Raw genomic sequence first — 57,671 nt, 5'->3', positions numbered from 1 at the left:
GTTGCGACGGCGGCGTCGAACGACTCGTCGAAGTCGACCGTCGTCGCGTCTGCCTGGTGCACAACGACGTTCTCCCAGCCGTGACGATCGATACGGTTCCGTGCGTTGGCGACCATCTCGGGGCTGTAGTCGACGGCGACGAGTTCCCCGTCAGAGCCGATCTGTGACCGAATGTGCTCGAAGTTCACGCCGGGCCCGCAACCAATATCGAGAACCCGATCACCGGCCTGGAGGTCGAGTCGGTCGATCGCCCGCTCCCGTATCGGCTCGAAATCGCGCTCGCTCATGCCATACCAGTCACTCCAGCGATCCCACACCCGTCGACTCCGTTCGAGGTGCGCCGTGTACTGCTTGGTACTCGAGCCGGCGGCGGTCTCGTTCCCGTGTGCCCGAACGTCCCGTGAATCAGTGTCCATACTCGAGTATCGACGAGAATGTGCGAGTAGCTGGTGGCGAAATGTATCGTGTGTTTATATAGGACCTGTGTCGCTGAGCTGGGGCGGGAAGATTTCACGCCGTCTCGAAAGACCGACTGGTCGGCTCAGCGCACGACGGTTACCGGACAGGGAGCCCGCCGAACGACCTGTTCGGCGACACTTCCGAGGAGAACTCGTGACGCGCCGGTTCGGCCGTGACTGCCGATGATGATGTGATTGACGTCCTCCTCGGTTGCGACGGAGACGATTTCACGTGCCGGGAAGCCGATGATCGACTCCGTCTGGACGGAACAGTCGTGGGCTGCCGCCAGTTCACTCGCACGGTCGAACAGGTCCGCGGCAGCCTGCTGGCGCGACTCGAGTATCGCCTCGTATGCGTACAGTGCCTCATCACCGTACATGCCGGCTCTGGGATTGATGACGTGCAGGAGCGTTACGGTGTCACCGGCGTAGGTCTCGGCGGCGTGTTCGACGGCTTTCATCGCTGGCTCCGAGTCGTCGATGGGAACGAGGACAGTCATAGCGACTTCTCAACGACGAAGGGGAAAAAGCTACGTTTGCGTGGTGGGTTGGTGGCCTGGTCATTCGCCTCAGGCCGCGTCCTCGACCGGTGTTTTGACGATCGTTACCGGCCGCTCGGCGTGTGTCGCCACGCGTTCTGCGACACTACCTAGCAGTTGGCGGTACTCGCCGGAACGGTTCTTCGACCCAACGACCGTGAGGTCGATGTCCGCCTCATCGATGTAAGTGAGGATTTCCTCGTGGGGGACGCCGTGTCGGATCTCGGTCACTGTCTCGACGTTGGCAGTTGCTGCTGCATCGGAGACCTCCGTCACGGCGTTCTCGCCGGCCTGTTCGAGTGCCGACTCGAGTCCTTCGAACTCGTGGACGTACTCATCGCCAGGATAAGAACTGTACGCGTCAGCGTCGACGACGTAGAGGATGTGCAGTTCGGCGTCGTATCGCTGGGCCGCATCGATTGCGTGTGCGATCGCACGGTCGACGCCGGGACTCATGTCCGTCGGAAGCAGCAGGTGGTCGTACATCGTGAGTACAGTGACGGGAACCAGTGAAAAAGTCGTTGTGGGGATTCCCGTCTCGCTATAGTGTATGCCGGGCCGCTACAACGTCCACCACCCTCACACAGTCGAGCGATCTCGTGTTCGGTAGCACCCGTGTTTATGCTGTTCTGCCGAGAAGTGAGCCTATGTACGACCACATCCTCGTCCCGACCGACGGCAGCGAGTTCGCGACCGACGCCGCCGAGACGGCCTTCGATCTCGCGGCGACACTCGAGTGTCCCGTCGCAATCGTCTGTGTCGTCGAACTCGGACCGCTTGGATCGGTTCGCTTCCCAGGCGAAGAGTCGAACGCAGCCGAAACGCTGACCGAGCGGGCGGAGTCGTTCGTCACCGAACTCGAGTCGACGGCGACCGAGCGTGGAATCGAAGTGACGACAGCGGTTCGAACGGGGACGCCGGTACACGAGATTCTGGAGTACGCAGGCGAGATCGACGCGGATCTCATCGTTATGGGAACGCGTGGACGTGGTGGAATCGGGCGAATGATGCTCGGAAGTGTCACGGACGGTGTGACGCGCCATAGCTCGACAGACGTGCTCGTCGTTGGTGATGAGCGGGTTGGACACGAAAGGTGAACGAGAGGGTCAGTGACTAGCCGACGAACGAGGCGGACAGACTACCTTCGGGGCGGACAGACGACCGAGATGGCAGCCGCCTGTTGCTGGATCACATCTCGAACGACCACGCCCAGAACGGAGGCCAGTCCGCGAAAGATGACGGCACCAATGAGAGCCGCGCTGACACCCGTGGTCGAAGCTACCGGTCCCGGTCGCTGGAAGCCGCATCACTGCTGGCTGTGACGACCGCATGCGACCGCCGGCCCAGTCCCCAGCCAAAGAGCGCGAGGCCAACGAAGATGCCAACCGCCTGCACCACGTGCGCCGCTGGCACCTGCTCCGGCGAGAACCCCCAGGCATCGAGACCGAGACTCAGCAGCAGCGAGACGAGGAACGCTGCCAGTCCGAAATCTGCCGCACGCATGTTCGGGAGTTGCTCTGGAGATGAGACGAACCGACCCAGGGCGTAGAATACGATGGTGTACGGCACCCACCCAAGAACGAGGAACAACAGCGCACGCGATGCATCACCTGCGAGCAGCGCTTGCGGAACGAGTCCGACGTAGACGATCGCAGCAACGAGTGCACACCCGCCGAGCACGAGAATGGGACGAATCGACCCTGTCTGGGAGTTCGTACTCGAGTCCATCGATGACTACGTAGACTGTATCGTTCGTGATGAATGTACCGCTCGTAGCAAGGGTGTCGTGGAACGGGTGTCGTGTAGAGTGAACCAACGAACCGACCGACGCCGGCAAGGACACGGCAGGATATGATAGCGACAGGACGCAAATGAGAGGGTATGGAATCCCGTCCCTCAGCCCCCGACGAGACACTGCTCGTGCCGGTGGCAAACGAGGAAACGGCTGATCGGTTGCTGGAGACCGCGATAGACATTGCTATCGAGCGATCACTCCGATTGCTCGTTATTCACGTCGTTGCCGTTCCGGACCAGTTGCCGCTGGATGCTGGCTACCGACTCCTTGACGACAGGGACGAGCAGTTGCTCGCAGACGCAGCAGCGACTGCAACCGAACACGGCGTCCCGACCGACAAGCGGGTGCGATTCGCACGGAGCGTCACGAGTGGCATCCTCGGTGCAATCGAAAAGGAAAACGTCGAACTGACGCTGCTTGGCTGGCGCGGTCGACCACCACGACAGAACGTCATTCTGGGGAGTTACATCGACGTTGTGCTTCGGAAAGCCACGTGTGACGTGCTCGTCAAGCGGATTCAGACACCCCAGCCAGATATCGACTCGATTCTGGTTCCCATCGCTGGCGGCCCACACGAGGGACTTGCACTCGAGACGGCGAGTGCGCTCGCCACCCAGCACGATGCGGTCGTCCACCTGCTCCACGTTCGGTCCGAAACCGACCCAGCACAACGTGAGGGAGAGGCAAACGCGCTCCTGTTGAACGCATCGGACGAGTTCGGCAGCGAGACTGAGATCCGGCGCGAGGTAGCCGTCGAGGACCACGTTGCCGGGGCGATTACGGATCGGACCACAGCGCACGATATCACAATACTAGGAGTGTCACGCGGCGGGTTCGTCCGTCGAGCGCTGCTCGGGACGATTTCGGAGGCTGTCGGCCGGAACGCAAGCGGAACGGTGTTTCTGGCGAAGCGGTACGATCCCGTCCCCTCGCGTATTCGACGGCTCGTTCGGAGAGTGGCTCAGTGAGCCGCCGACAGTCGTGACTGGACCCATGGCTGCCACAGCCCAATCAGTATTGTCCGCACCACACAATAGTTATAGTCGAGGCTGTCGTAGCACCGACGTATGAGTGAGTCACTGGACGACGAGCGAGAGCAGATCCGCGAGCAAAAGAGACGAGAGCTACAGCACCGACTCGATAAGGGTGAAGCGGTGGGTGCGGGAGACGATACAGATTCCGCCGCTGGCTCCACTCCGCCCCCATCTGAGCCGATCGAAATCGCTGGGGGAAATCACCTCGACGAAGTCATCACCAATCACGACATCGTTCTGGTCGACTGCTACGCCGAGTGGTGTGGTCCCTGCCAGATGATGGAACCGACAATCGAGGCACTGGCTGCCGAATCAGCCGCAGCAGTTGCAACCGTCGACGTCGACCAGCACCAGCATCTCGCCCAGCAACTGGGTGCTCGCGGCGTCCCAACACTCGTCCTCTACGCCGACGGTGAGCCGGTCGAACGACTCGTCGGTGCACAGGACCGCGCGACACTCGAGTCCCTGCTCGCACAACACGGGTAGGTTGTGGACTGAGCGGTGGATACGGTGAGTCGTTGGAAGCGGATGATGAATCGCGAGCCAGGGCTACAACCGACGAACGTCAGACCACCGTCGCCCAGATGTCGAGGACGAGAACGCCGAGGAACACTGTCGTCGACCAGTCGAACAGGCCGAAACCGATGAGTGGGACACCATTCGCCGAGAGAATCGCAAGCAGGTGGTGGCGAGAATCGGTCACGGGATCTCAGTACCCCAATCCTGAGACGCTATTTGGTTAAATTTGTTGAAGAGAGTGACGATTGGCGCAGCGACCCGAATCCAAACGCACGAGTGGTTCAGAGGGGAGTCAAACGGATTTCGGCAACGACACCACACATAGTATTCCCAGTATTGGGAAACCCACGAAATTCTTTATACGCAGCCGTGTATAGTGGCTGGTATGACAGCACCGTTCGTCATCATCGGCGGAGACGCGGCCGGAATGAGCGCCGCAAGCAAGGCAAAGCGGGACGACCCGTCTCGAGATGTCATCGTCTTCGAGAAGGGGTCGTGGGTATCCTATGCAGCCTGCGGCATGCCTTACTACGTGAAAGGGACGGTCGACGACCTCGACGATCTCGTCGCGATGACCCCGGAAACGGCTCGGGAAGAGCGGGATATCGATCTTCGAACGGGCCACGAAGTCGTCTCAGTCGACCGCGACAAACAGACGGTTACCGTCTCGAGGGACGATGAAACGTTCGAACAGACCTATGGCGAGCTGTTGCTCGGAACCGGTGCACGGGCGATCGTGCCGCCGTTCGACGGCATCGACCGCGAGGGCGTGTTCACGCTGCGAGACATGGACGAGGCCGGAGAGATTTCGGACTTCGTCGAGACCACAGCGCCCGAGACCGCCGCAATCGTCGGTGGCGGCTACATCGGCATCGAAATGGCCGAAGCGCTCACCGAACACGGGATTGATGTTACAATCTTTGAAATGCTGCCGCGGACGCTCCAGCCGTTCGGTGCAGAGACTGCCCGCACCGTCGAGGACCACCTTCGCGAGCAGGGCGTCGACCTCAGGCTCGAGACGACCGTCGAAGGCTTCACTGGTGTAGAGACTGTCGATGCAGGCGATACGGTCGATGCGGTCGAAATTGAAGGCGACGACGAACCCGTTCCGGCAGATCTCGTAATCGTTGGCGTCGGCGTCACACCGAACGTCGAACTCGCCGAGCACGCGGGACTCGAACTCGGACCGACCGGTGCCATCGCAACCGACGAGTTCGGCCGGACGAGCGACGATTCGATCTACGCCGCAGGAGACTGTGCCGAAGCGACGAACGTCGTAACGGGCGAACCGGATCACGTTCCGCTCGCCCTCACGGCGAACCGAGCGGGTCGTGCGATTGGCGCCACTGTGGCGGGCAAGCCGACCAGAACCGGCGGAACAGCCGGGACAGCGATCGTCAAGGCGTTCGATCTGGGTGCTGCAAGAACGGGAATCCTCGATCCGGAACGGGCACGCGAGGCCGGCTTCGATCCCGAGTCGGTGACGATCGAAGTGCCGACACGGCCACACTACTATCCCGGCGCGACGGATCTGAGCATCACACTGGTCGCAGATCGCGAGAGCGAACGAGTCCTCGGTGCCAGCATTGTCGGCCGCGACGGGGTGAAACGAATCGATACGGTTGCAACCGCGCTCCACGCCTCGCTGACCGTCACCGAACTCCAGAACCTCGATCTTGCGTACGCCCCGCCGTTCAGTCCGGTCTGGGATCCGGTCCTCACGGCAGCGAAGGTGTTGGGTGGGATACTCGAGAAGTGACCGCAACACTGAGCGCCTGACCTGATGGGCAACTCGTTCGTGACCCGCTCAGTTGAGTGACCCATTGCCTGTACGTTCCGTGAGTCAGCCGCTATCGTCGAAGCGACGAACGCCGACAGCAGTTCGCTCGGCCCCTTCGAAGGAAGGGCGACACCTACCGAGACCGTCCAGCTACTCTTACCACTCCGACTCGAGTACCCCGAGGAGCGCGTCGATTTCCTCGCGCGTATTGACGGCGTGGACGGAGACCCGGATTGCGTCAGGGTACGGCAGGTCGCGGACGACGAAACCCTCGTTGGCGAGACGGTCGACTGCCTGTTCCGGTTCGTCGACATCGATCGTCACCAGTCCGGATTCCGGTTCGGCCGGGCTCAAGCGGCGGTGATCTGGGATACCGTCGGCCAACCGACTAGCGAGCGAGTGAATTCGGTCCTCGATGGTGGCGGTTCCTATTTCCGTATTCAGTTCGATCGCCCGCTCCAGCGCAACGTACTGTGCCGGGTTCGTCGTCCCGATTTCGAACCGGCGAGCACCGGGTGCGAACTCGAGTGTGTCGGCAGTTGGCGTTTCGACGCTGCGGTAGCCGACCGACCGAGGCGCAAGCGTCTCAGCCGTGTTCGCATCGACGTAGAGGAAGCCAGCACCCCAGAGCCCAAGGAGCCACTTGTGTCCCGCTGCGGCCACGATATCGCTGCCCCACTCCGTGACGTCGAGTGGCTGCTGGCCTGGCACCTGAACCGCGTCGACGAGCGTCAGTGCGCCGGCATCGTGGGCAATGTCGACCAGATCGGCGACCGGCAGCCGTGTCCCGTGCGTCCAGGTGAGCGCGCTGAAACAGACGAGGCGGGCGTCACTAACGGCCGCGGTGTACTCGTCGCGGTCAATCCGGCCATCCGTCGTTTCGACGACGCGGACCTCGACTCCCGCACGTTCCAGTCGCTGCCAGGGGAGAATGCCAGCCGGGTGCTCGAGATCCGTGCGAACGACTACGTCACCGGGTTGCCAGTCGATCGCACCGGCGACAGCAGCGATGCCAGCGGTCGTACTCTCGGTAAGTGCGATTTCGTCCGCGTTGGCACCGAGAAACGACGCTACCGTCTCCCGCGTTCGGTCGTAGATGCCGAACGCCATCTCGTACGGATCTGCCGGCGGAACTGCGTCGAACTCGTGTTCCCGGGTACACGCTTCGGCTGCGTCGACGACAGTTCGTGGACTCGGGCCATGCGCGCCGTAGTTCAGATACGTCGTCGACTCGAGTGCCGGAATATCCGCTCGCAGTGCTGTCGGTGAGTCCATAGCATTGTTTGTGCGTCCAGCACAGTATCGATTCGGTTATCGGATTCACACCCGGTACGGCAACAACAGTTAGGAGCCACTCAGCCCAACGTGTGGAACAATCAGATGTGCGCACGCGTCGCAGAAATCATGACGGACGATGTCGTCGCCGTCGAGCAGACGACGACACTCGAGTCCGTTGCGCGCCAGATGCTCGGACGGGATATCGGGAGCGTCGTGATTACGGCGGAGTCGACGCCGTACGGCATTATCACGGAGTCAGATATCGTTTCAGCGGCCTATCAGTCGGGTCGCCCGTTGGCAGACATTCCGACCAAACGCGTCGCGAGCCATCCGCTCGTGACGATCGAACCGAATCGGTCGACCAGACTGGCAGTCAAGCGAATGCAAGACGAGCGGATCAAGAAGCTCGTCGTAGTCGATGGGCTGGAGATTCAGGGGATCATCACGACGCAGGACCTGATCGACCACTACGGGTATCTCTCGGAGAAACTCCAGACTATTCGCGAGCAGCGCCAGCGTGAGCCGTCGTGGCCGCGGAGGTGAGTCCGCCTGGCGCTGCTCGCAACGCGAACGCAAACGTGAGGACGGACACGGATCAGTCGTGAAATGGGTCAAACGTGAGGACAGAGAGTCACGACACGGTCATCACACCGACTCGACCCGCTCGAAGAGGGCCGCACCGAGTGCGACCATTCCAACCGACGAGAGTGTGAGAACACCGGCGTTGACGGCGACCGGATACGACGACGTTCCGATCAGCACCGCTCGCAACCCGTCGACGCCGTACGTGAGCGGGTTGACGTACGCGAGGTACTGAACGGGTCCGGGGAGCCCCTGAATCGGGAACAGCGCACCGGAAAGGAAGAAGAGTGGGAAGATGATGAACTGGACGATCAACATGAATCCCTCGCTGTCGCGGAATTGGGACGCGAGGGCGATTCCAAACCCGACGAACGTGACGGCGATCAACACCAGGAATACGAACGCGAGCGGAAGCGACAGGAGACTCGTGAATCGGAACCCGAGCGGGACCGAGAACAGGAGAATCAAGATCCCCTGCAGGAAGGCTGTCGTCGACCCGCCGGCGATCCGCCCGAGCACGATCGAGGTTCGACTCACCGGTGCGACCAGAATCTCCTTCAGGAAGCCGACGTCTCGGTCAGAGAGGATCGAGAGGCCGGCGAACGATGCGCCAAACAGCATCGTGAAGCCGACGATTCCAGGGACGAGGAACTCGAGATAGTCGACGTCCTCGGGGAGCCCCGGAATCGCAGCGCCTTCGAAGCCAAAGCCGAGGAAAACGAGGAACAGAAGCGGCATCGAGAGCGCGCCGATGATCCGCGATGGCGTTCTGACGAACCGCGTCACGTCGCGCAACCAGAGGCCGTAGATGCCGAGCGGGTCGATTCGTTTCATTGCTGCCTCTCGACCGATGTCGCGGCGTCGTTGTGACGAGGTGAGTCGGCGCTCGCCGTGTGATTCTGTTCACCCTCGTACTTGCCCTTTCCCTTGACCTCACCTTCACCCTCGCGCTCGTCGAACGTCCGCCCTGTCACCGAGAGGAAGACGCTCTCGAGGTTCGGTTTGTGAAGGTCGATCGACGTAATGCGAACGTCAGCATCGTCCGCAAGGTGGACCAGATCGACGATCCGTGACTCGCCACGGGTCAACGTCACGTGAACAGTCCCCGCTGCCGTCGTATAGTCGGTAACCCACGACGCCGTCTCGAGGTGATCGCAAAATCGGGGTATCGAGTCGTCGGACTCGAGTGCCAACGTGACGACGTCGCCGCCGAGCGACGATTTGAGTTCGGCTGGCGAGTCGAGTGCGACGATCTCGCCGTCGTCGACGATCGCGACCCGATCGCAGAGCTGTTCGGCCTCCTCGATGTAGTGGGTCGTCAGTACGATGGAGATGCCCGACTGGGCGTTCATCTTCTGGATGTACTCCCACGTATCCCGGCGTGCGCGGGCGTCGAGCCCGACCGTCGGCTCGTCCAGAAAGAGGACCGACGGCTCGTGCATCAGTCCGCGACCGATCTCGAGGCGACGTTTCATGCCGCCGGAGTAGTGCTCGACGAGTTCGTCGCGTTCGTCCTGCAGGTCGATGAGGTCGAGTACCTCGTCGATGCGCTGGTTGCGTTCGTCTGTTCGCTGGCCGTACAGCCGGCCGTGAAGTGCGAGGTTCTCCGCCCCGGTCAGTTCGTCGTCGAGGGCGGGTTCCTGGAACACGATTCCCAGGCTGTCGCGGACGGCGCTTCGCTCGTCGTGGATATCGTGACCGTTGACCGTTGCCGTCCCCGCGGTCGGCCGCAAGAGCGTGACGAGCATCTTGATCAGCGTCGACTTTCCCGCCCCGTTGGGGCCGAGCAGGCCGAAGAGTTCCCCCGACTCGACCGTGAAGGACAACTCGTCGACGGCAGTGACGTCACCGAACTCCTTCGTCAATTGCTCGACGGTGATCGCGCTCATTGGAGTCCTCTCCGATGGCGACACGAGGAGTCGCGTTCTGCGGTCGATACTGCCCGGTGCTGACTCGGTTGAGTAGACACAGTCGACAGATTCGACTGGTTGCAACAAAACTATATTGACTGAACGGTTAGTCTATCGTGCTGGATGCCCCAGCCGACCTCACCACGACAGCGATTTGCCCGATCAGCGTCGTAGTGGGGTCTGAGATCGGACGCTAGCCGGGACTCCCACGGTCCCGAGGCGTTCCGGTTGTTCACCTCTCCCCACCCGCCCTCTCTCTCTCTCTCTCTCTTACTGTTTCGAGTTGCCCACGTGTGGGAGGTGGAGCAGCCCCGTTGTAGAATTCGAACTTCGAACCCCGGATGGCGAGATTTGAGGGGGTAGCAAAATCGCAAGCTAAGTACGCCGAGCAGGTCGCAGGTAAATCGAAGCACGAGGGAGAACGAGTATCGGAGAGCAACGAAAAGGTGACCACCCAGCGAGACACGAGCGCGTCAGTTGACGAGATCCTTCACAGTGTTCGCGATATCGTTGAGGAGGTAGAGGACAGACAGTCCGATGCCGATCCAGAGCCAGGTGACTGCAGTGCCCAGTTCGTTCGTGAACTCGAGTGCGGCCCAGCCGCCGACGAGTAGTGAACCGAAGAGGAGGCTAGTGACGACGAGCGCGTTCTTTATCGGTGGGTTCCCCAGCAGTGCAGTTTCGTCGGGGTTCTGGTCTCGCTCAGGAACCTGTTGAGCAGCCATACAAAGCGTACGCTAACGGGGACACATCTGTCTATTGGTTTTCCAAATCAGTCATGGAAAGAAGTGGAGTATGGAGTATCCCGGCAGTCCGCCAGGGACCTTCCGACCCAGGTCGGTGAGCGAACATGAACGGGGGTATTCGGCGTCTATGGCACTCATAGGACTGTAACGGTGGAATTGCTTGCTCTGATTCCGACTCCGTAGGAATCGGCCGGTGGTGCATCTTCGACCCCTCCATAGCAGCACTTGTCTATGAGTGACCAGGCAGACCTGCCACTCGGCAGGCTCTCACGGCGCGAGGTCGTCCTCGCTACCGGCGTCGCGGGCGTCTCGGCGCTCGCAGGGTGTACGTCGGACGAGACACCGACACTGGAGCAAGAGGTACCGCCGGCAGCCACGGTGACAACACACTCCTCGCCTGCGCTCGAGCGCTGGGTGGACGAGGTCCCACGGCCGGGCGTCGTCGACCCAACCGGCGAGAAAGACGGCCAGCCCTACTACGAGATCGAGATGACGGAAATCGAGCAACAGCTTCACCGCGACCTCCCTCCAACGACGGTCTGGGGCTACGACGGCCAGTTCCCCGGGCCGACGATCGAAGCCCGACAGGGCGAGCCGATCTACGTCCGCTGGCAGAACAAGCTCCCCGACGAGCACCTGCTCACCGTCGACACGACGATCCACAGCGATATCATCCCGTACGAAACGCCCGGCGTCCGCACCGTAACCCACCTCCACGGCGGGAACATCGAGTCAGAAAGCGACGGCAAATCGCAGGCGTGGTACACGCGCGACTTCGCGGCGACCGGCCCCGAATTCGAGCAGAAGGACTACCACTACGTCAACGACCAGCCAGCCGCAACGCTCTGGTACCACGACCACGCACTCGGCATCACCCGGCTCAACGTCTACGCCGGCCTCGCCGGCTTCTACCTCCTCCGAAGCGACGAGGAAGACGCACTCGAGTTACCCCGGGACGAATACGAGGTTCCGCTCGTCCTCCAGGACCGGAGCGTCACCGACGACGGCTCCCTATTCTATCCGGCGGCTATCGCGGACGAACAGAGCGGGCACGGGGATTCCCATCCGGAGCCGAGCATCGTGCCGGAGTTCTACGGCGACACTCCCGTCGTCAACGGCAAGGCCTGGCCGCGCCTCTCCGTCGAGCCCACATCCTACCGGTTCCGGCTCCTGAACGGATCGAACAGTCGGTACTACAACCTCACGCTACTCGAGTACGACGAATCGACGGGCGAGACCGGCAGCGAGGGGCCGTCGGTCGTCCAGATCGGAAACGACGGCGGACTGCTCGCAGAACCGGTTCCCGTCGACGACCGACTCGAGATTGGGTCCGGACAGCGCGCCGACGTCGTCGTCGACTTCTCCGAGTACGCGGGCGAGACGCTGCTGCTTCACAACGACGCGCCCGCGCTGTACCGAGGGAATCTGAGTTCGACCGACGACGACATCGTCCCGCTCCACGAGATTCTGCTCGTCGACGTTGCGGACGGTTCGGGCGCTGTGGGCACTGCAGACGTTTCGGACGCTACGGACGCTGCAGACGGTTCGGGCGGTTCGGGTGGTTCGGGCACTACGGACGCTGAAGACACCGCGAACGGGGCGAGTGAGGCGATCGAGACCGAAACAGACGGGGCAATAGAGGCCGTGCCGAACGAACTGGCTCGCGTCCCCGAAATCTCACTCGAGGACGTCGACACGAAACGGTATCTCACCCTCACGGCGGACAAGGACGAGCACGGGCGGATGGTCCACCTCCTCGGCACCGAGGACGAACAGTCCGGGCTCGCGGTCGACGATCCGGTGACCGAGGAACCGACGGTCGGTGACACCGAACTCTGGAGCTTCGCCAATCTCACGGATATGTCCCACCCGATGCACCTCCACCTCGTCCACTTCCAGTTGCTCGGCCGGCAGCCACTCGGGGAGTACCAGTCGACCGAGGACGAGATCGATCTCGATGCACTCGAGTCCCCCAAGGCGTACGAGCAGGGATGGAACGACGTGATAACCGTCCATCCGGCAGAGGTGGTCCACATCCTCGTGCACTTCGGGGAGTACGAAGGGGTGTTCAACGACCAGACGGGGACGTACATGTGGCACTGCCACATGGTCGAGCACGAGGACTACGATATGATGCGTCCGTTCGCGGTTCGGCCGGCATCAGAGTCAGGGGAAGGCCCCGCGTCCGAAACGCAGGGTGAAACTGAGACACGGGTTGCGTCCAAGTCCGACTAGGGATCGGGGTCAACGGACGCAGCCAGCACGTACTGGACTGGACCGGTTCGAACACTCGCTATCGGCGCACGGACGGGATGGACGAAGCCGTGGCCCTGGCGTATTCCTGGCATCTAGCGGGGCACTGACGCAGCGCTGCGTGAGGTACCCGAGCGGCAATGAAGAAACCCCAGCGGACACTCACTGCTAGCTGTCCCTCTGGCTGGACGTTCCCGGAGACACCTGACGTCTTCAGTGACCGCTCCCGAGCCGTCGATCGATGCGGACCGTCGACGACCGATCGAGCGACAGACTCACGAGTAGCCGGACGTGCTTACAGCCACATCGCGCTGGATTCCTGTACCGCCTGGAGTGTCGGATCCCCTCGCAGGGCAGTGTGCGACTGCCGTCGACAGTTTCAGCCGTCGACGCCACGTGTCACCGGGCCGTTCCGGTTGTCACAGTCACGTGTTATTGGGCTCTCTCGGTCGTTGCGGCCACGTGTCATCGCAGCGTCCCGACCATCACAGCTACGCGGTATCGCGGCGTCTCGATCATCACAGCCGCTCACCTGGAATCGCCGCATCCGCCGGCAGCAGGACGCGACGTTCGGTGTACTCGAGTCCGTTCTTTCGCTGACTGGTGCGCCTGATCGCCAGCCGGTTCCGCGAGAGATCGAGCAGCGCGTCGATCGTTCGCGAGACGAGTTTCTTCGCGTACGTGTCGCTGATCCCCGACTCCTGCCTGCGAATCCAGTGTTTCATATCGCTCGCCGTGACGTACTCGCGGACGTTCTTGCACCCCTGTTTCCACGGGTTGTCGCCGACGCTCGGATCGGTGCGAGCCTTCCAGAGGTTCGCTGCGAGCCGGACGGGGAGGGCAGACGTGGTTGCACGCCGCATCTCGTCGTCCATCCTCGCGAGTTGCTGCACCGGGAGCAGATCGCCGTGGGCGACGGCGACGTCGCCACCGCGCTCGAGTGGGTCATCGCTCTCGGGCAGGCGGACGTACTGCTTGCCATCGTCCTTGGTGATCCGCTCGAGACGACCGTCGGTGACGTCGATCGCACTGAGATCGACGTGGATCTCGAGCAGGTGGGCACCCTTCTCGAGTTCGCGCGTCTGGAGTTCGCTGACGCGCGCTTTGTTCGCCGCGAGTTTCTTTTCGTGGGCGTCCAGTCGGGCCTCGATCGGCTCGATGGGAGTTCGTGTCTCCTCGAGTTCGGTGACACGGCTCTCGAGGCGTTCGTTTTCCGTCCGGACACGGTCGAGTTCCCGCTCGAGGTGCTCGATCCGGTCGGTTTTCTGGTCGAGGGTGGACTCGAGTGTCTCGAGTCGATTTCGGAGGGACTCGAGTGCGGCGGCGAGTGAGTGGGAAGTCGATTCGTCTGGGGTGGTGTTGGGAGTGGTGTGCTCGGAGTGGGTGCTCATGGTGATCGTGGGGTGTGTCAGTGGGCAGTTGGAAGGCGAGACAGCGGACGTGCCGACTGTGCGGGCCACCGGAGCGGAGACGATCGACGCGTGCGTGCGGCGTGAGTCGGTGGCGGTGACCCAGTTCGGTCATCGGCACTCGGCGGGTCAGGCGTTCTTCTGCGGCGAGCCGCCGTCAGCGACGGGCGCTGGAGCGGTGTCCGTGCCTGTCGTGGCCGAGTTCGACGGGCGGTAGGCACAGCGCTGGCCGGGGTAGTACCGCTGTGCGAGGACCTTCGCGGCGTTGTGATCCGCGGAGACAACGCCGACGGCACAGTCGGGGTTCGTGCAGCGAAACGAGGGGCTCTGGGCGCGCTCACCGATGACGCCGCAGGCGTGACACTCCTGGGAGGAGTAGGACACCGGCACAGTCGTCACCTCGATGGCGTACGCGGCGGCGACGGCTCGGAGTCGGAGCTGCGCCGCCGGGAGGAGCCACGCCGTGCCACGGTGGGCGTTGGGATCGGTCAGCCACGCCCAGAGGTCGGGCTCGAAGTGGCTGTTCTCGGTGACCAGCACGGGCCGGTCGTACGCGCTCGCGTAGTCGCAGATGGTTCGCGCGGCGTCGTCGAGGCGGTTGAGAAGGGCGGTGCGGCGTTGCTCGACGTACGCGGTGATCGTCTCGCGGTCGTACTCGCTACCGAGCAGGTGGGCGACCTGTGCGCGGAGCTCGTCTAATTGGGTGCAAAGGTCGTCGCCGCAGATTGCGTAGGCTCCCTTCCAGTCCGGCATCGTGGCCGGGCAGGCGGTGTAGAGGTTGTACTCGCCGAGGTCGACGCCGATCGCGGTCGCGGTGCGGTCGGCGGCAGTCAACTCGGGGGCGACCCTAGGCATGGTGATCACCCGCGAACGAGGGGGTGGAATGGGATGGGTACTCGAGTGATGCGTCTCGTCGGTCGGGACCTTCAAGGTCCCGTGGATGCTTGTCGGACATGGCTTCCGTACCGTGATTACGGGAGCCGCTGCGGGCCGGTGTCACTACCACCGAACCGCATTTTAGGACGAGACCAGCAGAGTAGTAGTCTCGCTTGAAACTCCCGTTAGCCAACTAGTTGTCGGGCCATCACTTAAATTCTTCTACGATATTATAGATCTAGGTCTCCGATATTGTACACCATATCGAGAATTCCGAACCACGTAAGAAGGAAGCGAGAAAGGATTGGGTAATGAGAAAACCCGGCGATTGGATGCAGAATCCGACAGACGAACGGATTCTAGAGGTCCTCAATACCGGGTTGGAGTTAGGTCCGTCAACCATCGCGAGAAACATTGATCGACACCGAACTGGCGTCAGTCGGCGGTTGTCAGTGCTTACCGACTATGGCTTAGCAAAGCAGGTTGACGACGGCTATTATGCAATCACAGATCTCGGTGAGCAGTATCTTGAGGGAGAACTTGACGCCAGTGAGTTAGACGAGTCGGCGAACGGTCACTGATCGCAGAAGTAGCTTATGCAACGCGATTTGCGGTGAATTTGCGTTCTCGTTCCTGCCATAATTGGTGTGATCAACCGAATCTGCTGTGTCGGCTCTCAAAGACAAAATAGTCGCTCGTGAACACGGAGCGTTCATATCAAAGATACCAGTCGTAAAACAACCCATATTAGAAGGAGAGTTGACTAAAATCGGCACTCTCAATGAGTATACAACATTGTTCTAAATATACACACGACAGATCGGTGTTCGTGTGCATATTCGGGAAACTGATTTTGTCGACGTGCAGTCCCAAGCGGTGATGTTCTCTAAACTCTTTTAGAGAATTCTGTTTTTAATAGCTCAACGTTATCTCTCCAAGATTCGGACTCTGATACTATATCCATAGCAACTTCGTATCTACTATCGCCGAAAACTCCTCTAATTAGACCCATCGCGAGAAGGAATGGTATTGAAAACGGTATATAGCAAACCATCTCCTGCCATTTCACAGCGACTTCCAAATCTCCTGTTTTCACTTCATCAGCCCCTGTATAGGCTACTCGGTCCAACAAAGCGACTCTGATTAAAACGAAGATTGGTAGCAGCAGCAAGAGCGATTCGATTCCCCAGCCATGAAAGGAGCCACCTAATATTGGGATGTTCATTGAACCAGAAAATATGGCTAAAATACCAACTATAGAGGTGAAAAGCAACTCTCCGTATTCATGTCGCTGTTTTCCCTCTGATTTTATTTCCTTGAGTTCTTGATCTACCCCCACCACATCCCACTTTACCGCATCATTTGAAGCCATCTCTACAAGATCGTCTCTCAGTTCCTTAAACTGAATTTTATCCAACTTACCCCCAAAATATCGCCCAACATTGAACCTCCCAATCTTACTCACCTGACCCGTAATCCATAGCAAAAAGATCATCGGTAATAATATGAGTAGAAGTGGTATAGATGCTAGAATAACTACCAAGAAGAAAACGATGGAAATGAACGGTTTTGATTGCTTCATACTCATAGATAAGTATTTAAACAGTTATCTGTTTTGGATGGAACTCTGAAAGGTGTTTGATCCTTCCACTGCTGTTAGACGATTTCTCCATCAAATTCGGAGCAGTGCCACATAATAGCAATTATCTAATGTTACTCATACCTGTCTATCGAAATAGGAGTGGAAATCATTTTCTGTGTGCCAACTAATGAATCCAATTGAAGAATGTCCCAGAATTCTGAGTACGGAGGCGTAGAATTCACCAGTACTTCTGACTCGGAGTATTTGACGTTAGCAGATTCTTTTGTCTTAGGTAGCAGATTGGAGTATCTTAGGAGAGCCGCCCAGCATGATTATGAAATAGGGGATTCAGAAAGTAATCGAATTCTTGGAGCATTAGCAGAGGTAATACAGGCTCTACGAACAAGCGATGTTGATAGTGCAGTAATCGCACAGATATCTGATTTTAGAACGAAAGTCGAGTCAAAATATGAACCTGTGGATAGTCTCGATGAAGATGATGCAACGGAACTTGAAAGAAAGTCTGGTACATGGTGGAATATGGTTTTAGCAGATATAAAGCGTCAGCAGATGATACCTACCGCTGATCCCGGATTATTGAACCAACAGGTTCTAATTGAGGAACCAGAGCGAATATTTTCTTCAGGAGTCTGGAATTGGCTTGATGAGAGACCTAAAGCAGACATTGAGGAAGCAGCGAAGACTTTGGTCGTTGGTTGTTCCACTTCTTCTGTTATACTTTCCCTACGAGCAGTAGAACATTGTCTTAGAGAATGGTATGAGTATGAAAATGAATCATTAGAACAGGCAGCGTGGGGACAAATCTTAGATATGTTAATGCAAGAGTTTGCAGAAGACGAGAAAAAGAATGATACTGTATTAACCCAACTCAGCGATTTGCCACCCGTACTGACTAACCTCTATTATTTAAAAGAGAAACGGAATGAAGTAAATCACCCAGATGAATCTCCCGATCTTCATGAAGCGCGACAAACGCTAATGATCGTTGCGTCAACAATTACTGAAATATATGAATACATAACAAAGCGAGAAATTGAAGAGATTGATGCATTAGAACCTCCTAGAGAGTATGAGGATGATAAAGACTACATCTATTCTCTTACAGATATGCTTGAAAGCCAGTATCAATCTGGCGTTCCGAGGACCGCAATATATAAATCTGCAGAAATGTTCGATAAGGAATTAACACGTGATGAAATAGATGACGTGATAATGGATTTGTTAATGGGGGGACAAGCATATGAACCGGATGATGATCGACTAAAACTCATATGAGATAAACACGGGACTTTAGAACCCCTTTTCTTGTGGATCAACTGTAGATTTTCGTGCGGAGTTGGGGGCGGAAGCTGTAATTTTTTGGCTTTGTCTCCTCGGGGGGACGTCGATGCCGTTGTCCTGCATTCGGTTGGCAATCGTCGCACACAATTCCGGCGTGACGTCTGTGACCCCCGAAGTCTTTCCATGATATGCAAATAATTGCAGAACATACAAGCGTCGAAAGTCCTCTTCGATTTCCTGTTTCCGAAGGAGCGAATCTTCCGGTACCAGGCGATGCAGGACATTCTACATCATCTTGCGAACAACTCCTTTGAAGAGTTTACACAGACCCCCCGGTAGTCCAACCACGGACACTCACACCACACAGAGCCACGACCAAACCCAAGTCCACCCAGTGAAACACGACCCGCTGCAGAAACGTATTCGACGAATCCCAACATACCGCCCACGTCTCGGCTCGGTACTCGAGTCCCCAAGACACGCTCCGAGATCGAGTGACAGAGACGAGAGATTCCTGTCACGGACAGCAACTCTATCGACGCGCTAGCCGACAGAATCGTCCCACCCACGTTTCGAGTATTCGTCTCACTGAAGAAGGACGCATTCGGCCGCGAATACGTCGTCTACGTCGACCGAGAGTACGCAGTTGATGTCTCGTCTCGCAAACGGAAACCTCAATATTTCGGAGTTATTTCTCGAAAATAGAATACTCTCGTGCGTCCGTTTCGTGCTGAAGAGTCGCGTTATACCCGGTCCGTTGCAATTGACGCAAGCACCGTCGATGGTATCACCGTTACCGTAGCTGTTCATGCAGAGCGGAGTGAGGAACTCGAGATCCTCAGTAGCATCTACTCGGCTGCTGAGGACTATCCGTTTTACCCGTTCCGAGACAAGTCGCACGATCTCGAATATCGGAATTCGACTAGCTTCTTCGAGGAAGTGGTTCAGACGAATGCTGAGCGGCTACGGTCGACTGTCCACCTCGGTGGAGATAACTCCGGCCCAGAGCGTGTCGAAGCTGTGCAGTCTGCCACGCTTGTAAACCAACTTGATCTAACGGATACGCTTGTCATTCTTGATGGCGACGAACAGAAAGCAGAGAGATTCGGGAACGCAATAGCGGGGATTTCAGATGACGTACCACCAGTTGCGACGTGTATCCAATCAGAACTCTACTACCCGTCTTCACTGTTGGCCGATCTGTGCGCAACCTGGCTTGCACACGAGATTGATCATCCGCGCCACTGCTCGGAGATAACGCCAGAGACACCAGTCACCAAAGAGGCACTCAGCTACTACTGGGGTCCTGCGTATAACTCGGTGGTTACTGCATCAGAGTCAGTCACGGTCGAGCCCATCCAACAATATCGCGCAGAGACCGTTAGAACGAGAGTGAACTGCTGGTTCGAAGGCTATATGGGCGGTGGAGAACCGTTTCCGACAGATCGCTCAGTGAATGCTGTTGTGGGATATGCAGAGCGACAGGGGTACGACGAGCTGGCAGCGAAGCTCGCTGAAATGTAGGAAACAGGTGCAGTTCCTGTGCCCACGTCCGTCGTCAACGCCCATTGGTTTGCACCGCCGGGCTTGCGGGCCATGGTCACACAGGCTCCACGCAGCACCTCTGCGCTCGTCTTATTCTATGAGGGGCGGGCGTATATAACTAGCCTTTCGAACGAGGAACGTGTTTAGTTACGGCTGAAGGATAACGCGGAGTGGTTTTAGTTGGTCTATGCGGAAATCACCCTCTCAGTGCTTGTAGCGACTTGTTTGCCAATGGCTTCAGCTACGTTGATCCAGTTCCCATCAAGGGCGTGCATCCTCCAGTATGGAACCGGTACCGAGGGTGAGTCCGTTGAAGGGAGGTGCAAACACCCCGACACCGAGTTCCCAGACCGCCACGCTACTCACCATCTCAATATGCTGGTCCACGGGTTAATATATCTCCGCGGTGTAGGAGTGGACGACCGATGAGGAACGTCAACGAGGAAGCAGAAGCTGACTGGAAGGAGGAGACAACCACCTTTCAGCGAATAAAATCCGTCGTGAGTCGGGCGTACGACGGACAGACTGCGGGGGAGATCGCAGAGCGTGCGCTCGTTGCTGAAAACACGGCTCGAACCCACCTCGAAGACCTTGCCGAAGATGGGTTCGTTGAAACAGCGACTGACCCAACGACGAAAGCAACGCTGTACGCTCGATCGTGGGCCTCGCTTACGTTCGAGCAGGCCACTGATATCCTCGAGAACACAGATTCGGACACGCTACTCGCAAAGGTACAGGAAATGCAGGCTGAGATCGAGGCGTACCGACGGGAGACCGGTCTCGACGATCCAACGGACATCGCCTGGGCCGAGACTGACGCTAATGAGGAGACGATCCAGCAATGGAAAACCACTCGTCGGAATCTAAGCTTCGCAAAAGTCGCCCTTGCGCTGGATCAGGCAGAAGACAACGTCCGAAAAACCGTGACGACATAGATGGCATCGTTCGACGATACTGATGAGTCACACAGCCTCAGAGGAGTGATCGATCGGAAATCCCTGCTCGACGTTCGCGACATCGCCGAGACGCAGGAACCGCTGGCGACAGCTGAACTCGACGACTATATCGATCCCAGTGAACTCACGATCACCCTCGACGACGGGATCGGTGACCACACAACTGGTCGATTCGACGTGCGATGGTCGACTGAAGACGACTACAATATCCACTACTCGGATTCGTCCCACGACTTCCGATGGGGCGTCCACCTCCACAGCTACACCGATCCCAACGATGACGGCCACCATCATCCACCACCGCGTGCATCGAATGACGATGACGACGTAGAAGACACCTGTATCGAAGTGCGAGACGTCGAAACAGTCTCCAGGGCAGTACTCAAGGCCTGGAGGCACGCCTACGAGAACGACTCGTTGGACGCCATAAACGGACTCGAGAATCCTCCGTGATTGTAGTCGTGGTAGAACCCTTCTAAGGGACCTCTCGAGCGAGCGCAAGAGGGTTCGCTGTCCCTTTGGGACCGTACAAAATCGGGATCCATCGCGTCACACTCTGCTACTACCGGGAGAACACAACACAACACAACACAGCACTACACTAGACCACACTACAACCCCCGCCCGCACAGCTCCCCAGTAATCCAACCACGGATACCCCACCACACAGAGCCCTTCGCAACGGCGCGCTATGTCGTGTTCGTCACGAGGTCAACGTCGCCGGCCTCTCGACCGGAAGCCGCGTCCCAGTCCACGCCTTGTTTAACGAAGCGGATAGAGTCGTTGTACACCAACCGCACTCCGAACGTGGCGTCACGGAGCAGACCCTCGTTGTCACTTCGATGCTGAGTTAGAAGTCCAGCGTCTTGACGAGAGTCTGCGCGTCACTCAGTCACTCGAGTTAGCTGTGAGACGTTCGGTTGCCGCTTGATATTCAGAAACGTCTTCAGGAGCAACCCGTTCGATAGACCAGATCAGTGACTCTCCGTCAGGATGGACGTGTCCGTGTAGTCCGAGATAATTGCTTTCCTCGATTGCTTCACCAACCGTAGAGAACTGTTCATTGACTCCGCTGAGTTCACCCGTCACTTCGAAATACGCTGCTTCCGCCTCCCAAATAGGAGGGATATACGCTTGGTACGGTGGGTATGATGTCTCGTTCACATCTTGCCCGTGTTGGTTCGACTCTAGCCGTATCGTTTCAGCTACTGGTTCTGACTCGGCAGCACGAATGGTCACTGTTACATCTACACGTCCCTCATGCAGGTTCAGTACTGACACATATACTAATCCCACATCTTCGGAAGTGAGGGACGAGGTACACCCAGCAGTACTTGATACAAGTCCAGCAGCGGCCGTTCCGAGGAACTTTCTCCGACTAAAATTCATCCAGTTATATATTATATTCAACCCAAACAACAATAATGTTGTGAGTATGTCCGAACGGCTACCAGTAATCCAACCACGGACACCCCCACCACACAGAGCCGCAACCGACCCACCTCCCAGAGAAACACCCACTGCAGAAACGGACTCGAGTGAGTACCCCCACCCCAACACACCCCGCCGTCACAGCGTGGGACTCTCGTATGAAAAACGCACCCGCCGATCACCAGGAAGGATAGGTGTCCTGCCACGGCTGGCGGCGCTCTATCGCCGCGCTGGCCGACAGGATCGTCTCCTCGTCGAACCGGGAAGCGATCAGCTGGGCACCGATCGGCAGTCCGTTCTCGGAGAGTCCGGCTGGCACCGAGGCGGCAGGGTGACCACTGAGGTTCAACGGCCACGTGAGGACCCAGTCCAGATACGGATCGATGGGAGTCCCGTCTATCGACGACGGACCAACCTGTCCAGCCTCGAACGGCGGACACGCGAGTGTCGGCGTGAGAAGGAGACCGTACTCGTCCAGCACGTCCTGGATCGCGTCGTACACCTGGGTGCGAACCACATCAGCCTGTTTGAACGCGACAGCGCTGTGGTCGGAGCCGTTCTCGAGGAGGTCGACCAACGTCGGGGTGACCAACTCGCGATGCTCACCGAGGAGATCGATCTCCTCGTTCTGTTTGAGGGTCTCGGCGATCGACGCCAGTGTGGATTCGAAGAGCAGCGTTTCGGCGTCCCGCATGTCCTCGAACGAAACGGGGAACTCGGGGTCGACGCGCTCGACTGTTGCCCCGCCCTCGCGAAGCGTCTCGGCCACCTCGTCCACCTGCGCCTCGACCGCGGGTTCGACCTCAAAGAGACCGAAATCGGGACTGTACGCGACAGAGAGCGACTCGATCGGCTGGCGCGTGGCCGAGAGATACGCACTCCCATCGGGTGGCATACTGACCGGATCGCGCGAATGAACACCAGCGATGATCTCGAGCAGCAGTGCTGTATCCGCGACCGTTCGCGTGAGCCCGCCGAGAGCCATGAACGGTGCACTCCCTTCGAGCGCGTCCGGCCTCGAGGCCTCGGGAACGATTCCCGCCGTCGGTTTGAGACCGTACACACCACAGGCGCTCGCAGGAATTCGTATCGAACCTGCGGCGTCGGAACCGAGAGCGATTGGAACGATACCAGCCGCGACGGCAGCGGCACTCCCGCCGGAGGACCCGCCGGCAGTCTTGCTGGGGTCGAAGGGGTTGGTGGTCGTGCCGTGCAGCGGATTCGAGGTGTCGGCAGCGTGGCCGAACTCGGGACTGTTCGTCGACCCGACGACGATCGCGCCCTCGTCCAGCAACCGCTGGACGATCACCGACGTCTCGTCGGCGACGGACTCTGCAAAGACGGCCGAACCGTACGTACAGGGCATCCCCTCGATTGTGGAATCCAGGTCTTTCAGCGCAATTGGGACGCCGTGAAGACGGCCGAGCGGCTCGCCGGATTGAACCGCTTGCGTCGCCGCTTTCGCTTCCGCACGGGCGTCCGCCTCACGAACGTGGACGAACGCGTTGATCGATTCGGTTGTCCGCTCGATTCGTTCGTACACCGCATCGACGGCGTCCGTTGGCGTAAGGTCGCCGCGTTCGATATCCATCGCGAGACGTCGTGCGGAGAGAGTGGATGGGATCGTCATTGGGTATGGCTCTGGAGAGTTGCTTGGGAGTCGCGTTCACGATGTACCTGAAAATGGCTCGTAGCGCCGGCTCTGAAGCGAATCACGGCCTGATTTCGACAAGTCTCGACCGTGCTGTCCGAATAGCGTCGCAGTCGTGTCATGGGTGAGATAGTCACTCATAGACACACCGCGATTGAAGCGGTACCCGTTTACCAGGTCAATGTATTATAAGGAGCCGACTACTCGCTGCAAAGAGTCAAAAAGTGCAAAGAGTTCACAAACTTCGAACGAGATTCTGTTGGCCGCGTCTGAGACGTGTCGAGACTGCCTGCGTCGAGATCGCTAACTCGTCTGCGACCTCGTCCATCGTCACCTGCCGCGGAATATCGAAGTACCCGAGCTCGAGTGCACACACGAGCGCCTCACGCTGGGTGTCGGTTACACCCGATGCGCCGTCACCCATTGCCCCGTCCGCTTCGGAGAGCGTCTGCAAGCGAAACGGGATCCCTCGCTCTTTGCAACCCGCTCGATATCGTCTCAGGCTCTCTCGTGAAGGGAATCGTACTCGCATGTCGAACCCGTCTCGTGTTGCCGTCGCGTCCAGCACGACTCCATTATTCTCGAACAGGAGTGGATAGGGCAGGCCGTCTTTCAGGTCTGCGATGTGAACGATGGCGTAGAGACGCCGGTCGCCGGTTTGAGCGAGACAGTCGTACTCACGAACCAGATCGTGGTCGCCGAGCGCGTCGTCGAATGCATCGAAATCGTCTCCCCACGCCCAGATGAGAATCTTCCCTCGGTCACCAGAGTCGGGATAGAGCGCCGTATTTCTGACTTCCATTTCCGGGACCGCCTCCAGAACCGTGGGCAGTATCGGGGTCCGTATCGTGTATTCCGCAATGATGTTCATGACACCGTTTCTTCGATGTCCTGCGTTAAAGCTGACTACTCTCATCGTTTCGAATCGAAAGAAAAGCGGAGAGCTACACACGACTGTGGACAGTCTCAAGACCGAACCTAGCAAAATCGACGATAATAGTGTGCTTTCGCATAACTGAGTTTCGACGCTGTACACGGTTTTCAGTCACGAACCCAGGTGACAAAGCCAGATTGTAAGCCAGATTGTGGCCCAACTAGGCGCCAGGCACGTCGAGTTCGACCACGCTCGAACGAACGACCTCGAGTTCGTCCACACCAGGAACCCGCATTCGAGGATCGGGAAACGAACACTCGGCAACGTCGAACGTGATAGTGTCGTCCGTCTGCCGACAACGCAGATAGACGGGTACAATCTCGATGTCGGATGGAACACTATCCGCAACGGCAAGGATTGGATAGACCAGCTTGTGCGTGGCGAGCGTTGCTCGTGGCCCGGTTTTCGCTTCGACCACGAACAGCGTCGGCTCGCCGTCCCGGCGCTCGACGAAGAGCGTGTCAGTTTCGACCTGCCCGCTTCGGTGTGTGACGGTGGCATCGATGTCACTGTGCGGACGGCAGTCGAAGGTAAACGTCGACCGGCCGGTAGCGGGCGGTGCGAGTGCCCCCGTCGTGTCGAGATCGAGTGCGTGCGAGAGCGCACCGGATGCGAGCCCAAGGTTGACGAGAGACGTTTCAGAGAGCGACGGGAGCACGCTGAAGTTCAGGAGCTGTGCCTGCTCGACGGTACTCGGCACCGGACCAGGTTCCAGATCATCAAAGAGGTCCGCATCCTGAAGGAAGAAATCAGTCACCCCGTTCGGGCCGTCGACGAGCAAGAAAGCCGTGCCGGTCCCGTTCGGTGCGGACCCCGTCCGAAGCACCATGACGCCCGCCTCGCGTAACCCCGGTGCGAGATTTGCGAGCGAGTCGACCGAAATGTATCGCGCCGTCCGGGTGGCGTCGAGGTCATGCGTCGTGACGTAGTCGCGAAACGACCGTGGACCGAGCACCCGCTGCTCCGAAGCTGCGAGCTCGTCCAACGCAGGCTCGAACACTGCCGGCATTGCTCGAACCGGCGAACCGAGTCTACTTCGTCGTACTGATCTTGATCCGGGCAGTCAGAGCCGACTGACAGAACGCCTTCGAAGGCGGCTACCGATCAAACCGTCCCGAACAACTGGTCGAGATCATCGAGATCGAACAGAGACCAGTCCTCGTCGAGTTCGTCAGCCAACCCATCGACGAAGCCGCTTTTCGAGAAGAGGGCGAACTGTTCGGTCCGATCGTCGGGCCCCCAGCGGACGCTCTCGGCCTTCGTACGAAGATCGTCGACAAGGCCGTGACCGACTGGATCGCTGGTCCATTTGCACTCTGCGAGGAGAAGCCGGTCAGCTTCGGGTGCGAGGCCGACGATGTCGACCTCGTCTTCACCGTACCACCATCGGCCGACAGCCGAGTACGGATTGAACTCGCCGCGCCTGATCAGCTCCCAGACGGCCTCCGTACAGACGTCTTCGAACGTCGTTGCGACGTGTCTGGGTAGGTCAGGTTCGATCGTGCCATCGAACACGAGCGACGGTGCTTCCTCGATACTGGAGCGATTCGGTTCGACGAAACGGAACCAGAAGCGGAGGAACTCGTCCGCGACGCGATACCGGGATCGCTTGGATTTCTGTTTCGATGCCGTGACCGGAACCGTTCGCTTGAGGAGCCGGAGTTGCCGAAGCGTCTGGAGGTACTTCGAGAGCGGCCCCGAGTCGATGCCAGTAGCTCCCGAAATCTCGTTCGGGGTCGTGTGACCCAGTGCGACCGCCTCGAGGATGCTCAGGTACCGGGCAGGATTCCGCAGCTCGGTCCGGAGCAAGAACTCCGGTTCGTTGTACAGGACTGCGGTCGGAGAGAGAACGTGTGTCTGAATGTTTTCGGCTAGTGACTGCTCGTAGTCGAAGAGCGTGAGATACAGTGGCGTGCCACCAGTGACCGAATACGAACGAATTGCGTCCCCGATATCGTACGAGATGACCTCACAGGCTTGCTGGAAGGAAAACGGCTGGAGATCGATCTGGCCGGTTCGACGCCCGTACAGCGGACTCTCGTGTCCGAGCACCTCGGACTCCATTACACTCACACTCGAGCCGCACAACACGAGCATCGAGTCGGTATGCTGGAGTTGCTCGTCGACGAACGCCTGGATGTAAGACGGAAGCGACTCGTTTTCCTCGATTAGATACGGGAACTCGTCGATAACGACGACTCTCTCTTCTGATTTGAGTTTCTCGCCGAGATACTCGAACGCGTCGTCCCACCCGTCGATTCGTGGGACACGTTCGTCAAATCCGTCGGCGATCTGCTCGACGAACTTCTCACGCTGGCGGCTTTCGGCCTCCTGGGCGGCCAGATAGTAGAGATGCGGCCGGCCAGCACAGAACTCCTTGAGCAGCGCTGTCTTGCCAACACGCCGGCGTCCGTATACGACGTAGAAGGCATTATCAGGCGATCCGTATGCCGTTTCCAGTGCAGTGAGTTCGTCCTCCCGGTCGTAGAAGGTCATACGCTGCCTAATGATTATCCCGATAATGACTTGGACGTTTCGGTGCGATTCCTCCCTCAAAACCGGATTGATAGACTAACTTCAGCAACACAGTATCTAGAGGGATGGGAAAGAGAGTAGGTGTCCAATGAACCGGTTGAATAATCGTGGTAACTGGTCTATCCCTTACCTGCAGTCAGTGTCCAGTGTCGCGACAGCCCGTAACTGGTTCGTGACCCACCTCTGACCAATCCCGAGGAACTCAGTCTGTCTCAGCTGTAGGCCCCAGGAACGGGGACGGTAGTGGATACGATGTTTGGCTGAAACACTACTAGCAGTGCCCCCAAGCTTTTGCGCCATCTTCCAGAACTACTCGGTATGACTGGTGGGCTCGAACCGACAGAGGAGTACGACGGATCGATTACGGTCCGACTGCTGGACGATGCAACCGGAACGAAAGCACATAGCTGTCGCTCCTACGAGGACGCAATTGCAGTCGTCAAAGCAAACCAGTCCGACGTGACGGTCGCAAAAATCGAAGACCGAGACGGAAACGTCGTCTTCACGTCCGCTGAAATGGATATCGACGACTGGGAAAGCGTCTGGCGACAGGAAAAGCGTCGCCAGTCTGTCCACGTCGAGGCGTACGACTGCCCCTACGACAGCGTCTCCTGTTTTGCTGACGACCTGTGCGTACAGTGCAAAATCGACAGGGTACAAGACCAATACTGACGACCGCTCTGCCGCGATACCTGCCCACCGCTAGACGTCAAAAAACGACGAAGCGTTCACCGAAGCGCGACTCCGGGGCGCGCATCCGTATGCTCGCCATCCTGCACGACGAACTCACCGTTGACGAGTACGTGCGGAATCCCGTCCGGATAGACGGCCGGGTCGACGAACGACCCACCCTGGCTCACCGTATCGGGGTCGAACACCGTAATATCCGCCCACATCCCCTGTTTCAGAACGCCGCGGTCTTCGAGTCCGAGCCTGGCTGCGGGCTGGCCGGTCATCTTGTAGACGGCCGTCTCGAGTGAGATGACTGACTCCTCGCGAACGTAGTGGCCGAGCACCCGCGGGAACGTGCCGTAACTTCGCGGGTGTGGAACGCCTTTGCCGAGCGGCCCTGCCGGGCGCAACGAGTTGCCGTCGCTGCCGATCATCGTGAGGTCGTGGGCCATGACCTCCTCGACGTCCTGTTCGCTCATGCTGAAGTGGATGTGTCGAGGGCGACAGCGGTCCTCGATCAGCAAGTCGACGACAATCTGAGCGGGCGTTCGGGATTCGTCTACTCGCTCGGCGAGCTCGCCGACGGTCTTCCCCTGGACGTGTTCGAGTTCCGCCGTCCGGACGTTCGTGATGAGAATATCGTCCCAGGAATCGGTGTTCGACTCGAGTGCCCGCCGAATCTCGGCCTGCGTTTCGTCGTCGGTCAACCGCTCGAGTGTCGCCTCGGTGCCGCCTTCGCGAGCCCAGGTCGGCAGGCGGGCGACCAGACTGGTCGAGGACGCGGTGTAGGGGTACTGTTCGCACTGGATTTCGACGCCGTCCTCGCGGGCGCGTTCCATCCGCCGGAGGGTGTACCGGACCTTCCCCCAGTTGTCGCGACCGACGGCCTTGTGGTGGGAGACTTGCACCGGGACGCCAGCGCGGTCGCCGATCTCGATGGCTTCCTCGAGTGCTGCGAAAATATCGTCGCCCTCGCTTCGCATGTGGGTGGTGTACAGTTTGTCGTGCTCGGCGACGACGCCGGCCAGTTCGACGAGTTCCTCGGTCTCGGCGAACGCGCCGGGGGTGTAGATGAGGCCCGTCGAGAGGCCAACAGCGCCGTCCGAAAGCGCCTCGTCGAGGAGGGCCTTCATCTCCTCGAGTTCGTCGGCCGTCGGCTCGCGGTCCTCGTAGCCGAGCACGGGAATTCGGACGTTTTCGTGGCCGACCAGTGAGCCGACGTTGAGCGAGACGCCGCCAGCCTCGGGGTCGTCGAGGTGGTCGAGGTACTCGGCCATCGTCTCCCACTGGCTCGTGTCGACGACGTCGCCGACGCCGCGATAGGCGAACCCCTCGTCGACGTCCTCCGCAGCGAGTCCGTGCCGTGGGGCTGCGCTCGTCCCGCAGTTGCCGACGATTTCGAGGGTGACGCCCTGACGGACCTTGCTGTGGGCCGCTCGGTTCGCGGGGAGCGTGTAATCGGAGTGCGTATGGATGTCGATGAACCCTGGGGCGACGACGTGGCCGTCTGCGTCGAGTTCGGTTGCGCCGGTGCCAGAAACAGTGCCAATCGCAGCGATTCGGCCGTCCCGAACGGCAACATCACCGTTGAACCACGGAGACCCAGTACCATCGACGAGTCGGCCGTTCCGAATGACTGTGTCAAAATCTGCCATGGGCGACGGATCCCCGGCCGGGAGCTAAAACCCCCACCCTTGGTAGCTAGGCTGGGGCGGTCGGCGTGTGGGCCGTTCGAAAGAGAGGCAACAAACAGAGAGCAGGCCCTGTTGGGTTTCCGTGGATCAAAATTGTAATAGTGATAGAGTGAAATATTCCCGTCCCACAGGCTTATTGCACTATATTGCGTTCTATTACGCATGCCAATCAGTATCGACCGGTTCGACGAAGAACCCGTGAGCGCACTTGATCTCCAGGAGGGGACGCACCCGTATCGGCTGCTGCAATTCCTCGCGACCCACAGCGATCAGGCGTTCACACAGACCGAACTTCACGAAGCGACCAACATCAAGCGCGGGAGCGTCGGGGCTGCACTGTCCCGTCTTGAGGAACGGGGCCTCGTTCGTCACCGCGGCCGATACTGGGCTATCGCCGAAGATGACCGGCTCGCCTCCTACGCTGCACAGACAAACGCTAGCTCCAGTTCGACGACGGACGACTACTACGGCGACGAGGAATGACAGCTGTCTACGAGCGCGGTGCGGTCGTCAAAGGCCCCGATCTTCTCGCAGATCATGACTACCGGCCGTACGTCTGTCTGACTGATCGCACACACTCGTTCCGCGACGAGGAAGCACTCTACGCGGCGGCCACGACGACGAAACGGCCGGTTGCGATCCCGCTCACTGACGATGACTTCGCCTCGGGCGGACTACCACGGGAGAGCTACGTGAATCCGTGGACAGTCGTCACGATTCGGAATGTCGACATGGAGCGCAAAGAGGGACAACTCGTCGAGTCGACGACGGAAACGATCGCTACCGAAGCCGCGGGGTATCTCGGTGTCCGGTGAATACGCTATAGGCGATCTACCCGTTTCAGTGCCCGTACGAACCGTTGAACCCGATTCAGCATGGTGGTAACGGATCTGGACGTTACCGCCCAAACAGCGACGCAGCCACGATCGCGTGGTAGCGCTGTCGGAACCGGTACAGTTGCACCTGCTCGTAGACGGCGTTCGTGAGGAGACAGGCGAAGCGTCCCCGGTCGAAATCGATCCACAGCGAGGTGCCCGTAAAGCCGGTGTGACCGATCGTTCGCTCGGACCACTGCGGTGCCGGAATGCGGTCCGTCCCGACGCGCCAGCCGTAGCCCTGCGATGCGGTCTCCGTTCCACTCCGCCGAACCGGGAGGCAGTCGATGGTCGCAGGCGAGAGGAATCGAGTCGACGCTACCGACGCCGAATCAGAATCCGAATCGGCGAGCAGCGTCCGCGCAAACTGCGCGACATCACGAGCCGTCGCAAACAGTCCGGCATTGCCGCTCTCGCCGCCCATTGCGTTTCCAAGCGGGTCGTGAATCTCGTTACGACACTCGCCGCGGCCGTACTCGTGGTCGTACGTCGCGACGACGTTCGGTTCGAGTTCGGACTCCGAATCACCCGTCTCGTACGGCCCGAGAGACGAATCACGCATGCCGGCTGGGCCGAACACGTGCTCGTCGGCGAGCGTTGCGAGGTCGGTTCCGGTCACATGACGAAGAGCAGCCGCGAGGTAGACGTAGTTCAGACAGCTGTAGACGAAGCCGTCGCCGAGCCGACGGTCGAACAGCTGTCGGTCGGCGAGGCCCGCCAGCACGTCGTCGACACCGTCCCACTCAGGCGAGAAGGCGTACGGCTGTAGGCCGGACGTGTGCGTCAGAAGCCGCCACAGCGGAATCTCGCCGCGCCGGTGGCGCTCGAGTGCAGGCAGGTGGTCGCCGAGTTCGTCGGTCAGCGTCACCGCGCCCCGTTCGAGGAGCCGAAACAGCACCGTCGTGGTGACGATCGGCTTCGTGAGCGACGCGCAGTCGAACGGCGTCTCGAGGTCAACTGCGCGCTCGTCGGTCGGCGACGGCTGTCCGACGGCGACCGTGATCGGGAGTTCGTCGACGCCGCCGGCGACGGCGACTGCCGCCGTGTAGTACTCGCGTTCCAGGCCCTCCTCGAGTAGCGACTGAACTCGCTCGGTGGCGATAGCGGTGGCGTCGGTGGTGTCGGTTGGCGTGGTGGAGTCGGTAGTGTCGGTGGGCGGGGCGGCGTCAGCAGCGTCATCGGAAGCAGCGTCACCGGAAGCAGCATCGCCGAAGTCAGGCGTCATCGCTCGACGGGCGACTCGGGCACGGCATCCGGATCGGGAACGATCCCGTGGCCGGGTCCGGTGAGTTCGTGCGTCGGTCCGGACGGGAGGTCGGCGAGCCCGCGCTCGAACGAGTGGTTGCCGTCGAGATCGACGTACGAGAAGTCACCCAGACCGGCAACCAGGTGGGCGCTGGCGTGGAGGCCGAGCGCACTCTCTAACATACAGCCGACCATCACGTCGAGATTCGCGCCGCGTGCGATTTCGGCGATGGCAGCACCGTCGGTCAGCCCCGACTTGCCCGCCTTGATGTTGATCACGTCGGCGGCACCTTCCGAGACGACCCGGTGTGCATCGGCGGGCGTGAAGACCGTCTCGTCGGCCGCGACCGGCGTGCGAACGGCCTCGGTGACGCGCTTGAGTCCGGTGACGTCGTCTCGGTGGACTGGCTGTTCGAGCAGCCCGACATCGAGCCCGCGGTCGACAGCCCGGTCTGCGAACTGGATCGCTTCCTTCGGCGTCCAGCCCTGATTCGCGTCGACCTTGAGGCCCGCGTCAGGTGCCGCATTTCGGACGGCCGCGACGCGCTCCAGGTCAGACGCTACATCGCTCCCGACCTTGACTTTGAACTCGTCGAAGCCCTGCTCTTTGGCCGCCTCTGTCTCTGCCGCCGCGGTTTCCGGGTCGACGATCGCGACCGTGATATCGGTCCGCACCGGCTCCGGCTTCCCACCGAAGCACTCTGCCAGCGCAATGCCCCGCTCGCGACAGTAGGCGTCGTACAGCGCCGTCTCGAGTGCAAAACGCGAGGAGACCGCCCCGGGGAGCGCCGTGTCGAGTTCCAGCGCGAGTTCGCGCCGGTCGCGAAGATCGCGGCCCTCGAGTACCGCCGCGCCAGCCGTTGCCGCAGCGATGGCACTGTCGATCGTCTCGCCCGTGATCGGCGCGAGCGGCGCGCCTTCACCCCAGCCGACGACGCCGGAGTCGGTCTCGAGTTCGACGAGGATGTTCGTCGCACGGTGTTTCGTCCCGAGCGAAATCTCGAACGAGTCGGTCAGGGGGAACTCGATCCGGTAGACGTCGACGCGATCGACGATCATCGGCTCACCTCCATCGAGTCAGCATCGGCCGGCAGGAGCCGCTTCGTGGCCGTCATCGACTCGTCGAGCGATTCGACGTACTGCTCGTCGTCGGGGTCCAAACTGTTGATCGTCACCCCATCGTCGCTGCCGTAGGCGTGGATGTAGTCGTCGCCGCCGAGGCTGATCGCGACGTGGCCGGGGAAAAAGAGCAGATCCCCGGGCTCGAGTTCGTCGCGGTCGACGGCTGTCCCGAGCGTGGACTGCTGGTCTGCGTCGCGCGGAACGAGGATGCCGATGGCCGCGTAGGCGATACGAACGAGGCCGGAGCAGTCGATTCCGTCGCTGGTCATCCCGCCCCACTCGTAGGGCGTCTCGAGGAACTGGCTCGCGACGGAGACCACATCGTCTCCGGTACCGAGTCCGGTCGTCTCGCGGACGGCATCGGCGGGGAATCGTGCTGTAGCACCGGTTCGGAAGGAGACGACGAGTTCGCCTTGGTTGGTCGCCTCGGAGACGGTCCCGCTAGACTCCGAGTCAGTTCCGCTCGATTCGATGCGACACTCGACACCCGCGGGAACGGTGTCGAGATCGACGGTGCTGTCAGGATCACGACCCTCGTCTCCGAGCACGTCAGCCGGCGCAGTTGCGACAGCAGCATCTGGTCCCCACTCGTCGATGACGCCGGGTTCGCAGAGTGCCTCCTCGACGACCCAGCCGAGGTAGCCGTCGGCGGTCCGAACGCGACGCCAGCCGTCACGGCCGTCATAGGCCGTCAGGGATTCCCCGTACAGTGCCTTCGTGACCTGCTCAGCGTCTTCCTCAGGGTTGCCCCTGACGGAGACCACGCGACGACGAGTGGTGCGCGGGACAGCCAGGGACTCGAGTACGGTCACCTCGTCGCGAACTGCGTTGGCGTCGGTGCTATCTTCAGACTGCGCGGAAACAGCCTCCTGAACAGCATCGCGAACGCCCGTTCGAATGCGCTCGGTGCTTACCGTCCCCTCAAGGACGACGGCGTCGTCGGAGACGCTCACAGCCACGTCGGCGACGGCAGCCCGCTCGTCTGGGGCGTATCGCGTCGTTGCCTGCTGGATGGCGAGCGACGCGGCCGTCTCGACTGCGGTGCCCGCAGTCATCAGTCGGCCTCCGTCGTTACGTCGTCGAGTGCCAGGTCCTCGAGCTGCTGTGCGTTGCCGATAATTTCCTCGACCGACTCCGGCTGACGGATCGTCTCGACATCGCCGTTCGAACGCAGGAGAACGATCGGCGGTTTCGGCTGGGCGTTCGTGTGCGACGCACTGCCGAGCGAGTAGGCACCGATGCGGTCGATCGCGATGGTATCGCCGCGCTCGAGTGGCGGCAACGAGACGTCCTCGGCGAGCACGTCACCCGAGTAGCAAAGTGGTCCGGCGAGATGATAGGATTCGGTCGGCTCTTCATCCGAGAGCGCGTAGATCGGGTACGGCCAGTACGACGACACCGTGTTCGTCCCGGCGTCGAGAACGGCGAACGTCGCGTACGGCGTCTCCTTGATGACGCCGACGCGGGCGAGCAACGTGCCGGCGTTGCCGACCAGTCGCCGGCCCGGTTCGAGAAAGAGCGTCGGGAGTGGAATGTCAGCCTCTGAGAGCGAGTCTTTGACATTCGTCGCAATCGTCTCGATGATCGTCTCGGGCGCTGGCACGTCGTCGTCGTACGGCACCGGAAGCCCGCCACCGAGGTCGAGGACGTCGATCTCGACGCCAAGTTCGTCGCGAATGTCGGCAGCGAACGCACACATCTCCCGGGCGGCGACGCCGTATGGCTCGGCACTCTGTATCTGGCTCCCAATGTGGAGTTGAATGCCCGCAAGGTCGATTTCCTCGGCGGCCACCGCCTTTTCGGTGACTGCCATCGCGCGACCCGAATCGATGTCCAGCCCGAACTTCGTCTCGAGTGTCGCCGTTGCGACTTCGGGGTGGGTAGGGACCTCCATCGATGGGTTACAGCGAATCAACACGCGCGGGCGAACGTCGGTTTTCCGCGCGGCTGCAACGAGTCGTTCGAGTTCGGTCGCGTTGTCGACGAGGAAGTGACCAACGCCCTGCTCCAAGGCGCGTTCGATGTCCTCGGGACGACGGTTCATCCCGGTCAACAGCAAGTCGTCAGCGTCGTAGCCGGCCGTCTGTGCCGCCGCGAGTTCGCCGCGGGCGTACACTTCGGCGTGACAGCCCTCGTCGCGGAGAATCGAGAGGATAGCAGGATTGTAGTTGGCCTTGACGGCAAAGTGAATGGTCGAGTCAGGATAATGCTCGTCGAGCGCGCTTCGAAGCGTTCGGTAGTTGTCCCGGACGTCGTCCTCGTAGAAGACGTACACCGGACTGTCGTGTGGTGCACACAGCGCTGCCTCGTGTTCGAGTAGGCGGTCTCGCCGCTGGGTGAGATCCATTGGTACCATATGGCGTACAGTCCCGTGAAAGCCCCCTCCCTCGCATGCTAGGGATGCCGACCGGTCGGCGACGATGAGCGTCCGTCGAATACACAGTTCTATATATGATGAATGTGAATGACACCCAATATCAGGATGCGAGAGTATCCGATCGTCCATGAAAAAGCGACTCGACCTCCAACTGTGGCACGAAGGGTGCTGGATGCTGGGGCTGACCCGAACGTATCCAGACGCAACGCTCGTCGTCACCGACATCTGCTCGGACGGAACAGACATTCTAGCAACAGTCGTCGTTAGCGGCGACGACCTCGATCTCGGCGCAGTCGCGGACGAGGCAGCAGCCGCCCCTGCCGTCCGCTCGACTGACCGCCTCGACGGCGGTCTCCAATCGCTCCGGATCCACACCAGATACAAGCTGGAGTCGTCCATCTACGACGCGATCATCAGTTCGTCGTTGACCCCGATCGGCGACATCCGCATCCAGGACAACGCAGAGTACTGGACGCTGCTCGTCGACGGTGGTGGGATCAGCTCCGCGATTTCGACCCTTGAGGCGGACGCGGATGTCGACATCCTCCGCGTGACTGACTACGAGCCAAACCCCTCGACCAACCACACCGTCATCGACGAGATCAGAGACGATCTCTCCGTCCGCCAGACGGAGTATCTGCTCTCGGCACTCGAGGAGGGCTACTACGGTTGGCCGCGAGACATTGCTGCGAAGGACCTCGCCGAGAAACACGATGTCTCCGGCCCGACTGCACTCGAGCACCTCCGAAAGGGAGAGTCGGTCGTTCTCGAGCGTATTCTCGGAGAGGTCAAGGATCGCGAACGGAGCGAGACGGCGCAGTTACAGTCGCCGTGAGGACCGGAACTGGTCGTTGCAATCGGTATGACAACCTCACGATCGGTGACTGTGCTGTGACGACTTTGAAAGTGAGCGTTGGTATCAACGGCGAACACCGGCAGGCTACTCGAGTGCAGCCGTCTCGATAATTGATTCGACGAGGTCGTCGATGCGGTCCGTTGCAACCGCTTCGTGGTCACCCGTGAGATTCGAGAGGAGACACGAGAAGACGATTGCGGGTTCATTTTCTCGGTCCTCAACGTAGCCAGAGAGTGCTCGGACGCCCGTCAGGGTGCCGGTCTTCGCTCTGACCGGCAGCGGTGCATCCTCGAGTCGGTTGCTGACAGTTCCGTCGACGCCAGCCAGCGGCAGCGAACTGCGATACCGGTCACCCCAGGGCTGGTCGAGACTCCACTCGAGTACGGCGGCGATACTCGCGGCCGACAGGAGGTTGTACCGCGAGAGACCGGAGCCGTCGCGGAGTCGGACGGCGTCGGCGCCGCGTGCCTCCAGGAAGTCGGTGGCGTGGTCCTCCCAGGTGTCCCAGGAGCCCTCGCCCTCGAGGTCGAGCGCGACTGTGCGGGCGAGTTGCTCGGCGACGAAGTTGTCCGAGGTGACGAGCATGGTACGGACCTGCGTGGACAGTGGCGAGGACTCGACGACCGCACAGGGCGGGCCGTCGGTGTCGACCGACTCGTGTTCGATCCGGGTCCAGCCGTCGACGGTGACACCGGTGGACTCGAGTGCCTGTCGGAGCAGCGAGCCGGCGTGCATCATGGGGTCGTCGACGGGGCTCGCCTCGACGGTCGTCTCGCCGGGTGGGATCTGCCCCTCGACGCGGATGACCTCGGAGGCGCGTTTCTTGTAGACCTCGAGCTGTTCGGTCGGCCCCGTCGTCACGTCCGATTCGATCCGGACGATTTCCGAGGTCGGCGAGGCGTCGACGGTGACCGAGCCGTTGCGGTGGCTGACGGTGATGTCGACCGTGTTTCGCTCGAGTGCGAGCGGCGTGCTCTTGGCACCGTACTCGAACTGGCCGTCGTCCCACGTCCAGCCGGGGCCGAGCGACTGGTGGTCGAACGCCGAGGCGTCGATGACGAGTTCGCCGGCGACGGTGTCGATGCCGGCGTCGGCGACGTCCTCGGCGAGCGCCAGCAGGTCGCCCTGTGAAAGGTCGGCCGCGCCGGACCCGGTGAGGACGAGGTCGCCGAGGAGGTGGCCCTCCTGGACCGCGCCGTCGGCGTGGAGCGTCGTCTCGAATCGGTAGTCCGGCCCGAGTTCGTCGAACGCGCGCGCCGCCGTCACGAGTTTTGCGTTCGACGCCGGCAACAGCGGGACGTGTGGGTTCGACGTGACGATCGGCTCGCCCGTCCGCAAGTCGGCGGCGTAGACACTCGCGCTCATCCGGTCGAGGTGGGGAAACGCCGACTCGACCAGCGACTCGGACTGTGATTCGGACTGCGACTCGGACTGGACCTGTTCGGTTGGTCGCTGTTCGTTACGGCTCACGGGTACCTCCCTGATCGGATAGTTCGAGATGACACGCCGTCAACCGTTCGGTTTCGACAGCAGTTGTCCCGTCCGTCGAACCGGCAGGATCGAGCGCCGGCGTCGACGACTGGCAGATCGATTCGTAAGCCTCGAGACGCTCTCTCGCAGCCGTCCAGTCGCCCGCGAGTGCGCGTTCGACGGCCTGGCGCGCGTCCGACCTCGCGCCAGGTGGGATCGTCCCGCCGTCGCCCGCGGCGTCGGCAGCGGTGTCGCCAGTGTCGCCAGAATCACTATCCCCGAGATACGCCTCGACAACCACGTCCGGATCACTCCCCTCGAGTTCCTTCTCACGGACAGCCTCAAGGAGTTCGTCGTACGCCTCGTACCCCGCGGCGCTGAAACCGTCGGGCAGGATGAACGACGGACAACGCGTGTGGAATCGACAGCCTCGCGGCGGATCGGAGGCGCTCGGTACGTTGCCCTGAATCACCGACTCGATCCCCGGCTGGTCCGGGTCCGGGTTCGGCACGGCGCTCAACAGCGCCCTGGCGTAGGGGTGGTACTGCTCGGTAAACAGTTCCTCCGTCGGGGCCATTTCCACGAACTCGCCCAGATACATCACGGCCACGCGGTCGGCAACGTACCGAACCACGCTCAGGTCGTGTGAAATCAGGAGGTACGTCAGCCCGTACTCCTCCTGCAGGTCGTCCATCAGATTGAGAATCTGGGCCTGCACGCTCACGTCGAGTCCGCTAACTGGCTCGTCCGCCACGACGAGATCCGGATTGATCGACAGCGCCCGCGCGAGGTTGATCCGCTGGCGCTGTCCTCCGGAGAACTCGTGGGGATGACGGTCGTAGTACTCGCGCTTGAGGCCGACCTGCTCGAGTAACTCGAGTGCACGCTCGCGTCGAAGGTCGGCTTTGGAGGCGGAGACGGAGACATCGATGTCAATCGTTCGCTGGGTGTCGTCGACGGTGACGGCGGCGTCGAATCCCCAGGGGAGTTCGACGGCGACGTCGTCGGCCGTCTCGACGGCGGTCTCGGTTGGGTCACCGACGGGACGAACCGTCAGTAGAACCGTCGCGACGCCGTCGACCGGATCGACGACGAGTTCCGCGTTGTCGTCCACGGTGGCGTTGACTGCGTACTCGGAGAGGTCTTCGGTTCGCACCTCGGCTTCGGAGCGGACCGACGGATCGGGCCGCGGCCAGTCGGTTCCCTCGAGTGGGTCCTCGATGATGTGGCCGACCTTTCGGCGCGGGTTCAGGCTCGACTGGGGATCCTGAAACACCATCTGTGTTCGCTTGCGGAACTCGCCTTCGGGGATTTCGTCCGTCGGCTGGCCGTCAAAGGTGATGTCGCCGGCAGTTGGTTCCTCGAGGCCGAGGATCGTTCGTGCAAGCGTCGACTTTCCGCAGCCAGATTCCCCGACGATGCCAAGCGTTTCACCGGGGCGCAGTTCGAAGTCGACGCCGTCGACTGCTTTGACGCTCGACTGGTCGTAACGGAACGGGAACGGTCTCGAGTCCGAATCGAATCGGATCGACGAGAGCAGCCCCGAGTTCACCGGAAAGTGTTTCTGGAGTCCGGTGACCTCGAGTAGCGGCTCCCGATCGGAGCCACCGGTCCGGTCGTCGGTACGGTTCGTTCCACTGGGTCCCCCATCGTCGGTTCGGTCGATCGTACTCATAGCGCACCTCGGTCGCGGTCAGTTCGTGCTCGGTTGCGGTCAGTTCGCGGTTGCGTCTCGGTCGCAGCGTCAGCGTCAGTCTCGATCTCGGTCTTGGTCTCGGTCTCGGTCTCACTCTCAGTCATCTGTCTGTTCCTCCACGACGGCCGGCTCGCTGGTCGTCGACTCGTGTAACGCCGGTTCCTCGCGTTCGACACCCTCGTCATATCGCAGACAGGCAGCCGTATGTGTCTCGTCGTCGCCGACGTCGTACAACGGCGGCGTCAGCTGCGAACATTCGCCGAACTCGACCGAACATCGGGTGCGGAACCGACAGCCGGACGGTGGTGAGACCGCACTCGGCATGGTTCCACCGATCGGATCGAGTTCGTCGAGCGTCTCGTCGGGCGTGACGACCGAGTTAATCAGCGACTGCGTGTAGGGATGTTTCGGGTTTTGGTACAGTTCCTCGTACGGAGCGGACTCGACCACTCGTCCGAGATACATGACGGCCACGCGGTCACAGACCTCTCTGACGACGCCGAGGTCGTGCGTGACGTACACCATGCTCGTCTCGTACTTCTCCTGAATCTCGTCGAACAGTTCGAGGATTCCCGCCTGAATTGTCACGTCGAGTGCCGTCGTCGGCTCGTCGGCGATGATCAGCTGCGGGTCACAGGCGAGTGCCATCGCAATCATCGCCCGCTGTTGCATGCCGCCGGAGTACTGGTGTGGATACTCGTCGATTCGCTGTGACGGATCCGGGATGCCAACGTCGTCGAGAAGTTCGATCGCTCGCTCGCGTGCCTCAGTGGGCGAGCGGTCCGTGTTCTCGACGATGACTTCCTCAATTTGCTCGCCGACGGTGAAGACGGGGTTGAGCGCGGACATCGCGTCCTGGAAGATGATCGAGATTTCGTTGCCGCGAATATCGCGTCTGAGTTCCTGCTCGCTGAGATCGGTCAATTCCTGGCCGTCGTACCGGATACTCCCGTTGACGATCCGACCGGGTTCTCGAATCAGCCCCATGAGGCTCTTGACGGCGACGCTCTTCCCAGCGCCGCTCTCGCCGACGAGTCCGAGCGATTCACCGGTTTCGACCTCGAAACTCACGCCGTCGACCGCGCGCACGATGCCGTCGGACGTGAAGAAGTACGTCTGCAGGTCTTCGACCTCGAGAAGGCTCACGAACGATCACCTCGCTCCGGTGTCGGTGACGCTGCGTCGTGTTGCTCGAAACCACCGTCGGTTGCCGTCTGCTGGCGGTCGCCCTCGTCCGGTGAGAGCTCGCCGTGGCCGTCGTCTTCGAGGATCGAGTCCACGTCGAAATCCTCGTAGCCGACGTCTTCGACGGTCGTTTTCGGGTCCATTACGTCTCGCAGTCCGTCGCCGAGCATGTTGAATCCCATAACTGTGAGGAAGATCATGATGCCGGGGAACAGCGCGACCCACCACGCGACGAGCAGCGCCGTCCGGCCGTCCGCGAGCATTCGGCCCCAGTCGGGCGTCGGCGGTTGCACGCCGAATCCGAGGAACGAGAGCGCCGCTGCGCCGATGATGACGGTCCCCATCGATAGGGTCGCCTGCACGACGACCGGCGCGAGGCCGTTGGGAACGATCTCGCGAAAGAGAATCGTTCGTCGGGGCAGCCCCGCGAGTTTCGCCGCCTCGACGTACTGACGGTCTCGCAGGGAGAGCACTTCGGAGCGCATCACCCGGGCGTACGCCGGAATGCCGACGATCCCGTAGGCGATGAAGAGGTTGTAGATACTCGGTCCGAAGATTGCCATGAAGATCATCGCGAGAACGAGGCCTGGAATCGCGTACAGGACCTCGACGGTTCGCATGAGGCCGTCGTCGACGTAGCCGCCGAAGTACGCCGAGATCGCGCCAATGATGACGCCACCGACGAAGCTGATTCCAACGGCGAGGATGCCGATTGTCAGCGCCGTTCGGCTGCCGTAGATGATCCTCGCGAACACGTCACGGCCGTAGCGGTCGGTTCCGAACGGATGCGCTCTCGACGGTTCGGAGTAGCGCATACTCTGATCCATCGCGTGCGGATCGGCGTGGAGCCACGTGATGATCGCCCGGTTGAACAGGAAGCTATCGATCGCGCTGAAGATCGCCATCGCAACGAGGACACCCACAATGAGGAGTCCGGCGACCGACGTCGGGCTGTGCCTGAGCTTCGCGAGCGTCCCGAGCACGCGGCCGTTAGCGGAGAGTTCTGCGTCGCCGACGCGATTCTCTTCGCCGCTCATCGGTCATCCCTCCACGGTGCTCGTGTCGGTATCGGTGTCGGTTCCGGTGCCGGTGCCGGTGCTACTGCTGTGTCTGGTGTCGCAACCGACGATGCCGTCGGTGGGTTCGGTGCTACGTCAATCATACTTGATCCGTGGGTCGATGTACGCGTACGCGATGTCGGTGAGCACGACGCCGATCAGGAACAACGTCGAGAAGAACAACGTCACCCCGACAGCGACGGAGTAGTCCTGATCGATGAGCGAGTCGAAGAACAGCCGTCCCAGTCCGGGGATAGCGAAAATCTCTTCGACGATGACGCTCCCGCCGAGCAGCGTCGAGACCTGAAGCCCGACGATCGTCACCAGGGGCAACAACGCGTTGCGGAACGAGTGTCGTATCAGTACCTTCCGTTCGGGAATCCCGTAGGCGCGCGCCGTCTCGATGTAATCCGCGCGAAGTTCCTCGATCATGCTCGAGCGCGTCATTCGCATGAGCAGCGCCGTCTGGGCCGTCGCAAGGGTGATGACGGGCATGATGAGCAACGTCAGCGACTCTATCGGATCGATAAACGGCGACGTGTACCCTGACGCCGGTAACAACTCGAGGTGGTACGTCACCACGTAGATCAGCATCAGTGCCAGCCAGAAGTTCGGCGTCGAGATGCCGGCGAGTCCGGCAAATCGGGAGGCGTGGTCACCGGCTTCGTTGTGGCGCGCCGCGCCGTAGATCCCGAGACCGATCGCCATCGGAAGCGCGACGAGGTAGGACAACCCCATCACGACGAGCGTCGGCTCCATTCGCTCCCAGATGAGATCAGACACCGGTCGGTTGTAGACGAACGACTGACCGAGGTCTCCCTGACCGAGGCGGACGAGGTAATCGAAGTACTGTTCGTGAAGCGGTCTGTCGAAGCCGTAGCTTTCGATCAGATCGTCCGCCAGCTCCTGGCCCGGTTCGGTACCGAGATAGAGGCGAACGGGATCACCCGGCAGCGCGTGCATCATGACGAACATCAGCGTCACGATGCCGAACAGGACCGGGATGATCTGAACGAAGCGTCGAAGGGCGTATCTAAGCAGTCCCATTATACGAAATGATTCCCATCTGTGAATGTGGCTGGCCAGCTAGTCGTCGATCCGCGCCTCTTGCCACTGGTTGAACGCTTCCTGCTCACCGAACGGACTCGGCTCGTAGTCCTGTACGTTCGTGTGGACGCCAGTCGCGCTCTCGGCAGAGTACACACCGAGAACGGGATACAGCGGCATGAGGAGGTCAGCAGCTTCGACGTAGTACTCGTAGCGTTCCTCGCGGTCCGTCGTCTGTCGCGCTGCACGAACGATCTCGTCGAGCCGCTCGAGATCTTCGAGCGCCTCCTCGTCGCCACGTTCACGCGCACCCTCGTAGAGGTAGCCGATCGACGAATGGCCGACGACATCGTCGCTCATGCCACCGTCGTCGTTTTCGATGTCACGGAACATATGGTAGTAGTAGCCGTCCGGGTCGTCGTTCCCGCCCCACCCGTACGTGGTGATGTCGAAGTCACCGTTGTCGAGTCCATCCAGCCACTCACCGTCTGAAATCTCGCTCACCGTGGCGTTGATGCCGACCTCCTCGAACTCGTTCTGGAGCACGGTTGCACGCCCTGTCGTCGCTTCGCCCGACTGGGACGTGATTTCGACGTCGAAATCGGTGCCAAGGCCTGCCTCCTCGAACAGTTCGACCGCGCGGTCGTGGTCCTGCTCGGGATAGTACTGCTCTTCCCACTCGTCTGCCGGGAAGTCCCAGGCGTCGATGACGCCCTGTGGCATGTGCCCCCAGTTCCGGCTACCGAGGTCGCCGACGGCACCGATCAACAACTCGTCGTAATCGACGAGATACTGCAGTGCCTCACGCGCTCGTCTGTCCTCGAACGGCCCGTCTAGACAGTTCAGGAGGAACCCCTGGAAGTCGAAATTGTCGAGCTGGTAGACGTCGATATTGTCGTCGTTCTGTGCCTCGTCGAGCAACGCCTCCGTCACACCGGACTGGTGAATGTCGCCGGTCGCGAGTTCGACATACCCGACCTCCGTCTCCGGAATGATCCGGTACTCGAGTCCGTCCAGTGCTGGCTCGCCGAGGAAGTAGTCGTCGTTGGCCGTGAGTTCGACGGTGGCCGACGGATCGTGGTTCGCGAGTTCGAACGGGCCGCTGCCAATCGGGTTCTGGGCGAACTCCTCCTGACCCATCTCCTCTGCTGCGTCCATCGGCACGATCGCGGCGTTCATTCCGGCGAGCGTTCGCTCCATCAGCGCGGACTGGTACTCGAGATGGAGGGTGACCTCGAACTCGCCGGTTGCCTCGGCCTCGTCGAGGAACTCGACGTTCGAGAGGTTTGGCGAGTCGTTGTCCGGATTTCGGACCCAGTTGAGCGAGTACGCCACGTCCTCTGCGGTCAGTTGGTCGCCGTTGTGGAAGGAGACGTCGTCGCGGATGTCGGCGACGAACGTCGTCTCGTCGACCTCCTCGAGTTCGCCGTCGGCGAGGTGCGGGACCGTGCCGCTGCCGTCCGGTTCCATCATCAGGAGCGAGTCGAACAGGTAGTGGGCAGCCGTACTGTACCACGCCATCTGGTTCATTCGCGGATCGAACGTCTCGACCTCGTCCGAGGTCGCGATCCGGAACGTCCCGCTCCCGTCCCCCGGCTCGTCTGGGTCGCTGCCGACGCACCCAGCGAAGAGCCCCGCTGCGCCGATAGCTGCCGTCGATTTGATGAATCGGCGTCGATCGATATCGGATGTGTTGCCTTCTTTGTACATTGAGAACACTACCCTAGTGTATCCCGAACAAGTCACATCAGGGGAAAATAATCGGCCCCTAGCATCATAGGTGCCCGCCGTCACCGACTGCTGGGTCCCAAGAGTTGCGACCGCTTTCGTCGGCACAGGGCCGTCATGGCGCTCAAACGGACGGAACTCGACCGACTCGTCGCCGCTCACGGCGGTCCCGGTTCGGTACCGAGGGAGGCGAACCGACATCCCATCAGTATACGAAGTAACTCCCACCAGCGAATGAGTTTGCCAGCTAGTCGTCGATCCGCGCCTCTTGCCAGTGGTTGAACACTTCCTGTTCGCCGAACTCCGTGGGCTGGTACCCTTGAACGTCGGTATGGACGCCAGTCACACCCTCGGCAGAGTACACGCCGATGACCGGGTACAGCGGCATGAGAATCTCAACTGCCTCGACGTAGTACTCGTAGCGTTCCTCGCGGTCCGTCGTCTCCCGCGCCGCACGAACGAGTTCGTCAAACCTCTCAAGATCCTCCAGGAGGTCGTCATCGCCGCGCGATCGAGCCCCCTCGTAGAGATAGCCGATCGACGAATGGCCGACGACATCGTCGTTCATACCACCGTCGTCGTTCGTGAGATCACGGAACATCCGGTAGTAGTAGCCGTCCGGATCGTCACCTCCGCCCCATCCGTACGTATTGATATCAAACGTTCCGTTATCGAGCGAATCCAGCCATTCTCCATCCGATACCTCTCTAACGTTTGCGTCGATTCCAACCTCCTCGAATTCGTGTTGCAAGACAGTAGCTCGACCCCGCATCGCCTCACCGGACAACGTAACGATGTCCACCTCGAAGTCGGTATCGAGTCCAGCCGCTTCGAACAGTTCACGTGCGCGGTCGTGATCTTGCTCCGGATAGTACTGTTCTCGCCACTCGTCCGCAGGGAAGTCCCAGGCATCAACAACGCCCTGGGGCATATGGGCCACGCTCCGACCGCCGAGGTCGCCGACGGCACCCGTCAACAACTCATCGTAGTCGACGAGGTATTGAACCGCTTCGCGCGCCCTGACGTCTTCGAACGGACCCTCCAGACAGTTGATAATGAGCCCCTGAAAGTTGAAGGTATCCAGCTGATGCGTTTCGACGGCATCGTTCGACTCCGCTTCATCCACGAGAGCGTCCGTCACGCTTGACTGATGAATAGTACCATCTGCCAATTCGACGAAACCAACCTCTGCCTCCGGAATGATCCGGTACTCGAGTCCATCCAGTGCTGGCTCGCCGAGGAAGTAGTCGTCGTACGCCTCGAGTTCGACGCTGGCTGACGGATCGTGGTTCACGAGTTCGAACGGGCCGCTACCGATGGGGTTCTGGGCGAACTCCTCCTGACCCATCTCCTCAGCGACATCCATTGGAACGATCGCAGCGTTCATCGTGGCGAGTTCCTGTTCCATCAGCGCGAACTGGTAATCGAGGTGCAACGTGACTTCGAACTCACCTGTCGCCTCGGCTTCGTCAATGAACTCGACGTTCGAGAGGTTTGGCGAGTCGTTGTCCGGGTTTCGGACCCAGTTGAGCGAGTACGCCACGTCCTCCGCGGTCAGTTGGTCGCCGTTGTGGAAGGAGACGTCATCGCGGATGTCGGCGACGAACGTCGTTTCGTCGACCTCCTCGAGTTCGCCGTCGGCGAGGTGCGGAACCGTGCCACTGCCGTCCGGCTCCAACATGAAAAGCGAGTCGAACAGGTAGTGGGCAGCCGTACTGTACCACACCATCTGATTCATTCGCGGATCGAACGTCTCGACCTCGTCCGAGGTCGCGATCCGGAACGTCCCACCTCCACCACTGGTGTCATCTGGGTCGGTTCCAACGCACCCGGCAAAGAGCCCTGCTGCACCGATAGCAGCCGTCGATTTGATGAATCGGCGTCGATCGATGTTGGATGTTGTGTCTTCCTTGGACATTGAGAACACTACCCTAGTGTACCCCTAGCACGTCACAGCAGGGTGAAAATAACCAGCCCCTAGCATCATAGGTGGTCACCGTCACCGACTGCCTGGGCCCCAAGAGCTATGTCCGTTTCGCCGACACAGGACCGTCATGGCGCTCAAACGGACGGAACTCGACCGACTCGTCGCCGCTCGCGGCGGTCCCGGTGGCGAGTACCACGTCGCCCGTGTTTTCGAGGAACTGATCGACCCGTACGTCGACGAGGTGTCGTGGGATGCGATGGGGAACGTCGTGGCAACGAGTTACGGTGAGGAGGGTGGCACCGATACTGGTGATGGCGACGCGGATGCGACTGACACCAACGAAACCAACGGCGATACCAAAGACGTCCTCCTCGCCGCCCACACCGACGAACTCGCGTTCCTCATCGACGGTATCACCGAGGACGGCCTCTGCTCGTTCTCGATGCTCGGCGGCCACTACCGGGGGTATCTCCCCGGGCAACACGTGCTCGTCGGCCCCGACAATGTCCCCGGCGTCGTCGGGACGAAGCCGCGACACTTCATGGATAGCGACGAGAAAGACAGCCTCCCCGAAACCCTCCACATCGACCTCGGTGCCCAGAATCCGGCAGAGGTAGCCGAACTGAACGTCGAACCCGGCGACCACGCAACCTGGGACCGCGAACTAACCGACCTCGCGAACGGTCGACTCGCAGGTCGTGCGCTCGACGACCGAATCGCACTCGCGATTCTCGTCGCCGTCGCCCGCGAGACTGAGTCGGATCGAACCGTCCACTACGCCGCCACCGTCCAGGAAGAAGTCGGCCTTCGCGGCGCCCGTGCCGCAGTACACGAGGTGGATCCCGACATCGCCATCGCACTCGAGATCTTCCCGAGCGACGACTACCCGATCGACGGCGACCGCTCGAGTACCGTCGAACTCGGCGGCGGCCCAGTCGTCGAATTCGGCGACGGCACCTCCGAGTATCTCTTCGGTGGCGTCCTCGTGGATCGGCAGACACTCGAGTGGCTCACAGCCGCCGGTTCGTCAGCCGACGTTGCCCTCCAGCACGACGTGATGATCGGCGGCACGACAGACGCGACAGAGTTTCAGAGTGCCGGCCGGGCGCGCCACGCTGGCGCGATTGCTGTCCCCTGTCGGTACACGCACTCACCGGTCGAGACGATCGATCTCGACGACGCCGAGGAAACGGTCGATGTGCTCGTCGCTGCGCTGGAATCGTCGTTCCCGGGCCGGACTGACGTGCGCGGGCGTCGGTCGCAACGTGAAACGTGAGTGGCCGGTCACCCATACGGAAGCCGGCATGGCGACCGTGATGGGAGGGACAGGGGCCACTGCAAGTCGGTGGCTACTATATAGTAACAACTGCAACTATTTACACACTGATCACACGACAGCTGTGCATTGACTTGCAGTGGCTACGATAGTTGCAGTTGTTCCTAGAGGTGCTCGTCGAATGCCGCTTCAATCTTCTCGAACGTTCGCCGCCACGTCGACCGCTTCGAGAACACGTGCCCTTCGCCAGGATAGTACTCGGCCTCGAACTCGACGTCGAGATCAAGCAGCGTGTTCACGACGATGTCCTGCTGCTCGACGTTTACGTACCGGTCAGCCGTGCCGTGGAAGCTGTACAACGGCGTCTCGTATCGGTCCATGTGGGTGACTGGGCTGGCATCGTCCCATCGGTCGGGGTTCTCGAGTGGGTGTCCCATCACGGTCGTCGCTGCGGAGGCGATGTCAGGGAATTTCGTCTCGGTCGCCCACTCGTGGTAGTTCGCTGTGTCGGCAAGTCCGGCGATGTTGATCGTCACATCAAATGTTCCAGGGTGGGTTCCGGGGAGCTGAAGCGCGGCGTAGCCGCCGTAGGAGAGTCCCCACTGCCCCACTGAATCGGAGGTGTACTCGAGAGCACGCAGATAGTCAGCGGCACGAGCGATGTCGTCCATCTCGACCCGCCCACGGTCGCTGCCGATCGCTCCTCTGAACGCCCGGCCGTAGCCGATACCGCCACGGTAGTTCACGAACAGGCCGACGTATCCCTTCGTGGCGAGGTACTGCTGGTACGCGTAGGCAAGCCCGTACGAGCGAGAGGGATGAAAGCCATCTCGTATCTGACGCATCGGCCCGCCGTGGACGTAGACGATAGCCGGAAGGTCGGTTGCGTCGTCGGGAACAGACTCGCTTTGACGTGGATCGAGGAGGTATCCCTCGATGGTTAGTTCTCCACTCTCGAACGTAACTCGCTCCGGTTCGACCGGTGGTTCTGGCCATTCGCGAAGGCCAGAGTGGGTCAACTGAACATCGGTTTGCGTAGCTGGTTCGGCTGAGTCAGCATCGGCCGACTCGGACTCGAGTTCCCGGACACGAACCTCCGGAGACCGATCGCGGCTTGCATGCAGGTAGGCGACGTGATCGCCGTCTGGCGACGGCCGCGGTTCGACGTTTGTCCCAGCTGTTTCGACCAGCGGTTCCGTCGTTCCATCGAGCGTGACCGTGTAGAGCTGTCGCTGACCTGTATCTCGCCGGTTTGACGCGAAAACTAATCGGCTATCGTCGATCCATCGCGGCGCAGAATCGGCGAGACCCTTGTCCTCGAAGGCTCCCTCGGTGAGTTGCGTTCGCTCGCCCGAAGCGACATCGATCACGTGGATGTGTTCGTAGCCATCGACTGGGAGCGCCGTGGCTAGCAACGTGCCGTCGGGGGAAAGACGCGGTGACCCACGCGAGAGTGCGCCGATCTCTTCGTCGACTTCCTGAAAAAGGACAGTCTCGGTCTGCGGAGCATCGACGTCGACGGCAATGAACTCCCGAACGGTACCGTACTCCCGTCGGCGCTCGTAGCACAGCCGCCCGTCGTCGAGCCAGAACGGCGACTGTGACGAAGCGTCAGGACGGGTTCGCCAGACGAGGTCCCCGCTTTCGGTGTTGATCACACCGACGCACTTCGTCTCGCAGTCTGTGAACCGATAAGCGAGGAGCCCGTCCTCACGCCAGGCGAACGCACGCTCCCCGCCAAGGAATGGTCCCCGCTCTGGAACATCGAACGCGCGTTCGACGCCGTCGGTCACTGACCGAGTTCGGGGTTTGCCATCCCGATAGAAAGCGAGACGCGACCCATCGTGCGACCAGGTGAGCGATGCATCACCGTCGGGCGTGCGCGCGATCTCCGAGACGGATTGCTCGCGTGGATCCACGAGGGCAGTCACTCCGTCCTCGGTCGTACAGACGAGTTGTGGCTCCGTCGGGGACCACGTGAACTCTGCGACGTGTTCGTCGGCTGGCCGAACGCGCCACGGCTCCTTTCCTGGTTGACCAATGACCAATACCTTCCCATCGTTCTCGTGTACCGTTACAGCGAGAAACGAACCACACGACGACCACGTGGGAGCGTCAGGCCACTTCAGATCGAGAACGTTGTCGAGAGTGAGCATAACCCACAGTTACGTCGAACCCATATGAATAGTTGGGAGGCGGAATACGTACCAGTGTGTGTAGAAGGAACCCGTCAGCTCTTGCCTCACGACTCTCGACGCTTCTCCGAAAGCCGTTCCGGGATTTCGTCGATAGTATCGAGTGCGAGTTCCGAGACGACATCGTGAACCTCGCGGAGTTCATCGTCACGAATGCCCATCCGACGGAGTTTTTGCGGGCCTCGTAGACATCACCGATCGCACCAGTGTGTCGAATTGGCGGCTTCGGTGGGTCCATCCCGCTGGTGTCGGTCGCCGAGGTGTTCGTCGACGAGTTCCTGTTTTATCTTCAGATCTGATGCGAGAACCGAATCCGTCGAGAGTGCGTCAGTCACCGACTCGAGGTGCAGCCTTGGCACGAAATCGAAGCGGTGGACAGGGTTTTTGACAATTGAATCGATGGTCTTGTCGCTGAGTAACACGTCTGCGAGATCTGTCGCCTCGTCGCTCGCGCGCGCGTGTAGTACCCTAAGGTTCAGTCGAGAGACAAGGTCCAGTCGAGAGGTGGCCAGCCAGGTCGAGACCGACAACCAGGACACTGTGACCGCGCACATCCCCAAGGAGACCGCCGAGTGTGCTGACGAACCTACTCTTTCCGAACCCGCCCTTAAGCATCGGGCAACAGACTGCCTGTGGTCCTGTGTTTGCTGTCGTTTGTATGGTTTTGCCCGCCACAGTGCCGGCCGGAACCGAACGACTGTGTCGACGGACACTCGACTCAATCACTCCTACTTCTTTCCGTCGGATCAGTTGAGTTAGTTGACCAGGTTGCCGGAGTAAGAGAGAGAAAGTGGATAAAACGCTGTCGGTACTCGAAGTCGTGAAGGAGCCATTGGCGGCAGAGGTCGCCCCAGCAGGACAGGTATTTTCCCAGCCGATATGATCGGTACTCGAGTGCACTAACGTGATAGGCGAAGACGTCGTGGCGTAGGTATGGAGCAGTACGGAAGTGCACAATGGGCATCCCACAGATAGAGTGAAAATCGCCGTCACCGATCGTGAGGGTCAAAAATAATTACTCACTTGTAGTACGGAAAGCCGGTCAAGAGCTGTATCAATCGCCGTTACAAGATCATCGAGTACCCAAAAAGCGGTTGCTGAAAGCGGCTTGAACTTGTCTCCAGCACGCCTCGACAAGATTCAGCTCTGGCGAGTATGCCGCCAGGTCCGTGGCGGCCGACACCTGAAAATACGGCGCTCCATCCAGCACAATGGGCAAATCATCTATGATCCCATTACATAATGCAAGAGTGAAATGTTTGGCGTGTACGGCGGTTACGTACTCTTCGAATCGAGCGAAAAACGGTCGCCCTCCTCGGTGGTCGCGCTCAGGAGACGCGTCCAGTCGCGTTGACCGGATAATTCGACAGACGGCCGCGTTCCGCCGGGAACTAACGGGGCACGCGGCTCAATTTGTACGGATTGCTTGGTTCACTCGATGCAGACTACTGCGGCGTCCATCTCCCGCCGCTTTTTTCGAGTTCCTCGCGGAACGCTTCTTGTTCCTCAGCTTCAGATTCGACGGCTGTACGGCGTGGTTTTTGGAATCTCAATCCCGCCTCTTTGAGCAACCGCCGACAGCTCGGGATTGAGTACTCGACACCGTACGTCTCATCAAGAGACTGTTGGACGAGCGACGGCGTCCACGCCGACGCGTCAAAGCCAACCTCCTCGGGAGATTCGTGGACCATTTCCTCAAACTCTTTTTGCTCTTTTTCTGAGGTCTTTCGCTTTCTCCCAGATCGGTGATCATCAACAACAGCCTGCTCAAGCGACTCGTCGGTGTCAAGTCGCTTGAGCCAGCTATAGATTGTGCGTCGCTGAACGCCGTACCACTCGGCTAGTTCAGTCTGCGTGAGGCCATCTTTGTATGCTATTGCTGCTAATAGCCGTTGTGTCGGCTTCTTCTCTTCCACATTGTCGAGGGGATCTTGTAATTCCTCGACAGAGAAATCGTCGAGATAATCCACGACACATAGCAATATCGACTGAGTAAAAAGTTCTAATGGTCACTATAGCACCACCCAATATATTGTTTGTTGAGTGATTGATTTGTCCAGTGTACAGTATAGAGATGTGCAAGTTGTTCAATACATAGTAACGTACGCCATCTGGTAGTCTACGAATTATATATTCAGAAATCTTACTTAAGGTGAGAAGATCAGTTGCCACTGAGTCCCAATCAATATGGTCGAGGAGCTTCTTGACCGTAATCAAGAAACGAAGCGTGTATCCAGAATCATAGCGTCGAATCTACCGTCAGACAGATCCTGGTCCTCGGTATCTTCTGTAGAAGCACAGCAACTGGATTGGTATTTCATCATCTAACCGCACTCCGTCAAAATGGAGTTGTGTATCGGACACTATTGATCTGTATTCACAATATTATACATCACCAGTAATGATTTGTTTTTGATGGTATCGATCCATCCGTCATACTCACGTCAGGCTACACGTCCCACGTACGGTTGGGTGTCGATTGAGTTCTAGTGGTTACCATAGACGTCGCCAAGATGGGGAAATGAGCCTACAGGAAGACACATCCCACTGGAGTCGGGTACTCTGAGCGCTGCCCATACGGTTCCAGTATCAAGCACTCACGCCTGGGTGTAGGATGCCATATTACCCTTCACTGAAAACAACGTTCTGGTCAAATAGATCGGCAATTTCCTCTTCAGGGTAGGAAAGCGCCTCGAGGATATCGGTCGTGTGCTCACCCTTTTTCGGCGGTCGAGTGGAGAACGTCCCGTCGTGGATCGCCGAGCTGAACCTGAACGGAAGCGCAGGTGCAACCACCTCATCGTCGGCTTCTGGGTTGTACGAATCCACTAGCATCGATCGCTCGGCAACGTGTGGATCCCTGTCAACGATGTCGCTGACCGTCCGCACTGCACCGGTTGGGACGCCTGCATCCATAAGGCCTTTCTCTAGTTCGATCGCATCGTACGACTCGAACTCGCCGGTGAACTCCTCTTTGAGGAGTTCGCGGTGTTCAAGTCTGTCGTCAATCGTCTCGAAGCGTTCGTCTTCAAGGAGGTCTTCACGACCCAGGAATCGACAGAGTCGCTCGTACATGGCTTCAGAGAGCGTTGCAAGGTAGACGTACCCATCCCCTGTCGAGAAGACGCCGTTTGGTGCACTGCCAATACCTTGTCCACCTGCGCGTTCGGGTAATTTGCCTGTTCGATCGTACCGCGAGACCCAATAGGACATCCACGACACGGCGACATCGAACAGAGAAATGTCGATTGCAGTGCCTGTACCTCCTCGATCCCGCTGGCGGACAGCAGCCAGAATCGCATACGCAGCGTTCGCTCCCGTCCCACAATCGATCAGGCTGGCACGAATTCGGACCGGAGGTCGGTCGAGATATCCGGTGATTGCCATCAAGCCAGAAACCGCCTGAACACACGGATCGTATCCTGGATACGAGCTATAGGGCCCAGTTCGCCCAAATCCAGACAGCGAACAGTAGATCACGTCTTCGTTTCGTGTCCGCACCGATTCGTAGTCGAGATCGTATTTCTCGAGGACGCCCGGACGGAAACTCTCGACGACGATATCGGCCTCGTCGAACAACTCCGTGACGACGGCGTGGCCGTCGTCGGTTTTCATATCGACGCAGACGCTTTGTTTCCCGTGGTTGAACGGAGTGAACATGCTTCCACCCATCAGATTCCGGAAATTATCTCCTGATGGTGGTTCGACCTTGATCACGTTCGCACCCATCTCCCCGAGTAACTGTGTACAGACTGGGCCGGCTATCGACTGGGTTAGATCAACGACGGTAAGATCGTCTAACGGCTGCATACAACTGACTCTCACACCGGATTGAGAAAATCTTTTCGGGTACTGTCCGCGCTGCGTAGCGTTTTGCTTGAATGTCGGTCTCTAATCAGGAGTACGTGAGATTCAGCTCGATTTCGTTAACAACACTTCGCATAACGTCGGGAATCTCGTCTTTGAATCGCTCGCTGTGCATCCGGTGGCTCGGTCCTGCGACAGCAAATGCACCGAGAACGTCTCCTTCCGGCCCCATCAGTGGAACTCCGATGGCATGGAGTCCATCCGTACTTTCGCCTTTGTTGAACGAGTACCCTCGATCACGGATGCACTCGAGTTCCTCGAAGAGTTCGGTTTCACTCGTAATCGTTGCATCTGTCGCGGCGGGCAGTCCGTGGCGGTCGATTATTTCCTGCACGCGTTCTTTCGGCAGGTGGGCAAGGATTGCCTTTCCGCCCGAGATTTGATGCATGTGAAACCTCTTTCCAAGCCGGGCACGACTAAAGACACCCTTGTGTCCCGCCTCTCGAGCCAATACGACGGAGCGACCGTGTTGCTCTGTCGAAAACTGAACCGTTTCACCGGTCCGGTCTGCGAGCTCTCTTACTTTGGACTCGACCTGTTTGATACCGTCGAATTGGCAAAGCGCATAGCCGCCGATATCCAGAAAGGTGAGACCGATCTGGTAGGTGCCGTCATTGTTGACGACATAATCGTGCTCGCGTAGCGTAGTCAGGTGTTTGTGGACCGTTCCTTTCGATACGTCGATGGCTGCAGCCAGTTCCGTGACAGTGGCTCCGTTCTGACGTTTTAGCTCCTCGATTATGGTGAGGGAAGTTTCGACGCTCTTGATCCGCGTGGCCGTCGAAGTACTTCCGTGTGGGGGCATTACCCAATAAATGCTCCATCGCGAGAAAAAGTTTACTCATTCGAAATCATACCGAGGGTTGTTTCGTCGTCTCCCGGTCTCGTCAACAAGAATTTCGGGAGAGCATTAGAACAGTCACCGGGACTACTACTAACGGCGACGTCAGGGTATCAAGAACAGCAATAACGCGGGCCCTCATCAAGCAGTACCTGGCTGTGACACTATTTTACAGAACTCAATCTAATTATGAAATGGATATTGTACAGACACGCTCATGCTCCTCGACAAACAGGTGTTTCTTATTACGAAACAAAGAAGCGGCTTTGAAATACACCGTTCGCAATCGGCAGAGTAGGGTCCGCTGGCCGAGTAGTGTAATGAGATCCGCGCTAAAAGATCACTACCAATTGCCTTTCGAATACAGATTGCCCTCTGGAGCAATGGCTGGGTAAGCCGTCAAGGTATGACAATACTTTCATTGGTTTACATTGGTATGGGCGTAAAATATCGAGTGCGATAGCGGCCACAGAGTATACAGGAGTACGAATGTAAATCAATTTTCGTATCGTCTTTGGCTACAGGTATAAATGAACCTCAGTAGATATGGTCGATCACAGTACCCTGTTTCGGATGACGAAATTAGATCTCGGTCACTTTCATACCATATTGGTTTTCGGATTCTCCACTGAATCGTACGAAGGTATTAGTTCCAAACCGTATTCCAACCAGAGCGTGATCTTCTTACGATTATATCCGTACTAGTTATGAGTACAACTTCACGATAGTATTCTCGGAGATGATTTTCGATGGTGAATTCGAGAACTACCTAGTAGTCCCGAACAAACACGTACCTACACGCCGCCGTCCGCCCCCAGACATCGGTTGTGAACAACGGTGTACTTATCTCGTGGCAATTGATACTGCTATGCGCATGCCAGACGCCTACTTAGTCGGTGCAGGACAATCAGACTACGGTGCGTTTCCCGACCAAAGCTACCGATCGCTGTTCCGAACGGCGTTCGAAGACGCAGTCGAGAGCGTTCCGAACGGACTCGAGANCTACGGTGCGTTTCCCGACCAAAGCTACCGATCGCTGTTCCGAACGGCGTTCGAAGACGCAGTCGAGAGCGTTCCGAACGGACTCGAGACGGACGACGTCGACGAAGCGTTCATCGGCACGCTCGGCGTCGGTGGCCGCCAGCTCGGTCTTTCAGGCCCTGCCGTAACCGAACACGTCGGTCTCGACGGCGTCCCCTGTACGCGCGTCGAAAACGCCTGCGCAGCGAGTGGCTTTGCGACACGCCAGGCCGTCCAGGCGGTCAAGTCCGGTATGGCGGATGTCGTCCTCGCGGGCGGCTTCGAGATTATGACCGACATGAGTTCGGACGCGACGAAGTACTGGCTCGGCGTGTCCGGCGAAACCGAGTGGGAGCGTCTCTCTGGCACCACCTTCTCGGGNACCGACATGAGTTCGGACGCGACGAAGTACTGGCTCGGCGTGTCCGGCGAAACCGAGTGGGAGCGTCTCTCTGGCACCACCTTCTCGGGCGTCTACGCCCAGATGGCAAGTGCCCACATGGAGGAGTACGGTACCACGCGCGAACAGCTCTCACGCGTCGCCGTCAAGAACCACGCCAACGGCGCGAAGAACCCGCACGCCCAGCTGGGATTCGAGTGCTCACTCGAGGACGCCCAGTCGGCACCCGTCGTCGCGGACCCGCTCAANGCTGGGATTCGAGTGCTCACTCGAGGACGCCCAGTCGGCACCCGTCGTCGCGGACCCGCTCAATCTCTATCACTGCTGTCCGACCTCCGACGGGGCGGCCTGCGCGCTGATCGTCAGCGAGGACGTCGTTGACGACTATACGGACGATCCGATCCGCGTCGCCGGCGTCGGTGCTGGCAGCGACAGCGTCGGACTGTTCCAGCGCGACTCCTACACGGGCGTCCCAGCAAGCCAGCACGCTGCCGAGACGGCCTACGAGATGGCCGGTATCAGCCCAGAGGAACTCGATTTCGCGGAGGTCCACGACTGCTTTGCAATCGCCGAACTGCTGGCCTACGAGGATCTCGGCTTCTGTGAGAAGGGACAGGCTGGCGAGTTCATCGAGTCCGGTGCGACCGAACTCGGCGGTGATCTCCCCGTCAATACGTCGGGCGGCCTCAAGTCGAAGGGGCATCCGATCGGCGCAACCGGTGCCGGCCAGGTCGTAGAGGCGTTCAAACAGCTCTCGGGCAAGGCCGGTGATCGACAGGTCGAGAACCCCACCCGTGGGCTCACCCACAACGTCGGCGGCAGCGGTGGTGCATCCGTGATCCACATCTTTGAGCGCGAGGAGCACTGCTCCTCGGTTACTTCGAGCGGACGCCGTCCGCGAGAGAAGGAAACGGAGGTGAGCGCCTGATGGTCGCTATTACTGCAGTCGGCGCGTACGCACCGCGATTCCGGATCACAGCCGAAGCGTTCGCAGACGCCTGGGGTCACTTCCAGGCCTCTGGTATCTCCGAGAAGGCCGTTCCCGCAGCCGACGAGGACGCGCTCACGATGGGCTATGAGGCCGCAACGCGTGCACTCGAGGCAGCCAATCTCACAGGCGAGGCCATCGACTGGCTCGCTTTCGCATCCTCTCGCCCACCAGTCGCAGAAGAGGACCTGACGGCCCGTCTGGGCGCGATGCTTGCCGTCAATCAGGCGGCCACCCGCCACGTCTTCACCGGCAGCACGCGAGCCGGTACACGCGCGCTCTGGGCCGGCATAGACGCCGTCGAAGCCGACGGCGAGACGACGGGGCTCGTCGTCGCCGCTGACGCACCACGTGGCGAACCGGACAGCGAACTCGACCACGCCGCCGGCGCGGGTGCCGCTGCGTTCGTCCTCGAATCGAGTGGTCCCGCCGACATCGTCGACCGCGCCGAGTACTCCCTCCCCTACCCCGGCACCCGCTTCCGGAACAGCGGTGAGGAAGAGATTCAGGGCCTCGGCGTCACCCAGTACGACCGCCAGGCGTTCACCGAAACCATCGGTGGCGCTGTGGGCGCACTCGACTCTAGCGACGACCTCGAGCCAACGGCCGCCGCCATCCAGGCCCCAAACGGGAAACTCCCCTACCGCGCCGCCGGCGCGGCCGGCGTCGGTACTGACGAGATCCAGGCCGCTGCAACCGTTCACAATCTCNGGGAAACTCCCCTACCGCGCCGCCGGCGCGGCCGGCGTCGGTACTGACGAGATCCAGGCCGCTGCAACCGTTCACAATCTCGGCGACCTCGGCGCCGCGAGCGTTCCTGTTTCGCTCGCCGGCGCGCTTGCGGACGGCCACGAGTCGATTCTGGGCGTCTCATTCGGTAGTGGGGCCGGTGCTGACGCGCTGGTACTCGAGTCCGCTGGGAGCGTTCCAACACGAGTCGATCTGGACGCGGACACGAACGGTGAAGCCGACGAACAGACGCTCTCGTACGCCGAGTACCTCCGCCAGCGCGGCGTC

49 protein-coding genes and 3 pseudogenes (1 of these 52 running past the window's edge) are annotated in these 57,671 nt (G+C 60.0%); 18 read left to right on the top strand and 34 right to left on the bottom strand.

Features of this window, described 5'->3' with window-relative positions:
• The 3 genes from C483_RS08285 to C483_RS08275 all read right to left on the bottom strand — a co-directional run.
• Window positions 1–416: the 5' portion of a class I SAM-dependent methyltransferase gene (locus C483_RS08285; protein WP_006652906.1), read on the bottom strand. Its footprint begins 328 nt before the window's first position; the window shows 416 of its 744 coding nt (coding positions 1–416); the start codon lies at window positions 414–416; its stop codon lies off the left edge, out of view.
• 125 nt (window positions 417–541) lie between these two features.
• Window positions 542–958: a universal stress protein gene (locus tag C483_RS08280; RefSeq protein ID WP_006652905.1), complete on the bottom strand. Its 417-nt coding sequence runs from the start codon at window positions 956–958 to the stop codon at window positions 542–544.
• Window positions 959–1,027: 69 nt separating this feature from the next.
• The gene (locus C483_RS08275; RefSeq protein ID WP_006652904.1) at window positions 1,028–1,483 is read right to left on the bottom strand and encodes a universal stress protein; all 456 of its coding nucleotides are present in this window, start codon (window positions 1,481–1,483) and stop codon (window positions 1,028–1,030) included.
• Between the two features lie 161 nt (window positions 1,484–1,644).
• On the opposite strand from C483_RS08275, the gene C483_RS08270 reads away from it, so the two are divergent.
• Window positions 1,645–2,094, top strand: coding sequence for a universal stress protein (locus tag C483_RS08270; protein ID WP_006652903.1), 450 nt, complete (start codon window positions 1,645–1,647; stop codon window positions 2,092–2,094).
• A gap of 181 nt (window positions 2,095–2,275) precedes the next feature.
• Here C483_RS08270 and C483_RS08265 read toward each other — a convergent pair whose 3' ends face one another.
• Window positions 2,276–2,725, bottom strand: coding sequence for a hypothetical protein (locus tag C483_RS08265; protein ID WP_006652902.1), 450 nt, complete (start codon window positions 2,723–2,725; stop codon window positions 2,276–2,278).
• A 153-nt stretch (window positions 2,726–2,878) separates the two neighbouring features.
• Between C483_RS08265 and C483_RS08260 the strand changes: the two genes are divergently transcribed.
• Together C483_RS08260 and C483_RS08255 are read left to right on the top strand one after the other, a co-directional pair.
• Complete coding sequence (locus C483_RS08260) at window positions 2,879–3,760, top strand: universal stress protein (protein WP_006652901.1); 882 nt, start codon at window positions 2,879–2,881, stop codon at window positions 3,758–3,760.
• Window positions 3,761–3,859: 99 nt separating this feature from the next.
• Window positions 3,860–4,312, top strand: coding sequence for a thioredoxin family protein (locus C483_RS08255; protein ID WP_006652900.1), 453 nt, complete (start codon window positions 3,860–3,862; stop codon window positions 4,310–4,312).
• Window positions 4,313–4,391: 79 nt separating this feature from the next.
• Here C483_RS08255 and C483_RS20215 read toward each other — a convergent pair whose 3' ends face one another.
• On the bottom strand, window positions 4,392–4,529 hold the full coding sequence (locus C483_RS20215; protein ID WP_160166252.1) for a hypothetical protein: 138 nt from the start codon (window positions 4,527–4,529) through the stop codon (window positions 4,392–4,394).
• 201 nt (window positions 4,530–4,730) lie between these two features.
• Here C483_RS20215 and C483_RS08250 point away from each other — a divergent pair, with 201 nt between their 5' ends.
• Window positions 4,731–6,104, top strand: a complete 1,374-nt coding sequence (locus C483_RS08250; protein ID WP_006652899.1) for an FAD-dependent oxidoreductase — start codon at window positions 4,731–4,733, stop codon at window positions 6,102–6,104.
• A gap of 177 nt (window positions 6,105–6,281) precedes the next feature.
• Here the strand turns inward: C483_RS08250 and C483_RS08245 are convergent, their stop codons facing one another.
• On the bottom strand, window positions 6,282–7,400 hold the full coding sequence (locus tag C483_RS08245) for an aminotransferase class V-fold PLP-dependent enzyme (protein ID WP_006652898.1): 1,119 nt from the start codon (window positions 7,398–7,400) through the stop codon (window positions 6,282–6,284).
• Window positions 7,401–7,505: 105 nt separating this feature from the next.
• Here C483_RS08245 and C483_RS08240 point away from each other — a divergent pair, with 105 nt between their 5' ends.
• Window positions 7,506–7,946, top strand: coding sequence for a CBS domain-containing protein (locus C483_RS08240; RefSeq protein ID WP_006652897.1), 441 nt, complete (start codon window positions 7,506–7,508; stop codon window positions 7,944–7,946).
• A 102-nt stretch (window positions 7,947–8,048) separates the two neighbouring features.
• Here the strand turns inward: C483_RS08240 and C483_RS08235 are convergent, their stop codons facing one another.
• The 3 genes from C483_RS08235 to C483_RS08225 form a co-directional block, all read right to left on the bottom strand.
• Window positions 8,049–8,819, bottom strand: a complete 771-nt coding sequence (locus C483_RS08235) for an ABC transporter permease (RefSeq protein WP_006652896.1) — start codon at window positions 8,817–8,819, stop codon at window positions 8,049–8,051.
• The gene (locus C483_RS08230) at window positions 8,816–9,874 is read right to left on the bottom strand and encodes a daunorubicin resistance protein DrrA family ABC transporter ATP-binding protein (protein ID WP_006652895.1); all 1,059 of its coding nucleotides are present in this window, start codon (window positions 9,872–9,874) and stop codon (window positions 8,816–8,818) included. The genes C483_RS08235 and C483_RS08230 overlap by 4 nt, the downstream gene beginning before the upstream one ends.
• A gap of 494 nt (window positions 9,875–10,368) precedes the next feature.
• Entirely contained in the window at window positions 10,369–10,620 is a 252-nt protein-coding gene (locus C483_RS08225) for a hypothetical protein (RefSeq protein WP_006652894.1), read from the bottom strand.
• Window positions 10,621–10,872: 252 nt separating this feature from the next.
• Here C483_RS08225 and C483_RS08220 point away from each other — a divergent pair, with 252 nt between their 5' ends.
• On the top strand, window positions 10,873–12,876 hold the full coding sequence (locus tag C483_RS08220) for a multicopper oxidase family protein (RefSeq protein ID WP_006652893.1): 2,004 nt from the start codon (window positions 10,873–10,875) through the stop codon (window positions 12,874–12,876).
• Window positions 12,877–13,412: 536 nt separating this feature from the next.
• On the opposite strand, the gene C483_RS08215 is transcribed toward C483_RS08220, so the two are convergent.
• Window positions 13,413–14,285: a hypothetical protein gene (locus C483_RS08215; protein ID WP_006652892.1), complete on the bottom strand. Its 873-nt coding sequence runs from the start codon at window positions 14,283–14,285 to the stop codon at window positions 13,413–13,415.
• Between the two features lie 147 nt (window positions 14,286–14,432).
• The gene (locus C483_RS08210) at window positions 14,433–15,158 is read right to left on the bottom strand and encodes a zinc ribbon domain-containing protein (protein ID WP_152419857.1); all 726 of its coding nucleotides are present in this window, start codon (window positions 15,156–15,158) and stop codon (window positions 14,433–14,435) included.
• Between the two features lie 332 nt (window positions 15,159–15,490).
• Between C483_RS08210 and C483_RS20830 the strand changes: the two genes are divergently transcribed.
• Complete coding sequence (locus C483_RS20830) at window positions 15,491–15,760, top strand: winged helix-turn-helix domain-containing protein (protein ID WP_006652890.1); 270 nt, start codon at window positions 15,491–15,493, stop codon at window positions 15,758–15,760.
• A gap of 305 nt (window positions 15,761–16,065) precedes the next feature.
• On the opposite strand, the gene C483_RS08200 is transcribed toward C483_RS20830, so the two are convergent.
• Window positions 16,066–16,644 (bottom strand): hypothetical protein, encoded by a 579-nt coding sequence (locus C483_RS08200; protein ID WP_152419856.1) that lies wholly within the window; start codon window positions 16,642–16,644, stop codon window positions 16,066–16,068.
• A 321-nt stretch (window positions 16,645–16,965) separates the two neighbouring features.
• On the opposite strand from C483_RS08200, the gene C483_RS19930 reads away from it, so the two are divergent.
• From C483_RS19930 to C483_RS08180, 4 genes are all read left to right on the top strand, one after another.
• A complete protein-coding gene (locus C483_RS19930) occupies window positions 16,966–18,057 on the top strand; it encodes a hypothetical protein (RefSeq protein WP_152419855.1) in 1,092 nt (363 codons plus the stop codon).
• Between the two features lie 720 nt (window positions 18,058–18,777).
• Window positions 18,778–19,587, top strand: a complete 810-nt coding sequence (locus C483_RS08190; RefSeq protein ID WP_006652887.1) for a hypothetical protein — start codon at window positions 18,778–18,780, stop codon at window positions 19,585–19,587.
• A 446-nt stretch (window positions 19,588–20,033) separates the two neighbouring features.
• Entirely contained in the window at window positions 20,034–20,543 is a 510-nt protein-coding gene (locus C483_RS08185; RefSeq protein WP_006652886.1) for a winged helix-turn-helix domain-containing protein, read from the top strand.
• Window positions 20,544–21,017: a hypothetical protein gene (locus C483_RS08180; RefSeq protein WP_006652885.1), complete on the top strand. Its 474-nt coding sequence runs from the start codon at window positions 20,544–20,546 to the stop codon at window positions 21,015–21,017.
• A gap of 1,156 nt (window positions 21,018–22,173) precedes the next feature.
• Here the strand turns inward: C483_RS08180 and C483_RS08175 are convergent.
• The 4 genes from C483_RS08175 to C483_RS08160 all read right to left on the bottom strand — a co-directional run bounded on the left by C483_RS08175 (window position 22,174) and on the right by C483_RS08160 (window position 27,076).
• Window positions 22,174–23,625 carry an amidase gene (locus tag C483_RS08175; protein WP_049912505.1) on the bottom strand — a complete coding sequence of 484 codons (1,452 nt, stop codon included), beginning with the start codon at window positions 23,623–23,625 and terminating at the stop codon, window positions 22,174–22,176.
• A gap of 256 nt (window positions 23,626–23,881) precedes the next feature.
• A complete protein-coding gene (locus C483_RS08170) occupies window positions 23,882–24,517 on the bottom strand; it encodes a helix-turn-helix domain-containing protein (protein ID WP_006652883.1) in 636 nt (211 codons plus the stop codon).
• Between the two features lie 223 nt (window positions 24,518–24,740).
• Window positions 24,741–25,589: a DUF6997 domain-containing protein gene (locus C483_RS08165; RefSeq protein ID WP_006652882.1), complete on the bottom strand. Its 849-nt coding sequence runs from the start codon at window positions 25,587–25,589 to the stop codon at window positions 24,741–24,743.
• Between the two features lie 95 nt (window positions 25,590–25,684).
• Entirely contained in the window at window positions 25,685–27,076 is a 1,392-nt protein-coding gene (locus C483_RS08160; RefSeq protein WP_006652881.1) for an ATP-binding protein, read from the bottom strand.
• Between the two features lie 357 nt (window positions 27,077–27,433).
• Between C483_RS08160 and C483_RS08155 the strand changes: the two genes are divergently transcribed.
• Window positions 27,434–27,787: a hypothetical protein gene (locus C483_RS08155; RefSeq protein ID WP_006652880.1), complete on the top strand. Its 354-nt coding sequence runs from the start codon at window positions 27,434–27,436 to the stop codon at window positions 27,785–27,787.
• Between the two features lie 56 nt (window positions 27,788–27,843).
• On the opposite strand, the gene C483_RS08150 is transcribed toward C483_RS08155, so the two are convergent.
• Window positions 27,844–29,442, bottom strand: a complete 1,599-nt coding sequence (locus C483_RS08150; protein WP_006652879.1) for an N-acyl-D-amino-acid deacylase family protein — start codon at window positions 29,440–29,442, stop codon at window positions 27,844–27,846.
• Between the two features lie 201 nt (window positions 29,443–29,643).
• On the opposite strand from C483_RS08150, the gene C483_RS08145 reads away from it, so the two are divergent.
• Both C483_RS08145 and C483_RS08140 read left to right on the top strand, forming a co-directional pair.
• Window positions 29,644–29,964: a MarR family transcriptional regulator gene (locus C483_RS08145; RefSeq protein WP_006652878.1), complete on the top strand. Its 321-nt coding sequence runs from the start codon at window positions 29,644–29,646 to the stop codon at window positions 29,962–29,964.
• Window positions 29,961–30,296, top strand: coding sequence for a hypothetical protein (locus tag C483_RS08140; protein WP_006652877.1), 336 nt, complete (start codon window positions 29,961–29,963; stop codon window positions 30,294–30,296). Before C483_RS08145 ends, C483_RS08140 begins: the two co-directional genes overlap by 4 nt.
• Before the next feature lie 82 nt (window positions 30,297–30,378).
• Here C483_RS08140 and C483_RS08135 read toward each other — a convergent pair whose 3' ends face one another.
• The 4 genes from C483_RS08135 to lysA are packed head-to-tail and all read right to left on the bottom strand — an operon-like array spanning window position 30,379 to window position 35,070.
• Entirely contained in the window at window positions 30,379–31,581 is a 1,203-nt protein-coding gene (locus tag C483_RS08135; RefSeq protein ID WP_006652876.1) for a serine hydrolase domain-containing protein, read from the bottom strand.
• Window positions 31,578–32,660, bottom strand: coding sequence for a dipeptide epimerase (locus C483_RS08130; RefSeq protein WP_006652875.1), 1,083 nt, complete (start codon window positions 32,658–32,660; stop codon window positions 31,578–31,580). The genes C483_RS08135 and C483_RS08130 overlap by 4 nt, the downstream gene beginning before the upstream one ends.
• Window positions 32,657–33,778, bottom strand: a complete 1,122-nt coding sequence (locus C483_RS08125; protein ID WP_006652874.1) for a C40 family peptidase — start codon at window positions 33,776–33,778, stop codon at window positions 32,657–32,659. Before C483_RS08125 ends, C483_RS08130 begins: the two co-directional genes overlap by 4 nt.
• Complete coding sequence (gene lysA / locus C483_RS08120) at window positions 33,778–35,070, bottom strand: diaminopimelate decarboxylase (protein WP_006652873.1); 1,293 nt, start codon at window positions 35,068–35,070, stop codon at window positions 33,778–33,780. The genes C483_RS08125 and lysA overlap by 1 nt, the downstream gene beginning before the upstream one ends.
• 157 nt (window positions 35,071–35,227) lie before the next feature.
• On the opposite strand from lysA, the gene C483_RS08115 reads away from it, so the two are divergent.
• Entirely contained in the window at window positions 35,228–35,935 is a 708-nt protein-coding gene (locus C483_RS08115; RefSeq protein ID WP_006652872.1) for a helix-turn-helix domain-containing protein, read from the top strand.
• A gap of 105 nt (window positions 35,936–36,040) precedes the next feature.
• On the opposite strand, the gene dacB is transcribed toward C483_RS08115, so the two are convergent.
• The 8 genes from dacB to C483_RS08080 form a co-directional block, all read right to left on the bottom strand.
• On the bottom strand, window positions 36,041–37,426 hold the full coding sequence (gene dacB / locus C483_RS08110; protein ID WP_006652871.1) for a D-alanyl-D-alanine carboxypeptidase/D-alanyl-D-alanine endopeptidase: 1,386 nt from the start codon (window positions 37,424–37,426) through the stop codon (window positions 36,041–36,043).
• Window positions 37,416–39,101 carry an ABC transporter ATP-binding protein gene (locus C483_RS08105; protein WP_006652870.1) on the bottom strand — a complete coding sequence of 562 codons (1,686 nt, stop codon included), beginning with the start codon at window positions 39,099–39,101 and terminating at the stop codon, window positions 37,416–37,418. The genes dacB and C483_RS08105 overlap by 11 nt, the downstream gene beginning before the upstream one ends.
• Complete coding sequence (locus C483_RS21075; protein ID WP_275039992.1) at window positions 39,098–39,226, bottom strand: hypothetical protein; 129 nt, start codon at window positions 39,224–39,226, stop codon at window positions 39,098–39,100. Before C483_RS21075 ends, C483_RS08105 begins: the two co-directional genes overlap by 4 nt.
• Window positions 39,219–40,268 carry an ABC transporter ATP-binding protein gene (locus C483_RS08100; RefSeq protein ID WP_006652869.1) on the bottom strand — a complete coding sequence of 350 codons (1,050 nt, stop codon included), beginning with the start codon at window positions 40,266–40,268 and terminating at the stop codon, window positions 39,219–39,221. The genes C483_RS21075 and C483_RS08100 overlap by 8 nt, the downstream gene beginning before the upstream one ends.
• On the bottom strand, window positions 40,265–41,344 hold the full coding sequence (locus C483_RS08095; RefSeq protein ID WP_006652868.1) for an ABC transporter permease: 1,080 nt from the start codon (window positions 41,342–41,344) through the stop codon (window positions 40,265–40,267). The genes C483_RS08100 and C483_RS08095 overlap by 4 nt, the downstream gene beginning before the upstream one ends.
• 117 nt (window positions 41,345–41,461) lie before the next feature.
• Complete coding sequence (locus C483_RS08090; RefSeq protein WP_006652867.1) at window positions 41,462–42,412, bottom strand: ABC transporter permease; 951 nt, start codon at window positions 42,410–42,412, stop codon at window positions 41,462–41,464.
• 39 nt (window positions 42,413–42,451) lie between these two features.
• Window positions 42,452–44,122 (bottom strand): ABC transporter substrate-binding protein, encoded by a 1,671-nt coding sequence (locus tag C483_RS08085; RefSeq protein WP_006652866.1) that lies wholly within the window; start codon window positions 44,120–44,122, stop codon window positions 42,452–42,454.
• A 265-nt stretch (window positions 44,123–44,387) separates the two neighbouring features.
• The gene (locus tag C483_RS08080; protein WP_006652865.1) at window positions 44,388–46,058 is read right to left on the bottom strand and encodes an ABC transporter substrate-binding protein; all 1,671 of its coding nucleotides are present in this window, start codon (window positions 46,056–46,058) and stop codon (window positions 44,388–44,390) included.
• Between the two features lie 136 nt (window positions 46,059–46,194).
• On the opposite strand from C483_RS08080, the gene C483_RS08075 reads away from it, so the two are divergent.
• Complete coding sequence (locus C483_RS08075; RefSeq protein WP_006652864.1) at window positions 46,195–47,343, top strand: M42 family metallopeptidase; 1,149 nt, start codon at window positions 46,195–46,197, stop codon at window positions 47,341–47,343.
• Between the two features lie 164 nt (window positions 47,344–47,507).
• Here the strand turns inward: C483_RS08075 and C483_RS08070 are convergent, their stop codons facing one another.
• The 5 genes and pseudogenes from C483_RS08070 to C483_RS08050 all read right to left on the bottom strand — a co-directional run bounded on the left by C483_RS08070 (window position 47,508) and on the right by C483_RS08050 (window position 54,210).
• On the bottom strand, window positions 47,508–49,499 hold the full coding sequence (locus C483_RS08070) for a S9 family peptidase (RefSeq protein ID WP_006652863.1): 1,992 nt from the start codon (window positions 49,497–49,499) through the stop codon (window positions 47,508–47,510).
• 230 nt (window positions 49,500–49,729) lie between these two features.
• Window positions 49,730–49,897 carry a hypothetical protein gene (locus C483_RS20825; RefSeq protein WP_241431485.1) on the bottom strand — a complete coding sequence of 56 codons (168 nt, stop codon included), beginning with the start codon at window positions 49,895–49,897 and terminating at the stop codon, window positions 49,730–49,732.
• 646 nt (window positions 49,898–50,543) lie between these two features.
• A pseudogene (locus C483_RS19465) lies at window positions 50,544–51,508 on the bottom strand (IS630 family transposase).
• A 652-nt stretch (window positions 51,509–52,160) separates the two neighbouring features.
• A complete protein-coding gene (locus C483_RS08055; protein ID WP_049912504.1) occupies window positions 52,161–53,348 on the bottom strand; it encodes a CaiB/BaiF CoA transferase family protein in 1,188 nt (395 codons plus the stop codon).
• An 85-nt stretch (window positions 53,349–53,433) separates the two neighbouring features.
• Window positions 53,434–54,210 carry an IclR family transcriptional regulator gene (locus C483_RS08050; protein WP_006652858.1) on the bottom strand — a complete coding sequence of 259 codons (777 nt, stop codon included), beginning with the start codon at window positions 54,208–54,210 and terminating at the stop codon, window positions 53,434–53,436.
• Between the two features lie 910 nt (window positions 54,211–55,120).
• Between C483_RS08050 and C483_RS21230 the strand changes: the two are divergent.
• Window positions 55,121–56,594, top strand: a pseudogene (locus C483_RS21230) (thiolase C-terminal domain-containing protein).
• Window positions 56,594–57,671: pseudogene (locus C483_RS08040) on the top strand (ACP synthase); the annotation flags it as partial. The pseudogenes C483_RS21230 and C483_RS08040, both read left to right, overlap by 1 nt.

Origin of the sequence: Natrialba hulunbeirensis JCM 10989 (assembly GCF_000337575.1) — an archaeon.
In the GTDB taxonomy this organism is placed as follows: domain Archaea; phylum Halobacteriota; class Halobacteria; order Halobacteriales; family Natrialbaceae; genus Natrialba; species Natrialba hulunbeirensis.
This window is presented reverse-complemented; position numbering and strand designations above follow the sequence as displayed.

Excerpts from the sequence above, each read along its gene's own strand:
- C483_RS08175 (WP_049912505.1), bottom strand. The coding sequence starts at position 23,625 with ATGACGATCCCATCCACTCTCTCCGCACGACGTCTCGCGATGGATATC.
- C483_RS08220 (WP_006652893.1), top strand. The coding sequence starts at position 10,873 with ATGAGTGACCAGGCAGACCTGCCACTCGGCAGGCTCTCACGGCGCGAG.
- C483_RS08260 (WP_006652901.1), top strand. The coding sequence starts at position 2,879 with ATGGAATCCCGTCCCTCAGCCCCCGACGAGACACTGCTCGTGCCGGTG.
- lysA (WP_006652873.1), bottom strand. The coding sequence starts at position 35,070 with ATGGATCTCACCCAGCGGCGAGACCGCCTACTCGAACACGAGGCAGCG.
- C483_RS08055 (WP_049912504.1), bottom strand. The coding sequence starts at position 53,348 with ATGCAGCCGTTAGACGATCTTACCGTCGTTGATCTAACCCAGTCGATA.
- C483_RS08130 (WP_006652875.1), bottom strand. The coding sequence starts at position 32,660 with ATGATCGTCGATCGCGTCGACGTCTACCGGATCGAGTTCCCCCTGACC.
- C483_RS21075 (WP_275039992.1), bottom strand. The coding sequence starts at position 39,226 with ATGACTGAGAGTGAGACCGAGACCGAGACCAAGACCGAGATCGAGACT.
- C483_RS08235 (WP_006652896.1), bottom strand. The coding sequence starts at position 8,819 with ATGAAACGAATCGACCCGCTCGGCATCTACGGCCTCTGGTTGCGCGAC.
- C483_RS08150 (WP_006652879.1), bottom strand. The coding sequence starts at position 29,442 with ATGGCAGATTTTGACACAGTCATTCGGAACGGCCGACTCGTCGATGGT.
- C483_RS20830 (WP_006652890.1), top strand. The coding sequence starts at position 15,491 with ATGAGAAAACCCGGCGATTGGATGCAGAATCCGACAGACGAACGGATT.
- C483_RS08210 (WP_152419857.1), bottom strand. The coding sequence starts at position 15,158 with ATGCCTAGGGTCGCCCCCGAGTTGACTGCCGCCGACCGCACCGCGACC.
- C483_RS08240 (WP_006652897.1), top strand. The coding sequence starts at position 7,506 with ATGTGCGCACGCGTCGCAGAAATCATGACGGACGATGTCGTCGCCGTC.
- C483_RS08265 (WP_006652902.1), bottom strand. The coding sequence starts at position 2,725 with ATGGACTCGAGTACGAACTCCCAGACAGGGTCGATTCGTCCCATTCTC.
- C483_RS08165 (WP_006652882.1), bottom strand. The coding sequence starts at position 25,589 with ATGCCGGCAGTGTTCGAGCCTGCGTTGGACGAGCTCGCAGCTTCGGAG.
- C483_RS08135 (WP_006652876.1), bottom strand. The coding sequence starts at position 31,581 with ATGACGCCTGACTTCGGCGATGCTGCTTCCGGTGACGCTGCTTCCGAT.
- C483_RS08170 (WP_006652883.1), bottom strand. The coding sequence starts at position 24,517 with ATGAACATCATTGCGGAATACACGATACGGACCCCGATACTGCCCACG.
- C483_RS08050 (WP_006652858.1), bottom strand. The coding sequence starts at position 54,210 with ATGCCCCCACACGGAAGTACTTCGACGGCCACGCGGATCAAGAGCGTC.
- C483_RS08245 (WP_006652898.1), bottom strand. The coding sequence starts at position 7,400 with ATGGACTCACCGACAGCACTGCGAGCGGATATTCCGGCACTCGAGTCG.
- C483_RS08095 (WP_006652868.1), bottom strand. The coding sequence starts at position 41,344 with ATGAGCGGCGAAGAGAATCGCGTCGGCGACGCAGAACTCTCCGCTAAC.
- C483_RS08275 (WP_006652904.1), bottom strand. The coding sequence starts at position 1,483 with ATGTACGACCACCTGCTGCTTCCGACGGACATGAGTCCCGGCGTCGAC.
- C483_RS08215 (WP_006652892.1), bottom strand. The coding sequence starts at position 14,285 with ATGAGCACCCACTCCGAGCACACCACTCCCAACACCACCCCAGACGAA.
- C483_RS08225 (WP_006652894.1), bottom strand. The coding sequence starts at position 10,620 with ATGGCTGCTCAACAGGTTCCTGAGCGAGACCAGAACCCCGACGAAACT.
- C483_RS08255 (WP_006652900.1), top strand. The coding sequence starts at position 3,860 with ATGAGTGAGTCACTGGACGACGAGCGAGAGCAGATCCGCGAGCAAAAG.
- C483_RS08080 (WP_006652865.1), bottom strand. The coding sequence starts at position 46,058 with ATGTCCAAGGAAGACACAACATCCAACATCGATCGACGCCGATTCATC.
- C483_RS08125 (WP_006652874.1), bottom strand. The coding sequence starts at position 33,778 with ATGACTGCGGGCACCGCAGTCGAGACGGCCGCGTCGCTCGCCATCCAG.
- C483_RS08230 (WP_006652895.1), bottom strand. The coding sequence starts at position 9,874 with ATGAGCGCGATCACCGTCGAGCAATTGACGAAGGAGTTCGGTGACGTC.
- C483_RS08280 (WP_006652905.1), bottom strand. The coding sequence starts at position 958 with ATGACTGTCCTCGTTCCCATCGACGACTCGGAGCCAGCGATGAAAGCC.
- C483_RS08160 (WP_006652881.1), bottom strand. The coding sequence starts at position 27,076 with ATGACCTTCTACGACCGGGAGGACGAACTCACTGCACTGGAAACGGCA.
- C483_RS08115 (WP_006652872.1), top strand. The coding sequence starts at position 35,228 with ATGAAAAAGCGACTCGACCTCCAACTGTGGCACGAAGGGTGCTGGATG.
- C483_RS08085 (WP_006652866.1), bottom strand. The coding sequence starts at position 44,122 with ATGTACAAAGAAGGCAACACATCCGATATCGATCGACGCCGATTCATC.
- C483_RS08075 (WP_006652864.1), top strand. The coding sequence starts at position 46,195 with ATGGCGCTCAAACGGACGGAACTCGACCGACTCGTCGCCGCTCGCGGC.
- C483_RS08090 (WP_006652867.1), bottom strand. The coding sequence starts at position 42,412 with ATGGGACTGCTTAGATACGCCCTTCGACGCTTCGTTCAGATCATCCCG.
- C483_RS19930 (WP_152419855.1), top strand. The coding sequence starts at position 16,966 with ATGTCCCAGAATTCTGAGTACGGAGGCGTAGAATTCACCAGTACTTCT.
- C483_RS08250 (WP_006652899.1), top strand. The coding sequence starts at position 4,731 with ATGACAGCACCGTTCGTCATCATCGGCGGAGACGCGGCCGGAATGAGC.
- C483_RS08070 (WP_006652863.1), bottom strand. The coding sequence starts at position 49,499 with ATGCTCACTCTCGACAACGTTCTCGATCTGAAGTGGCCTGACGCTCCC.
- C483_RS08185 (WP_006652886.1), top strand. The coding sequence starts at position 20,034 with ATGAGGAACGTCAACGAGGAAGCAGAAGCTGACTGGAAGGAGGAGACA.
- C483_RS08140 (WP_006652877.1), top strand. The coding sequence starts at position 29,961 with ATGACAGCTGTCTACGAGCGCGGTGCGGTCGTCAAAGGCCCCGATCTT.
- C483_RS08155 (WP_006652880.1), top strand. The coding sequence starts at position 27,434 with ATGACTGGTGGGCTCGAACCGACAGAGGAGTACGACGGATCGATTACG.
- C483_RS08180 (WP_006652885.1), top strand. The coding sequence starts at position 20,544 with ATGGCATCGTTCGACGATACTGATGAGTCACACAGCCTCAGAGGAGTG.
- C483_RS08270 (WP_006652903.1), top strand. The coding sequence starts at position 1,645 with ATGTACGACCACATCCTCGTCCCGACCGACGGCAGCGAGTTCGCGACC.
- C483_RS08145 (WP_006652878.1), top strand. The coding sequence starts at position 29,644 with ATGCCAATCAGTATCGACCGGTTCGACGAAGAACCCGTGAGCGCACTT.
- C483_RS08105 (WP_006652870.1), bottom strand. The coding sequence starts at position 39,101 with ATGAGTACGATCGACCGAACCGACGATGGGGGACCCAGTGGAACGAAC.